At 40.1% G+C, this 54,030-nt stretch carries 69 protein-coding genes and 2 pseudogenes (1 of these 71 only partly in view); 23 read left to right on the top strand and 48 right to left on the bottom strand.

The features are described 5' to 3' along the window. The 6 genes from nuoN to H7N69_RS06025 form a co-directional block, all read left to right on the top strand. Positions 1-581, top strand: the 3' end of a protein-coding gene (gene nuoN / locus H7N69_RS06050; RefSeq protein WP_187885110.1) for an NADH-quinone oxidoreductase subunit NuoN. It extends 898 nt beyond the left edge of the window; only the last 581 of its 1,479 coding nucleotides appear in the window; its start codon lies off the left edge, out of view; the stop codon is at positions 579-581. After that, entirely contained in the window at positions 571-2,982 is a 2,412-nt protein-coding gene (locus H7N69_RS06045; protein WP_187885109.1) for a DUF7494 domain-containing protein, read from the top strand. Before nuoN ends, H7N69_RS06045 begins: the two co-directional genes overlap by 11 nt. Beyond that, entirely contained in the window at positions 2,983-4,359 is a 1,377-nt protein-coding gene (locus H7N69_RS06040; RefSeq protein ID WP_187885108.1) for a phosphomannomutase/phosphoglucomutase, read from the top strand. A gap of 154 nt (positions 4,360-4,513) precedes the next feature. Continuing rightward, a complete protein-coding gene (locus H7N69_RS06035) occupies positions 4,514-4,933 on the top strand; it encodes a Panacea domain-containing protein (RefSeq protein WP_156563715.1) in 420 nt (139 codons plus the stop codon). Further along, positions 4,930-5,145: a hypothetical protein gene (locus tag H7N69_RS06030; RefSeq protein WP_079374014.1), complete on the top strand. Its 216-nt coding sequence runs from the start codon at positions 4,930-4,932 to the stop codon at positions 5,143-5,145. Before H7N69_RS06035 ends, H7N69_RS06030 begins: the two co-directional genes overlap by 4 nt. 204 nt (positions 5,146-5,349) lie before the next feature. Beyond that, positions 5,350-5,601: a hypothetical protein gene (locus tag H7N69_RS06025; RefSeq protein ID WP_001873981.1), complete on the top strand. Its 252-nt coding sequence runs from the start codon at positions 5,350-5,352 to the stop codon at positions 5,599-5,601. Between the two features lie 23 nt (positions 5,602-5,624). Here the strand turns inward: H7N69_RS06025 and H7N69_RS06020 are convergent. The 9 genes and pseudogenes from H7N69_RS06020 to H7N69_RS05980 all read right to left on the bottom strand — a co-directional run. Further along, positions 5,625-5,879, bottom strand: a pseudogene (locus H7N69_RS06020) (hypothetical protein); the annotation flags it as partial. A gap of 254 nt (positions 5,880-6,133) precedes the next feature. Further along, the gene (trpA, locus tag H7N69_RS06015) at positions 6,134-6,922 is read right to left on the bottom strand and encodes a tryptophan synthase subunit alpha (RefSeq protein WP_187885106.1); all 789 of its coding nucleotides are present in this window, start codon (positions 6,920-6,922) and stop codon (positions 6,134-6,136) included. After that, the gene (gene trpB / locus H7N69_RS06010; protein WP_187885105.1) at positions 6,919-8,100 is read right to left on the bottom strand and encodes a tryptophan synthase subunit beta; all 1,182 of its coding nucleotides are present in this window, start codon (positions 8,098-8,100) and stop codon (positions 6,919-6,921) included. The genes trpA and trpB overlap by 4 nt, the downstream gene beginning before the upstream one ends. 1 nt (position 8,101) lies before the next feature. Next, positions 8,102-9,460: a bifunctional indole-3-glycerol-phosphate synthase TrpC/phosphoribosylanthranilate isomerase TrpF gene (trpCF, locus tag H7N69_RS06005; protein WP_187885104.1), complete on the bottom strand. Its 1,359-nt coding sequence runs from the start codon at positions 9,458-9,460 to the stop codon at positions 8,102-8,104. Continuing rightward, positions 9,453-10,460: an anthranilate phosphoribosyltransferase gene (gene trpD, locus H7N69_RS06000; RefSeq protein ID WP_187885103.1), complete on the bottom strand. Its 1,008-nt coding sequence runs from the start codon at positions 10,458-10,460 to the stop codon at positions 9,453-9,455. The genes trpCF and trpD overlap by 8 nt, the downstream gene beginning before the upstream one ends. After that, the gene (locus H7N69_RS05995; protein WP_000688281.1) at positions 10,457-11,041 is read right to left on the bottom strand and encodes an aminodeoxychorismate/anthranilate synthase component II; all 585 of its coding nucleotides are present in this window, start codon (positions 11,039-11,041) and stop codon (positions 10,457-10,459) included. Before H7N69_RS05995 ends, trpD begins: the two co-directional genes overlap by 4 nt. After that, positions 11,038-12,540, bottom strand: coding sequence for an anthranilate synthase component I (gene trpE / locus H7N69_RS05990; protein ID WP_187885102.1), 1,503 nt, complete (start codon positions 12,538-12,540; stop codon positions 11,038-11,040). Before trpE ends, H7N69_RS05995 begins: the two co-directional genes overlap by 4 nt. A gap of 232 nt (positions 12,541-12,772) precedes the next feature. After that, entirely contained in the window at positions 12,773-13,831 is a 1,059-nt protein-coding gene (locus tag H7N69_RS05985) for a glycosyltransferase family 9 protein (protein ID WP_187885101.1), read from the bottom strand. 67 nt (positions 13,832-13,898) lie between these two features. Then, positions 13,899-14,636: a 5'-nucleotidase, lipoprotein e(P4) family gene (locus H7N69_RS05980; RefSeq protein ID WP_021172263.1), complete on the bottom strand. Its 738-nt coding sequence runs from the start codon at positions 14,634-14,636 to the stop codon at positions 13,899-13,901. Positions 14,637-14,759: 123 nt separating this feature from the next. Here H7N69_RS05980 and H7N69_RS05975 point away from each other — a divergent pair, with 123 nt between their 5' ends. Beyond that, positions 14,760-15,308, top strand: coding sequence for a YceI family protein (locus H7N69_RS05975; RefSeq protein WP_001937818.1), 549 nt, complete (start codon positions 14,760-14,762; stop codon positions 15,306-15,308). Between the two features lie 64 nt (positions 15,309-15,372). On the opposite strand, the gene tenA is transcribed toward H7N69_RS05975, so the two are convergent. Beyond that, positions 15,373-16,026 (bottom strand): thiaminase II, encoded by a 654-nt coding sequence (tenA, locus tag H7N69_RS05970; protein ID WP_187885100.1) that lies wholly within the window; start codon positions 16,024-16,026, stop codon positions 15,373-15,375. Between the two features lie 725 nt (positions 16,027-16,751). On the opposite strand from tenA, the gene H7N69_RS05965 reads away from it, so the two are divergent. The 4 genes from H7N69_RS05965 (at position 16,752) to H7N69_RS05950 (ending at position 19,079) form a co-directional block, all read left to right on the top strand. After that, entirely contained in the window at positions 16,752-17,132 is a 381-nt protein-coding gene (locus tag H7N69_RS05965) for a pantothenate kinase (RefSeq protein WP_187885099.1), read from the top strand. Positions 17,133-17,155: 23 nt separating this feature from the next. Next, on the top strand, positions 17,156-17,626 hold the full coding sequence (locus H7N69_RS05960; RefSeq protein ID WP_187885098.1) for a hypothetical protein: 471 nt from the start codon (positions 17,156-17,158) through the stop codon (positions 17,624-17,626). Positions 17,627-17,814: 188 nt separating this feature from the next. Next, entirely contained in the window at positions 17,815-18,477 is a 663-nt protein-coding gene (pnuC, locus tag H7N69_RS05955) for a nicotinamide riboside transporter PnuC (RefSeq protein WP_187885097.1), read from the top strand. Next, positions 18,465-19,079, top strand: a complete 615-nt coding sequence (locus H7N69_RS05950; RefSeq protein WP_187885096.1) for a thiamine diphosphokinase — start codon at positions 18,465-18,467, stop codon at positions 19,077-19,079. The genes pnuC and H7N69_RS05950 overlap by 13 nt, the downstream gene beginning before the upstream one ends. A 788-nt stretch (positions 19,080-19,867) precedes the next feature. Here H7N69_RS05950 and rplQ read toward each other — a convergent pair. The 29 genes from rplQ to rpsJ all read right to left on the bottom strand — a co-directional run bounded on the left by rplQ (position 19,868) and on the right by rpsJ (position 33,706). Continuing rightward, positions 19,868-20,218 (bottom strand): 50S ribosomal protein L17, encoded by a 351-nt coding sequence (gene rplQ, locus H7N69_RS05945; RefSeq protein ID WP_001216120.1) that lies wholly within the window; start codon positions 20,216-20,218, stop codon positions 19,868-19,870. After that, on the bottom strand, positions 20,218-21,252 hold the full coding sequence (locus tag H7N69_RS05940; RefSeq protein WP_000864528.1) for a DNA-directed RNA polymerase subunit alpha: 1,035 nt from the start codon (positions 21,250-21,252) through the stop codon (positions 20,218-20,220). Before H7N69_RS05940 ends, rplQ begins: the two co-directional genes overlap by 1 nt. Positions 21,253-21,263: 11 nt before the next feature. Continuing rightward, on the bottom strand, positions 21,264-21,890 hold the full coding sequence (rpsD, locus tag H7N69_RS05935; RefSeq protein WP_000135258.1) for a 30S ribosomal protein S4: 627 nt from the start codon (positions 21,888-21,890) through the stop codon (positions 21,264-21,266). A 9-nt stretch (positions 21,891-21,899) separates the two neighbouring features. Then, positions 21,900-22,295, bottom strand: a complete 396-nt coding sequence (rpsK, locus tag H7N69_RS05930; RefSeq protein WP_001129289.1) for a 30S ribosomal protein S11 — start codon at positions 22,293-22,295, stop codon at positions 21,900-21,902. A gap of 23 nt (positions 22,296-22,318) precedes the next feature. Beyond that, complete coding sequence (gene rpsM, locus H7N69_RS05925) at positions 22,319-22,681, bottom strand: 30S ribosomal protein S13 (protein ID WP_187885095.1); 363 nt, start codon at positions 22,679-22,681, stop codon at positions 22,319-22,321. A 3-nt stretch (positions 22,682-22,684) separates the two neighbouring features. Further along, entirely contained in the window at positions 22,685-22,798 is a 114-nt protein-coding gene (gene rpmJ / locus H7N69_RS05920) for a 50S ribosomal protein L36 (RefSeq protein ID WP_000868339.1), read from the bottom strand. 77 nt (positions 22,799-22,875) lie between these two features. Continuing rightward, the gene (gene infA / locus H7N69_RS05915; RefSeq protein WP_000090248.1) at positions 22,876-23,094 is read right to left on the bottom strand and encodes a translation initiation factor IF-1; all 219 of its coding nucleotides are present in this window, start codon (positions 23,092-23,094) and stop codon (positions 22,876-22,878) included. Next, positions 23,094-23,855 carry a type I methionyl aminopeptidase gene (gene map, locus H7N69_RS05910; RefSeq protein WP_187885094.1) on the bottom strand — a complete coding sequence of 254 codons (762 nt, stop codon included), beginning with the start codon at positions 23,853-23,855 and terminating at the stop codon, positions 23,094-23,096. The genes infA and map overlap by 1 nt, the downstream gene beginning before the upstream one ends. Beyond that, complete coding sequence (gene secY, locus H7N69_RS05905; RefSeq protein ID WP_187885093.1) at positions 23,855-25,117, bottom strand: preprotein translocase subunit SecY; 1,263 nt, start codon at positions 25,115-25,117, stop codon at positions 23,855-23,857. Before secY ends, map begins: the two co-directional genes overlap by 1 nt. 37 nt (positions 25,118-25,154) lie before the next feature. After that, positions 25,155-25,556, bottom strand: coding sequence for a 50S ribosomal protein L15 (gene rplO / locus H7N69_RS05900; protein WP_150179798.1), 402 nt, complete (start codon positions 25,554-25,556; stop codon positions 25,155-25,157). A gap of 17 nt (positions 25,557-25,573) precedes the next feature. Continuing rightward, positions 25,574-26,017: a 30S ribosomal protein S5 gene (gene rpsE / locus H7N69_RS05895; RefSeq protein ID WP_001860543.1), complete on the bottom strand. Its 444-nt coding sequence runs from the start codon at positions 26,015-26,017 to the stop codon at positions 25,574-25,576. A gap of 14 nt (positions 26,018-26,031) precedes the next feature. Continuing rightward, complete coding sequence (gene rplR, locus H7N69_RS05890) at positions 26,032-26,388, bottom strand: 50S ribosomal protein L18 (RefSeq protein ID WP_000991853.1); 357 nt, start codon at positions 26,386-26,388, stop codon at positions 26,032-26,034. Between the two features lie 13 nt (positions 26,389-26,401). Further along, entirely contained in the window at positions 26,402-26,938 is a 537-nt protein-coding gene (gene rplF / locus H7N69_RS05885; RefSeq protein ID WP_108557417.1) for a 50S ribosomal protein L6, read from the bottom strand. 10 nt (positions 26,939-26,948) lie between these two features. Further along, a complete protein-coding gene (gene rpsH / locus H7N69_RS05880) occupies positions 26,949-27,344 on the bottom strand; it encodes a 30S ribosomal protein S8 (RefSeq protein ID WP_000245805.1) in 396 nt (131 codons plus the stop codon). A gap of 9 nt (positions 27,345-27,353) precedes the next feature. Beyond that, a complete protein-coding gene (locus H7N69_RS05875; protein ID WP_001085694.1) occupies positions 27,354-27,539 on the bottom strand; it encodes a type Z 30S ribosomal protein S14 in 186 nt (61 codons plus the stop codon). Positions 27,540-27,548: 9 nt separating this feature from the next. Then, positions 27,549-28,094, bottom strand: a complete 546-nt coding sequence (rplE, locus tag H7N69_RS05870) for a 50S ribosomal protein L5 (RefSeq protein WP_000467354.1) — start codon at positions 28,092-28,094, stop codon at positions 27,549-27,551. 12 nt (positions 28,095-28,106) lie between these two features. Next, positions 28,107-28,328: a 50S ribosomal protein L24 gene (rplX, locus tag H7N69_RS05865; RefSeq protein WP_000834238.1), complete on the bottom strand. Its 222-nt coding sequence runs from the start codon at positions 28,326-28,328 to the stop codon at positions 28,107-28,109. Further along, positions 28,328-28,696 (bottom strand): 50S ribosomal protein L14, encoded by a 369-nt coding sequence (gene rplN, locus H7N69_RS05860; RefSeq protein WP_077643097.1) that lies wholly within the window; start codon positions 28,694-28,696, stop codon positions 28,328-28,330. The genes rplX and rplN overlap by 1 nt, the downstream gene beginning before the upstream one ends. Positions 28,697-28,698: 2 nt before the next feature. Further along, the gene (rpsQ, locus tag H7N69_RS05855) at positions 28,699-28,959 is read right to left on the bottom strand and encodes a 30S ribosomal protein S17 (protein WP_001092746.1); all 261 of its coding nucleotides are present in this window, start codon (positions 28,957-28,959) and stop codon (positions 28,699-28,701) included. A gap of 14 nt (positions 28,960-28,973) precedes the next feature. After that, a complete protein-coding gene (gene rpmC, locus H7N69_RS05850) occupies positions 28,974-29,174 on the bottom strand; it encodes a 50S ribosomal protein L29 (protein WP_000877884.1) in 201 nt (66 codons plus the stop codon). Next, positions 29,161-29,586, bottom strand: a complete 426-nt coding sequence (gene rplP, locus H7N69_RS05845; protein ID WP_000928961.1) for a 50S ribosomal protein L16 — start codon at positions 29,584-29,586, stop codon at positions 29,161-29,163. Before rplP ends, rpmC begins: the two co-directional genes overlap by 14 nt. Before the next feature lie 2 nt (positions 29,587-29,588). Next, entirely contained in the window at positions 29,589-30,293 is a 705-nt protein-coding gene (gene rpsC, locus H7N69_RS05840) for a 30S ribosomal protein S3 (protein WP_000529967.1), read from the bottom strand. 3 nt (positions 30,294-30,296) lie between these two features. Next, positions 30,297-30,665 carry a 50S ribosomal protein L22 gene (gene rplV / locus H7N69_RS05835; protein WP_000030375.1) on the bottom strand — a complete coding sequence of 123 codons (369 nt, stop codon included), beginning with the start codon at positions 30,663-30,665 and terminating at the stop codon, positions 30,297-30,299. A gap of 9 nt (positions 30,666-30,674) precedes the next feature. Beyond that, positions 30,675-30,956, bottom strand: a complete 282-nt coding sequence (rpsS, locus tag H7N69_RS05830; RefSeq protein ID WP_000091385.1) for a 30S ribosomal protein S19 — start codon at positions 30,954-30,956, stop codon at positions 30,675-30,677. A gap of 10 nt (positions 30,957-30,966) precedes the next feature. Beyond that, positions 30,967-31,797, bottom strand: a complete 831-nt coding sequence (gene rplB, locus H7N69_RS05825; protein ID WP_000985809.1) for a 50S ribosomal protein L2 — start codon at positions 31,795-31,797, stop codon at positions 30,967-30,969. Positions 31,798-31,812: 15 nt separating this feature from the next. Next, on the bottom strand, positions 31,813-32,094 hold the full coding sequence (locus H7N69_RS05820; protein WP_000763613.1) for a 50S ribosomal protein L23: 282 nt from the start codon (positions 32,092-32,094) through the stop codon (positions 31,813-31,815). Between the two features lie 3 nt (positions 32,095-32,097). Next, positions 32,098-32,745: a 50S ribosomal protein L4 gene (rplD, locus tag H7N69_RS05815; RefSeq protein WP_000030144.1), complete on the bottom strand. Its 648-nt coding sequence runs from the start codon at positions 32,743-32,745 to the stop codon at positions 32,098-32,100. 34 nt (positions 32,746-32,779) lie between these two features. Next, positions 32,780-33,355, bottom strand: a complete 576-nt coding sequence (rplC, locus tag H7N69_RS05810; protein WP_000395323.1) for a 50S ribosomal protein L3 — start codon at positions 33,353-33,355, stop codon at positions 32,780-32,782. 36 nt (positions 33,356-33,391) lie between these two features. Beyond that, the gene (rpsJ, locus tag H7N69_RS05805) at positions 33,392-33,706 is read right to left on the bottom strand and encodes a 30S ribosomal protein S10 (RefSeq protein WP_000411561.1); all 315 of its coding nucleotides are present in this window, start codon (positions 33,704-33,706) and stop codon (positions 33,392-33,394) included. 210 nt (positions 33,707-33,916) lie between these two features. Between rpsJ and H7N69_RS05800 the strand changes: the two genes are divergently transcribed. Further along, entirely contained in the window at positions 33,917-35,005 is a 1,089-nt protein-coding gene (locus H7N69_RS05800) for an ATP-binding protein (protein ID WP_187885092.1), read from the top strand. A gap of 265 nt (positions 35,006-35,270) precedes the next feature. After that, positions 35,271-35,849 carry a hypothetical protein gene (locus H7N69_RS05795; protein WP_187885091.1) on the top strand — a complete coding sequence of 193 codons (579 nt, stop codon included), beginning with the start codon at positions 35,271-35,273 and terminating at the stop codon, positions 35,847-35,849. Here the strand turns inward: H7N69_RS05795 and H7N69_RS05790 are convergent. The 3 genes and pseudogenes from H7N69_RS05790 to fumC form a co-directional block, all read right to left on the bottom strand. Then, positions 35,823-36,437, bottom strand: a complete 615-nt coding sequence (locus H7N69_RS05790; protein ID WP_187885090.1) for a ribonuclease HII — start codon at positions 36,435-36,437, stop codon at positions 35,823-35,825. The two genes, H7N69_RS05795 and H7N69_RS05790, sit on opposite strands and share 27 nt — an antisense overlap. A gap of 29 nt (positions 36,438-36,466) precedes the next feature. Continuing rightward, a pseudogene (locus H7N69_RS05785) lies at positions 36,467-36,689 on the bottom strand (hypothetical protein). Between the two features lie 21 nt (positions 36,690-36,710). Beyond that, a complete protein-coding gene (gene fumC, locus H7N69_RS05780; protein WP_140606555.1) occupies positions 36,711-38,102 on the bottom strand; it encodes a class II fumarate hydratase in 1,392 nt (463 codons plus the stop codon). Between the two features lie 173 nt (positions 38,103-38,275). On the opposite strand from fumC, the gene crdA reads away from it, so the two are divergent. The 4 genes from crdA to H7N69_RS05760 are packed head-to-tail and all read left to right on the top strand — an operon-like array spanning position 38,276 to position 44,011. Further along, on the top strand, positions 38,276-38,653 hold the full coding sequence (gene crdA, locus H7N69_RS05775) for a copper resistance determinant CrdA (protein ID WP_000731627.1): 378 nt from the start codon (positions 38,276-38,278) through the stop codon (positions 38,651-38,653). Positions 38,654-38,657: 4 nt separating this feature from the next. Further along, positions 38,658-39,896, top strand: coding sequence for a copper resistance outer membrane protein CrdB (crdB, locus tag H7N69_RS05770; protein WP_187885089.1), 1,239 nt, complete (start codon positions 38,658-38,660; stop codon positions 39,894-39,896). Next, positions 39,893-40,903 (top strand): efflux RND transporter periplasmic adaptor subunit, encoded by a 1,011-nt coding sequence (locus tag H7N69_RS05765; RefSeq protein WP_187885088.1) that lies wholly within the window; start codon positions 39,893-39,895, stop codon positions 40,901-40,903. The genes crdB and H7N69_RS05765 overlap by 4 nt, the downstream gene beginning before the upstream one ends. Beyond that, the gene (locus H7N69_RS05760) at positions 40,904-44,011 is read left to right on the top strand and encodes an efflux RND transporter permease subunit (protein ID WP_187885087.1); all 3,108 of its coding nucleotides are present in this window, start codon (positions 40,904-40,906) and stop codon (positions 44,009-44,011) included. On the opposite strand, the gene H7N69_RS05755 is transcribed toward H7N69_RS05760, so the two are convergent. The 3 genes from H7N69_RS05755 to dnaJ are packed head-to-tail and all read right to left on the bottom strand — an operon-like array spanning position 43,992 to position 46,148. Next, on the bottom strand, positions 43,992-44,348 hold the full coding sequence (locus H7N69_RS05755; RefSeq protein ID WP_140616394.1) for a branched-chain amino acid transporter permease: 357 nt from the start codon (positions 44,346-44,348) through the stop codon (positions 43,992-43,994). The two genes, H7N69_RS05760 and H7N69_RS05755, sit on opposite strands and share 20 nt — an antisense overlap. Next, positions 44,342-45,028, bottom strand: a complete 687-nt coding sequence (gene azlC, locus H7N69_RS05750; protein WP_187885086.1) for an azaleucine resistance protein AzlC — start codon at positions 45,026-45,028, stop codon at positions 44,342-44,344. Before azlC ends, H7N69_RS05755 begins: the two co-directional genes overlap by 7 nt. A gap of 10 nt (positions 45,029-45,038) precedes the next feature. Beyond that, positions 45,039-46,148, bottom strand: a complete 1,110-nt coding sequence (gene dnaJ / locus H7N69_RS05745) for a molecular chaperone DnaJ (protein ID WP_187885085.1) — start codon at positions 46,146-46,148, stop codon at positions 45,039-45,041. Positions 46,149-46,272: 124 nt separating this feature from the next. On the opposite strand from dnaJ, the gene H7N69_RS05740 reads away from it, so the two are divergent. Beyond that, entirely contained in the window at positions 46,273-47,409 is a 1,137-nt protein-coding gene (locus tag H7N69_RS05740) for a hypothetical protein (RefSeq protein ID WP_187885084.1), read from the top strand. Between the two features lie 40 nt (positions 47,410-47,449). Here H7N69_RS05740 and mnmA read toward each other — a convergent pair whose 3' ends face one another. Then, positions 47,450-48,478 carry a tRNA 2-thiouridine(34) synthase MnmA gene (gene mnmA, locus H7N69_RS05735; protein WP_187885083.1) on the bottom strand — a complete coding sequence of 343 codons (1,029 nt, stop codon included), beginning with the start codon at positions 48,476-48,478 and terminating at the stop codon, positions 47,450-47,452. 140 nt (positions 48,479-48,618) lie between these two features. Here mnmA and H7N69_RS05730 point away from each other — a divergent pair, with 140 nt between their 5' ends. Beyond that, a complete protein-coding gene (locus tag H7N69_RS05730) occupies positions 48,619-49,380 on the top strand; it encodes a J domain-containing protein (protein WP_187885082.1) in 762 nt (253 codons plus the stop codon). Here the strand turns inward: H7N69_RS05730 and nadD are convergent. Both nadD and nikR read right to left on the bottom strand, forming a co-directional pair. Continuing rightward, positions 49,377-49,892, bottom strand: a complete 516-nt coding sequence (gene nadD / locus H7N69_RS05725) for a nicotinate (nicotinamide) nucleotide adenylyltransferase (RefSeq protein ID WP_187885081.1) — start codon at positions 49,890-49,892, stop codon at positions 49,377-49,379. The genes H7N69_RS05730 and nadD overlap by 4 nt on opposite strands. Next, the gene (gene nikR / locus H7N69_RS05720; RefSeq protein WP_000380791.1) at positions 49,885-50,331 is read right to left on the bottom strand and encodes a nickel-responsive transcriptional regulator NikR; all 447 of its coding nucleotides are present in this window, start codon (positions 50,329-50,331) and stop codon (positions 49,885-49,887) included. Before nikR ends, nadD begins: the two co-directional genes overlap by 8 nt. Positions 50,332-50,690: 359 nt before the next feature. Here nikR and exbB point away from each other — a divergent pair, with 359 nt between their 5' ends. The 4 genes from exbB to H7N69_RS05700 form a co-directional block, all read left to right on the top strand. Beyond that, a complete protein-coding gene (gene exbB / locus H7N69_RS05715; RefSeq protein WP_000508569.1) occupies positions 50,691-51,128 on the top strand; it encodes a TonB-system energizer ExbB in 438 nt (145 codons plus the stop codon). Continuing rightward, a complete protein-coding gene (exbD, locus tag H7N69_RS05710; RefSeq protein WP_100957000.1) occupies positions 51,125-51,514 on the top strand; it encodes a TonB system transport protein ExbD in 390 nt (129 codons plus the stop codon). The genes exbB and exbD overlap by 4 nt, the downstream gene beginning before the upstream one ends. Further along, positions 51,480-52,343 carry an energy transducer TonB family protein gene (locus H7N69_RS05705; RefSeq protein ID WP_187885080.1) on the top strand — a complete coding sequence of 288 codons (864 nt, stop codon included), beginning with the start codon at positions 51,480-51,482 and terminating at the stop codon, positions 52,341-52,343. Before exbD ends, H7N69_RS05705 begins: the two co-directional genes overlap by 35 nt. Positions 52,344-52,526: 183 nt before the next feature. Beyond that, positions 52,527-54,030: SabA family sialic acid-binding adhesin (locus H7N69_RS05700; RefSeq protein WP_187885079.1), on the top strand; the 1,504-nt coding region annotated here is incomplete at its 3' end.

Genomic DNA, 54,030 nt, shown 5'->3' with positions numbered 1-54,030 from the left:
AAGATGTCAAAAGAATGCTCGCTTATAGTTCCATTTCGCATTCTGGGTTCGCTTTAGCGTGTGTGTTTATCCACACTGAAGATAGCCAACAAGCGATGTTTGTTTATTGGTTCATGTTCGCCTTCACTTACATTGGGGCTTTTGGCCTTTTATGGCTCTTAAAAAGCCGGGAAAAAACATGGGATGAACGCTACGATCACCCTTATTCCAAATTCAACGGCCTTATCAAAACCCACCCTTTAGTGGCGATCTTGGGCGCTATTTTTGTTTTTGGGCTTGCAGGAATCCCGCCTTTTAGCGTGTTTTGGGGGAAATTTTTAGCCGTTGAAAGTGCGTTAGAGAGCAATCACATTCTTTTAGCGGTGGTGATGTTAGTTAATAGCGCGGTGGCTGCGTTTTATTATTTCCGTTGGCTCGTGGCGATGTTTTTCAATAAGCCCCTACAAACCCAAAGCTACGCTCAAAGCGATATTTACACCCAAAACGCTACCATGCCCATTTATGCGGTCATTATTGCCATGGCGTTAGCGTGCTTGTTCTCTGTTTTTATGATGCGAGGGCTTTTAGAGTTTGTGGCTTAAGTCAAAAATCTTTCTTTTAATGGGCGTGAGTTTGCTCTCCCATTCTCTCAACGCCTTAAGTCTCACGCTCACGCAAGGCAAGGAAGAAGGAGAAGATTTTTCTGTTTTAACCTTACGGCACAACAAAGCGTTTTCTTGTTTTTATGCCAATGAAAAACCGCCAAGCGGGATTGAAGCGTCTTTATCCATTATACGCGCTAAACGCCCCATAGAATGCGTGATAGACTCTATCCCTAAGGAGGGCTTTACCCCTTTAGAAAACGCTTTTTTCCATATCACCTATTCTATGCGCCAACAACAATTCATTTTACACATCAAACCCAAAGTGATGCGAAGACTCACCCTTTTTTCTTTTGATAGGGATTATAAAAAAGCGATCCCCCTTTTTGTGGAAAACGATCCTAAAGCCAAAATGTGGCAAATCATAGGCTATGATCAAAATATCCCTTTTTTGAGCGAAAAAGACAACGCTCAAAAAGGCTTGAATTTCCCCATTGTCATTAAAGACGCTCAAACCCCTATCATTCAAGAACTAGATGTGAATAACAAACCCCTACTCACCACAAAGGGCTATGACTTAAACGCTTATTTAGAGGCTAAAAAACAAATGGATTCGCAAGCCTATTTTGACGCTTTACGAACGATTAGTCGCGCGTTTAAAAACTACCCTCAAACGATGTTTAAAAAAGATTTGTATTTATTAGAAATTATCGCATTAGGCCAATTAGGCATTAAAAAATCCTTACTCATAGATATTGGCACCAAGTGGATTAAAAATTACCCGACTGATCCTAATATCCCTGAAGCGCTATACTATGTCGCCAAAGCTTTAGATGAAAACAACAATTACAAACAGGCCATGCGCTATTACAAACGCATTCTTTTAGAATACAAAAATTCCCGCTACGCTCCTTTAGCCCAAATGCGTTTAGCCATTGAAGCGGCTGAAGGCTCTGATTTGAGCAACGCTAACATGCTTTTTAAAGAAGCTTTTTCTAACGCCAAAGACAAAGAGAGCGCGAGTGAAATCGCTCTTAATTGGGCTGAAGTGGAAATAAACTATCAAAACTTTAATAACGCTAAATACCTCATTGATAAGGTGGTTCAATCCAACCCTGATTATATTTCTCAACACAGCGAATCAGCCCTAGACTTGCTCAAGTTATTGAAAAAAAACCAGATGAATGCAAGTGCGATTGAGATCGCTCACTTGCTCCTTAATCAAGACGATGACTTGAAAGCTAAAGAGCAAGCGCTCTATGATTTAGGGGCGTTGTATGCAAGGATCAAGGATTTTAAAAACGCCCACCTTTACAATCTGCAATATTTGCAAGACCATGCGGAATTGGAGCGGGCTTCTGTCGTTAGAGCGCGCGATGAAAAAGCCCTTTTTTCCATGGAAGGGAACACGCAAGAAAAAATCGCCCACTACGATAAAATCATTCAAAATTTCCCTAATTCTAATGAAGCCCAAAAAGCTTTAGAGTTGAAAGCCCAACTCTTGTTTGAAAATAAGCGCTATGCTGAAGTTTTAGGCATGCAAAAAGATTTGCCCAAAGATTCTCCCTTGATCCAAAAAACGCTCAATGTCCTTGCTAAAACCCCATTAGAGAACCATCGTTGTGAAGAAGCTTTAAAATACTTATCCCAAATCACCGCCTTTGAATTCAGCCCCAAAGAAGAAATCCAAGCCTTTGATTGCTTGTATTTCGCATCGCTCAAAGAAAAAGCGCAAATTATTGCCCTAAACGCTTTAAAAGCGGCTAAAACCCCTAGCGAGAAATTGGTATGGCTTTATCGTTTGGGGCGTAATTACTACCGCTTAGGGGATTTTAAAAATTCCACTCTGGCCTCTAAAGACGCCTTGATCCTCGCTCAAAGCTTGAATAAAAAAGAATTTTATGATATTGCTTTTGTTTTATTTTCAGATTACATGCAAAACAATGAAAAAGGATTGGCCCTCAATTTGTATGCGTTTTTAGAAAAGCATTTCAAAGACGATAAACGCATGGCGTTGGTTTATTTTAAATTGCTAGAGAATGAAAAAGACCCTAAAAGCGTCAAAATTTATGCCACAAGCTTACTCAAACTCCAAGACACTTATAAGGATTATTCTTACACGCCCTTTGGCGAATTCGCTCTCATTGACGCTTACAGAACCACCAAAGATTATTCAAAAGCGTTAGAAGCACTAGACAAGCTCTTAAACCGCAAGCTTTCTTTAGAAGATCACCAAAAAGCCTTATACTTGCAATCCAGCTTACTGGATTTAACCAATCAAAAAGCAAAATCCAAAGCCAGTTTAGAAAAATGCGTTCAATTAAAACAAAAAGATCAAACAAACGCATGGCAAAATTTATGCGAACAGGGTTTAAATTTATTCAAAAACAAGGAGTCATGAATGGACATTAGCATTTTTAGAGAATACGACATTAGGGGCATTTACCCCACCACTTTAGATGAAAATACGGCTTTTAGTATCGGCGTGGAGTTGGGGAAAATCATGCGAGAATGCGATAAAAGCGTGTTTGTAGGGCATGACGCAAGGGTGCATGGGCGCTTTTTGTTTGAAGCTTTGAGCGCGGGGCTGCAATCAAGCGGCTTGAAAGTGTATGATTTAGGGCTAATCCCCACACCGGTAGCGTATTTTGCGGCCTTTAATGAAATAGACAATATCCAATGCCCTAATTCCATCATGATCACTGGCTCTCACAACCCCAAAGAATACAACGGCTTTAAAATCACGCTCAATCAAAACCCGTTTTATGGCAAGGACATTCAAGCTTTAAAAGACACGCTTTTAAACGCCAAGCATGAAATAAAACCCCTAAAAGAAACACCAAAGAAAACCAATGCCCTAGAAGCGTATCACCGCTATTTGATCAAGGATTTTGAGCATTTAAAAAACCTTAAATACAAAATCGCCCTGGATTTTGGTAATGGCGTGGGAGCGTTAGGCTTAGAGCCTATTTTAAAGGCTTTAAACATTGATTTTAGCAGCCTTTATAGCGATCCTGATGGGAATTTTCCTAACCACCACCCAGATCCTAGCGAAGCGAAAAACTTAAAAGATTTAGAAAAACACATGCAAGAAAACGCTATTTCTATAGGCTTTGCTTTTGATGGCGATGCGGACAGGATTGCGATGTTAAGCTCTCATCATGTTTATGCGGGCGATGAATTAGCGATTTTATTCGCTAAACGCTTGCATGCTCAAGGCATCACCCCCTTTGTGATCGGCGAAGTCAAATGCTCTCAAGTGATGTATAACACGATTAACGCTTTTGGTAAGACGCTCATGTATAAAACCGGGCATAGCAATTTAAAAATCAAACTCAAAGAAACCCATGCGCATTTTGCGGCTGAAATGAGCGGGCATATCTTTTTTAAAGAGCGCTATTTTGGCTATGATGACGCTCTTTATGCATGCTTAAGGGCTTTAGAATTATTGCTTGAACAAACCCCAAGCGATTTGGAAAACACCATTAAAAACCTCCCCTATTCCTACACCACGCCTGAAGAAAAAATCGCCGTGAGCGAAGAAGAAAAATTTGAAATCATTCATAACCTGCAAGAAGCGCTTAAAAACCCACCAAGCCATTTCCCTAAAATCAAAGAAATCATCAGCATTGATGGCGTGAGAGTGGTTTTTGAACATGGTTTTGGGCTTATTCGCGCAAGCAACACCACTCCGTATTTAGTCAGCCGCTTTGAAGGCAAAGATGAAACAACGGCGTTAGAATATAAAAGAGCGTTGCTCAATTTGTTAGAGAAGTAATAGAATTCTCTTTTTGCATAGCCATTGCACAAAACAACAAAAATTCATGATGTTAGAGTCATTAACTAAAATTAGTTATATTTGTGGAATCAGTAGTTACATGATAACCACATAAAGGGAGCAGAGTCATGAAATATTAGACGCAGCAAAAATTTTGATCAATTTAAGTTTAGATAATCAAAAACCTATAACTAACCTAAAATTGCAAAAAATGCTATATATTGCTCAGGCAGAAAGCGATTCTAAACTCATTAAAGAAGATTTTCAAGCTTGGGATTATGGGCCTGTTATTCCTGATGTTTATCGTAATTTTTGTATCAATGGATCAACCCCAATCACTAAAAGAGAGGAAATACCGAATAATATAGATAGAGAAAAAGAAAAAGAACTTGCTAAAATCTACAATCAGTATAAGGATGCAGATGCTTGGAATATGGTTAGAGCAACCCATCAAAAAGAAAGTGCATGGTCTAAGCATCATGTGAAAGGTATGAGAAAAGTTATAAAAAGGGATGATATTAAAGCAGATAAAGAATTATTACAAGAAGCATTACTTCCTAAGAATAAACCATGAAAGATAGCTTAGAAAAATTTCTCCGTGCTATTGGGGGGCTAATAGAAGATGATGCTAACATAAAAGAAACATTAGGGCAGATCGCAGAACACTACAAAAATTCTACAGAATTAGAGCTAGATTTTGAAGATATAGTGGTTAAAATAGACACAGAAATGAGTACACTAGGTTATGCGAAAAAAGTCCCTTTTGTTGTGGCTTTAATTGAATAATCCAGTATCTTGATAAAGAAGCAATAGATGTTGGAAAGAAAATGGAGCTTCAAATCGACAGAATAAAAAGCCAAGATGAGGCCATAAAAAACCTTAAAGAAGAAATTATATAGCATAACAAACCAAACCAGCACCATAAAGGGGCAAACTGACAACACAAAAAAAGATTTTGTTGCTATTCTTGGGATCTTTGCTACTATCTTTATGGCATTTGATAGCGGGCTTAAAATTAATTTGGCTATTTTTGATAAGAAAGGGCTAGATGGTTTAATTGCCTTATGCTTATTCATGTTCGCATCGTTTTTCACTCTCATTTTGTTACACTCTCTCTATCGTTTTGTAAAAGATATTGCAAACAGCAATCAAAATTTCAATAAAACTAACTCAAAAGAATATGCGGTCTCCATTGTTTTGCTTATCGTAATTTTTATTACAGTGGCAGTGGTTGGGGTATAAAGACCTATAAGAATTAAACCCGCTCATAAGAATTTTTGATACACCAACACCACCGATTTAGGTGTAGAGCTAAGGCTAAAAAAATGATCTGTAGCTTCATTGAGCGAGCCAGAAAAGAGCGTTTTTAAACGCAAGTTTTTTAAAGGGTATTTGAGGTTTTTAGAAGTGAATTGGGCTTTAAGATCCAAGCTAAAAAGCGAGATTTGTTCCCCTTTAAAACTAGGTAAAGCAAAAGGGGTTTCCAACACCCTAAAAAGACCGTAATCGCTTACGGATTGGTATGTGTGAAACCGCCCCTTGTTAAAGCAAAGGGCTTCCTAACTAGAACACTCTAATAAAAATCAGTCTTTTTTATTATCAAAATACCTGCGATTTTAGCCGCTATCAACCACACTACAAGGCTACTTTTATATTGTTGTTAGGCTTATGGCAGTATTTTCTACGCTAACGCCATAATAACGCACATGCAATAAAGCTTGATGATTGTTAATCTATAATCTTTAATTTTTTGATGTAACAAAGCCTAAAAGCCTTAAAAAATCATTCCTCCTATAAAACCTTTAATTTTTTCTAGCATGGCGTTTTCATTGTTTAAATTTTCTTCTATGATTTTGACTAACGCTGAGCCGCAAATCACGCCATCAGCACCCATGCCTTTAGCGTTTTTGATGTGTTCTTTTTTGGAAATGCCAAAGCCTAGTAATGCGGGGGTGGGGCTAAAAGTTTTTAGGGTTTTGATGATCGCGCTTGCATCGTTCTCTAGAGCATGGCTTATCCCTGTAACCCCACTCCTGGCTAAAGTGTAGATATAGCCTTGCGAATGCGTAGCGACTTGTTCTAAATCTTTACTGCTCGCATTAGGGCTAGCGATAAAGATTTGTTTGATTTGGTGTTTTTGAGCGGATTTGATGACTAATTCTTTTTCTATTAGGGGCATATCCGCTATTAAAACGCTATCCACGCCGCATTCTTTGATTTGAGCGTAAAAGCCATCAACGCCATAAGAAAAAATGAGATTCGCATACGCTAAAAGCCCTATGGGAATATTGTGGTTGTAACCTCTAATCTTTTTTAAAAGCTGGAAATTTTTAGCCATGCTAGCGTATTTTAACGCTCTTAAATGGCTCGCTTGTATGGTAACGCCATCCGCTACAGGGTCTGAGAAAGCAAACCCCAATTCTAAAGCGTTCACCCCGCTAGCAATTAGGGTTTTAATGATTTCAAAACTCCATTCATAGTTAGGATCGCCCAAGGTTACAAACGGGATAAACGCCATTTTTTTGTGTTTTTTTAAGGTTTCAAACATGTTTTGATACCTCATTTTAAATCTCCTTTTAAAGCGTTATAAACGGTGCTTAAATCCTTATCTCCCCGACCGCTTAAATTCACTACAATAATGCTTTCTTCTTCGCATTTTTGAGCGAGTTTTAAAGCATACGCTAAAGCGTGTGAGCTTTCTAGCGCCGGGATAATGCCTTCTTTTTGGCACAACAAACTAAAGGCTTCTAGCGCTTCAGTATCGCTTGCGCTTTCATAAGTCGCACGCCCAATCTCTTTTAAATAGCTGTGTTCTGGCCCCACTCCTGGATAATCAAGCCCGGCGCTAATGCTATGGCTTTCTGCAATCTGACCTTCATCATCTTGTAAAAGATAGGTTTTATTCCCATGCAAAATCCCCACACGCCCCTTATTCAAAGTCGCCCCATGCTTATTGGTTTCTAGCCCTAAACCGGCTGGCTCTACGCCTATGAGTTTAACCTCTTTGTCGTTTAAAAACGCACTGAATATCCCTATGGCGTTAGACCCCCCTCCAACGCATGCGATCACATAATCAGGCAAGCGGTTTTCTTTTTCTAAAATTTGGCTTTTAACCTCATCGCCTATCATTTTTTGAAAGGTTTTAACCATCGTAGGGTAAGGGTGCGGCCCGGCGGCTGTGCCTAGCAAATAATGCGTGTCCTTGTAACTGCTCGCCCAATCTCTTAAGGCTTCATTCACAGCGTCTTTAAGCGTCGCGCTCCCTGAATTAACCTCTCTCACTTCAGCGCCTAATAAGTGCATTCTAAAAACATTCATTTCCTGGCGCTTGATGTCTTTAGATCCCATAAAAATCACGCATTTTAAGTTCAATAATGCGCAAGCGATAGCCGTCGCCACGCCATGCTGACCGGCGCCTGTTTCAGCGATGATTCTTGTTTTACCCATTTTTTTCGCTAAAAGGGCTTGCCCTAAGGCTTGATTAGTCTTATGCGCCCCGCCATGGATTAAATCCTCTCGTTTTAAATAAAGCTTGACTTTAGGGTTAGAAACGATATTTTGACACAAGGTTAAAGGGCTAGGACGGCCCACAAAATCCTTTAAAAGACGAAAATATTCTTTTTGGAATTTTTCATCTTTCAAACACGCATCAAACGCCTGTTCTAACTCTCTTAATGCAGGCACTAACAATTCTGAAACAAAACTCCCTCCAAACTCCCCAAAATACGCTTTTTGATTCATTTTAATACTCTCTTAAAATTCGGGCTAATCGCTTGATTTTATCCTTATTTTTAATCCCAGGGCTTATTTCTAAACCGGAATTGAAATCCAAACCCAACGCTTTAATTTTCAAGGCTTTTTGAATATTATCCAAATTAAGCCCCCCAGCTAGCATGAAAGGCGTTTTGGCGTTTTCTAAAATACCCCAATCAAAACTCACGCCATTGCCTCCCATTTTATCCCCCTTAGTGTCGTATAAGATTAGAGAGGCTTCTTGAATTTTAGGTGCTAAATCTTTAGCGCTCATCACGCTTATTACTTGCCAGATCGCACAAGTTTTAGGGAGCGATTTTTTTAATTGAGCGATTTCTTTTTGCGAATAGCCATAAAGCTGCACCGCTTTTAAATCAAGCTTTTTAGCGATTTTTTGAATTTTTTTAATTTTATCTTTCACAAACACGCCCACAAAATCCAGTTTTTTAACCGCTTTTGTGATCCTTAAGGCTTCTTTAGGCTTGATGTATCGGGGCGAAGATTTTTCAAAAATCAAACCCCCATAAATGAAATGGTTTTTATAAACGGCTTTGGCGTCTTTAATCCTTGTAAGCCCGCACACTTTATTTTCGCCTAGGATCAATTTAATACACGCTTTTTTCAAATCCTTTTCTTTCATTAAAGAGCTGCCCACTAAAAAGCCATTCACATAAGGGGCTAGGGCTTTGATTTGCGCATGCGAATGAATGCCGGACTCACTCACCACGAGCGCGTCTTTAGGCAAGAGAGAGCGCAATTTGAGCGTGTTGTTAATGTCGGTTGTCAGGGTGTGCAAATCCCTGTTATTGATGCCTATAATGTCGTATTGGAGTTTGAGCAAGCGCTTGATTTCTTGCTTATTGGAAACTTCAGTCAGCGCGCTCATGTTTAAGGATTTAGCGAGGTTGAAAAGCTCTAAATAATTTTTATCATCTAACGCGCTTAACATTAAAAGCACCGCATTAGCCCCCATCATTCTAGCGAGTTTGATTTGAAAAGCATCAATGATAAAATCTTTACACAAAACAGGCTTGGTGGAATGCTGCGAAACGATCTTAATGTTTTTATAAGAGCCTAAAAAATATTTAGAATCAGCTAAAACTGAAACGCAAGAGGCGAATTTTTCATAAGTCTTGGCTATTTTTAACAGATCAAAATCTTTTCTGATCAAACCTTTAGAGGGCGATGCTTTTTTGCATTCTAAAATAAAGCTTGTCTTTTTTTCTAGTAACGCTTTTTTAAAATCCCTGTCGCTTGGGGTTATGTTTGCGGGCAAGGTGTGATTTTTTTTGAGTGCAGAAACTTCTAAGAGCTTGTCTTTAAGGATGTTTTCTAACACGCTAGGCATGGCTTAGCCTTATGATTTTTTGCAAATGCGTATAAGGCGCTTTGGTTTTTAAATGCTCTAAAGTCATGCCCACGCCCTCTTTTAAATCTTTAGCCTTATGGCTTAAATACAACAAACTCGCCACATTCGCCACAACCACCATCGTGTGCGAATTTTTGCCTTTATTTTCTAAAATATCTAAACACGCTTGAACGCTTTCTTTGGCGTTTTTAATCTGCAATTCTTTCAAATCATAGGGGGGTAAATCAAAATCTTTAGTGCTCAAGTCATACTCTAAAATTTCGTTATTTTTCAATTCACACGCATGCGTAATGTCGTGCAACACGATTTCATCTGTGCCTCCTCCATTAACCACCATCGCCCTTTTAACGCCTAAAGCCTTCAATGCTAGCGCCATAGTCTTACACAAGGATTTGTCATACACGCCTAAAAGCTGGATTTTTGGCCTTAAGGGGTTGATTAAAGGCCCTAAGCAATTGAAAATCGTTTTAGTGAAAAGCTCTTTTCTTAAAGAGGCGGATTTTTTAAAACTTTGGTGGTATAAAGGCGCGAATAAAAACCCAAAATGCGTTTGTTTGAAACAATTTTCTAATTGCATGGGGTTCATTTCAATATTCACGCCCAAATTTTCCAACAAATCCGCACTCCCGCTATGACTGGACACGCTCCTTGATCCGTGTTTGGCCATAGATAACCCCATAGAGCTGGCAATGAGCGCAGCAATCGTGCTAATATTGATCGTTTTTAACCCATCGCCCCCTGTGCCGCAATTGTCTATTAAATCCACGCCACTATTAAAAGGCTTAGGGGCATGCTCTAAAAGCGTGGTTGCAGCGACGCTAATCTCCTTAAAGCTCTCGCCCTTGATTTTTAAAGCGCACAAAATGGCCCCAAGTTGCACGTGGCTTACTTTTTCGTGGACAATAAGAGTGAATAACTTCTTGACTTCTTCATCGTTCAAGTCTTTTTGATGATAAAGAGCGTTTAAAATCTCTTTCATAATAACCCTTCTAAAAACCCCACGCTTTGCTCTAACAACGCCCTCCCTTGTAAAGTCATGATGCTTTCAGGGTGGAATTGATAGGCTAAAATTTTATCTTCCTCATTGATAATGGCCATAGGGATATTGTCATGCTCGGCGATCACTTCTAAATTTTTAGGCAACCCGCTTGCCATTAAAGAATGGTAACGCCCCACCACCATGCTCTCCCCTAAGCCTTTAAAAACGGCATGCTTTTTGAGCGCGATAGTCGTCGCTTTGCCATGCACGATTTCTTTACTCCTTATGATTTTAGCCCCATAGCTTTGCGCTAAAGCTTGTAAGCCTAAACAAACCCCTAAAATGGGGAATTTCTTTTTAGCCATTTCAATGATTTTTAAAAGATTGCCTGAATTGCTAGGATTACCTGGCCCGGGTGAAATGAACAATAAGGGGGTTTTTGATTCTTTTTTCATTAAATCCATAAGGTAATCAGGCTCAATATCGTTTTGATAAACAGCCACTTCATAACCCAAACACTCTAATTCATACACCAAATTATAAGAGAAAGAATCAAAATTATCTATAAAAAAGATTTTCATAAGCTTGTTTTCCTGATCGCATCAATAAGGGCTTGCGCTTTGGCTCTTGTTTCATTCGCTTCGTTTTGCGGCACGCTGTCTAACACGATACCGGCTCCTGCTTGGATCAGCGCCCTATTGTTTTTAACAAAACATGAACGGATAGTGATGCAAGAATCCATAGAACCCTCGCTATTTAAATACCCCACGCTCCCCCCATAAGAGCCTCTCCTTTGCTTTTCTAGTTGGTAAATGAGCCTGATCGCAGAGATTTTAGGTGCTCCGCTGAGCGTGCCGGCGTTCATAAAACTCCTGTAAGCATGCAAACTATCGCACCCTTTTTTCAATTCCCCCACAACCCTTGAGACTAAATGCATGACATTGGAATACTTATCCACTTTTAAAAGCTTGTCGCAATAGCGTTTTTTTGAAACCCTAGCCATGTCGTTTCTGGCTAAATCCACTAGCATGATGTGTTCAGCCCTTTCTTTATAGTCGTGTTGCAAATCAAATTCCATTTTACTATCCAAATCGTCATCAATATTCCCTTGCTTGTCCTTACCCCTTAAACGAGTGCCAGCAATGGGATAAATCTCAGCCGTATTCGTTAAGGCGTTGTATTTTAAAGCGCTCTCAGGGCTTGCCCCAAAAAGGATAAAATCGCTGTCTTTGATATAGAACATATAGGGGCTAGGGTTAGTTAGTTTTAAATGATAATACGCGCTCAAACCCTCCAAGCACTCCATATAAAAACTGCGCGACAACACCGCTTGAAAAATCTCGCCCTTTTTGATTTCTTCTTGTAAGAATAACACCTTTTTTTCAAACTCGCTATCGCCGCAACTAGCGCTAACTCCTGTGCTTTGCTTAGCTTTTTTAGGGATAAAGTCGCTTTTGATGTTTTTAGCCAATTCTTTTAAATCCTGTAACTCTTGGGCTATCTCTGTTTTAAAGCGTTCATCAAAACACGCCCCCAAGATTTCAGCGCTTTTTTCTTTATGATCTATGATAATCAAATTTTGCGCGACATAAAAAATAAAGTCATTTGCGGTGTTGTCGTTTGCTTTTAAGTGGGGCAAATCTTCAAAAAAATTGAGCATTTCAAAAGAAAAAACGCCCGCGCTAAAGAGCGTAAAAGGGTGTTTGGGTTTTGTTTTAACGCTTTTAAAAAGCCCCCTTAAAGCGTCAAAAGGGCTAGGCTCAAAGAGTTTTAAAAACTCATCTTGGATTTTTTTATCTTTGGTATAAATTAAGGTTAGGGTATTGTCCTGTATAGGCGTTTTGAAAAACGCGCTCAATGTTTGTAAAAACGCCCCGCCATTAGGCGTTAGGCTAGTGATGGTTACGATATTGTGGTTGCAAACCAGCTTCAAACAAGCCTTAGCCATTAAAAGGGATTTGGTGTGCACTTTGCTCTCAATCTCAGCGCTTTCAAAAAGCAAAGTGTGCCGTTGCTCTAACTTTTCATAAAGAGCTAGGGGGTAAGGAATGTAAGGGGCTTTTTCTATCAGGCTAATCATCAATTTCTTCACGCTAAAAATAAACTCGTATTCTACAAGAAATAGATAAATGAACGCAAAATCTTATTATAAGCCTAGTTGGTGCGAGAGCTAATCTAGCTTAAATTCAAGTTGAATCCCTCAAGGTTCAATTTATGAGGAAATTAGAAATTTTAATGAGAATGCGAAAAACCGCTTCAATCCGATTAAATTTTTGAGCGTTTTAAGATCGCTTGCGTAATGTTTGTTGCGGTTATCTTTCTTGCGCGTGATGAGAAAGATTTTTTGTGATAAATCCCACAATCTTTTCGCTTTCTTTTTGAATGTCAATCAAACCCATGTCGTTTGAGCCATTAGGCGGGGTGATGCCTAAAAATTGTTCGTTGAAAGGCCGCCATCTGGCAATAGAGGCGGTGAGTTCGTTAGGGTAAAACCCGATAGATTGGTTGTCAAATAAAGCGTTCACATGCAAAGGGCCTGAAGCGTTCCCAATATAGACGCTTAAATTCGCGCACAATTTGGCTAAATCCACTAAACTATGGCTCGTATCATAGAGGTGAGCGAAAGGGACTTCTTTAAGGAGTTCTTCTGTGGCTTTTCTCTCGCCTGGCCCGCAAATAAGAATGATCTCACAACTTAATTTTTCATGCAAGATTGCAATCAACTCAATGAAATGCGAAGCGGGCAATACGGGCGAACTGCCTCCGCTATGCATATGCACGCCAATCCACAATAGATCAACATTAGCGTTGAGTTTTGAAGCGATGATGGATCGCTCTTTGGATTTGTCTTTAAGCTTCCATGCGATTTTTTTAATTTGAGCGTTAGGGAGATCGTAGTCTTTACAAAACGCATGGATTAAGTCCAAATTGTATTCGTATTCGGTTTTTAAACACAGCGATCGGTTTTGGCGCACGCTCTTTTGATAAAACCAAGAATAGATTTTAGTCTTTGGGGCTAGGATATAAGGGATGGATTTTCTCAAACTGAAAGCGAGTCTGGAGTTTTTAAAATTAGAAAATAAAAAGATAAGAGCGTCAATGGATTTACTTTTGAGAGTAGCGCTCAAATGGTTGCCTTCTATGATGACTTCATCGATGAAAGGGAATTCTAAAGCGATTGGGGTGGTATAGCTAGGCACAACCACGCCCAAATACACTTCCTTGCCTTTTTCTAAAAAAGCATGCTTGAGAGCGATTAAAGCGGGTATGGCTAAAATAAAATCGCCTAACTTGTCGTTACGGATCACAAAAACTTTTTGAGAGTTTTCTTTATCTTTGCATTTTAAATCTTCAAACCCTACAAAATCCATGACTCCGCCTAAGAGATCAAATTTTTTGTCATGTTAGCAAAAATCGTTCTTATGCGATGGATAAATTTTATTTTTTATTTTGCCATGCTTTTATAGGCTCATCTTCCCATGTGCCATAGAGAGAATTAGGTAAAATGATCCACTCTGTGCCGAATTTTTGAGCGTTTTGCAAGACTTTAGCTCGTTGTTCTTGGCTGTTTTTAGCGTCTTTAGCAAAAATGGCGTCAAAATCATGCAAAGTGTCACCCACTTGTAAAACAATCTCATAATCCTTAGCGACTAACTCCCGCCTAACGGCTTTAGGCTTGCCTTTTTCTTTCAATAAAACGGATTCTTCACTCACTTGGGGGAGCTTAAAGCTTTTGAGCGTTTTTAAAGTGAATGCCTTATTTTTTTGGGTGCGGTTAGAAATGTAAAAAATCTTAACGCCCTTAGAATTAGCGTATTCTAAAAAGTCTAGCGCTCCAGGAATGAGCGAAAGAGAGCCTTCTTTTTCAAATTTATCCCAAGTTTCTGGGGTGTATTTAATGCAGTTTTTGACTAAATAGCCCGCATAATCAAAAGTGTTCAAAACGGTTTCATCTAAATCCAAGATGACGGCTGGCTTTTTGTCTTTAACGAGCTTGAGATTATTGTCTAGGGCCATTTTTGCCATTTTGTAACTTTGCAATTGCAAGGCTCTGATCTCAGCGCTTTGCTGATGATACTTAACGCTTCTTGTTATCGGCGAAACGCACTCTTTAGCGTCTAACACACTCATCAAACTCAATCCTAATAAAACCGATGCAAGGGTCTTTTCTATCATAACAACACCTACCTAATGGGGATTTTTTGTATTATACCTTAAAACAGACGATTAGGAGTATTTTACCATTAACCAATTTGTTGTATAGTTGGCGTTTTTAATTCGAAATGAAGCGAGGAAACAATGAAAAAAGCGTTAATGTTCACTCTTTTGGGCGTTAGTCTGGCGTTTGCAAAACCTTACACGATTGATAAAGCAAACTCTAGTGTGTGGTTTGAGGTTAAACACTTCAAATTCAATGAAACAAGAGGCGTGTTTGATAGTTTTGATGGCAAAATTGATGCCGATCCTAATACCAAGGCTCTCAATGTTTTTGAGGGTAAAATTGATATTAAAAGCATTAACACTAGGAACAAAAAAAGAGATGACCACTTAAGGACAGCAGAGTTTTTTGATGCCATGAAATACCCCAAAGGGAGCTTTAAAATGACCAAATATGAAGATGGTAAAATCCATGGGGATTTGACCCTTCATGGCGTAACCAAACCTGTCGTATTGGAAGCCAAGATCCAAGCCCCTTTACAAAACCCCATGAACAAAAAAGAATTCATGGTGTTACAAGCTGAAGGCAAAATCAACCGCAAGGATTTTGGTATCGGCAAAACATTTAACGATGCTGTCGTTGGAGATGAGGTAAAAGTTGAGCTCAAACTAGAAGCTTACGCCCAATAATCGTTTTGCAAGAGATAGATATTTTCGTCTCTTGCGTTTTTCTAACGGCACAAAAACCTTTATTTTAACTTCGATACGCCATATCCCAAAACTGGTACTCGTATTCGCTTGTAGCGATAAAAATCTCCTTTAATTTTTCAATTTCTTGTTTTGAAGAAGCGAGGGTGAGAGAATCAAGCAAATTAATGTTCCAAGTTACACACGCTTGAAATTCTTTGGAACTATAGCCCTTAATCCAATGCCCATAAAAGGCATGTTCTAAAGCGTTTGGGATTTGGCTTAAATTTTGCGCGATCACTAAATAGCTCCAACCACAAGATAGAACAGCCGCCGCAACTTCTTTGATAGAGCCCTTAAACCCTTCAGCGAGCATGTAGCTTGTATAGGATTTATTCGCTAGAGTGGGGCGCGCGTTTTGCAATTCTTTTTGAGTGATTTGAAGTTCTCTAATGTAATGGTTATGGATACTCATCTCGTTATTTAAAATGTCTTGTATAGCGTTAGAAAACTCCCTCATCACCGCTTCATCACAAGCCTTAACTACGCCTAGAGCAAACACCTTAGCGTATTCTAAAAGGAACAAATAATCTTGAATGATATAAAAACGGAATTTATCTCTTTCTAAAGTCCCATGCCCAATGCCTTGAACAAACGGATGGGAAATACAATCCCCCCAAATAGATCGTGCGTTTTCATACAGATATTGTGAAACTTGCATTTTTACACTCCTAAATCCAATTCAATACGCATTCTAACACGAAAGCTATCAACATGGTATAAAAATTTGTTGTTAAAAAGATTTGTGAGTGGGCTCTTGCTTTCAAAAATTGAACGCTGTATTAAAATATCTGTGATTTTGAATAGCGGTTAATGATATTATAAGGCTTGTATTGCCTTTATGTTGTTTAAGATTGGCTACCATTTGCAATCATAAAAGGTTAATTCTATCTCGCTCTGTAGGTTTTGATTTTTAGAAGTTTTTATTATGGGAACTTGTAGTATGGCACTTACAAGATAGGAGTCAATCTTAGATGCATGGTTTCAAACCTATTACAGAGCGAGATGGAATTAACCCTACCATTTATGATTGGTTTAACCTCTGTATCAAGTCATATCGACCAAAACTCAAAATAGTTTAGCATAAAAATAAAAAAGCGTCTAATATATTCAAAATAGGCGTTCAATTTTTAAGCGGTTGGTGTAAAAACGCAATTAAAGGCTTTAATGCTTGAAACTTAACGCTCTAAAACGCTTAAAAAATACTAAAACTATAAAACCAATGATTTACCTTAATCCTGTAATTTGTGAATAAATAAAACACTTATTGAGTTTTTTGTGATCTTTTGCTGATCTGTAACAATGCTTTTAATAGGGTTGTGGTATAAATATTCTTATCAAGGTGTGCCAAACATGCTTTGAATCTCAATTTTTGAATCTCAATTTATGAAAGGATTTGTTATGAGTGGATTAAGAACTTGTGTAGTGGTTTTATGCGGTGCAATGGCTAATGTGGCTATAGCTGGTCCTAAAATAGAGGCAAGGGGTGAATTAGGCAAACTTATAGGGGGTGGTGTTGGGGGTTTTGTTGGTGATAAAATTGGAGGAGCAATTGGGGCTCCTGGAGGTCCAGTGGGTGGAGCCGTTGGTGGTCCTGCTGGTAGCACTTGGGGTGGTCGCATTGGTGGAACTTTTGGTGGTGGATTAGGGAGAGAATTTGGTCGTGAAATAGGCGATAGGGTAGAAGATTTTATCCGTGGCGTTGATAGAGAGCCACAAGCTCCAAGAGAACCCACCTATGATCGTCATTTCGTGTATGATAGGTAGCTTTGGGCAAGAAAGGAGAGAGCATGAACATCAAAAAGCGTTTGAGCGACTGGGAATATCAATGGGCAGTGGCTATAGTCTATGCGGGATGCATATCCGCATTGCGTTATAGCCAAGGTGCTAGCGATCCACTTTTTAACCCTAAAGACAGCTATTACGCGTGGCTAACAATCTTAATAGCGGCTCTATTGTCTAACCTTTTATTTGACCCTCGAGGTAGGGATTGTTATAAATCCTTACAAGTAGGATACCCCAAGTTTTTGAAAGCCATTTTTAAGGCTAGGTTTTTTGGCGCGTTTTATAACGCTGTGTTAGGATCAAGACTAAGGGATTTTTATGTGATGCTTTTAACGATGCCCTTTATTGCCGCTATCCATGAGATCTCGGCGTATTGTGGGCATCCTAGCAATCTCCTTATAGAGGGTTTGGTTATGCTTGGCTTTCTTGTGTGTTTTGGGATTTGTTCTAGGCTTTGCGCTAAATTAGGGTGGTGATTTAACCCAAATGGCATTAAAATATGGAGGGGGGAGTAAAAAATTAAAAAAACTTTAAAGCGCGTTCTCACTGATTTGTGTTACAATAAGGAGCATTTAAGGGGTGCTTTTTAAAAACGCTCAAGTTTTTAAAAGGCTGAGATCAAACCCATAGAACTTGTCAAGGTAATTCTTGCGTAAGGAAATACATGTTAATAACCACCCAACTATCCAAACGATTTTACGCCACGCTCATTCTTTCTTGCGTGTTTTTGATCACCACTAATATTCTTGTCAAAGGCTCGTTTATCAATCTTTTAGCAGGGCTTAGTGGGGTTTTGTATGCGTTTTTTGCCGGAGAAAGGCAAACGATTTGCTTTGTGTTTGGTCTTGTTTATAATTTGAGTTACGCTTATGTCGCTTATCAGTGGAAATTAAACGCTGATGTGATTTTATGCCTTTTTTTGTATATGCCAGTAACGATTTATGGGCTGTTCGCATGGAAAAAGACAGAGCAGCATGAGGGCGCTATCAAGGCTCAAAAACTTTCCAAAAATTGGCGTTTTGCGCTCGTTTTAGGCATAGGGGTTTTAACTTATGTGAGCGCTTTGTTTTTTAAAGAGATTAAAACGAATTTTTTATGGGCAGAGAGTTTTAATTTCGTCATCTTTATTATTGCTTTTATTTTACAGGTTTTGCGCTATATAGAAAATTATGCACTAGTAACTTTGGGGAATATCGTGTCCATTATCGTGTGGTTTTGTATTTTTCAAATTTCAACAGAGAGCTTGGTGCAGCTCTTCACAACGATCCTATACCTTTTTATTGGTTTGTATTATTTTAACCGCTGGAATAAGTCATGCAAGCAGTGATTTTAGCGAATGGGGAGTTTCCTAAATCTCAAAAATGCTTAGACCTTTTAAAAAACGCTCCCTTTTTAATCGCATGCGATGGGGCTGTTACCTCATTACATGCACTTCAATTCAAACCCAGCGTTGTTATAGGCGATCTAGATAGCATTGATTCGCATTTGAAAGCTTTGTATAACCCTATACGCGTGAGCGAACAAAACAGCAACGATTTATCCAAAGCCTTTTTTTATGCTTTGAATAAAGGCTTTGATGACTTTATTTTTTTAGGGTTGAATGGCAAGCGAGAAGACCACGCTTTAGCGAACACTTTTTTATTGTTGGAGTATTTTAAATTTTGCCAAAAAATCCAATCCGTAAGCGATTACGGTCTTTTTAGGGTGTTGGAAACCCCTTTTGCTTTACCTAGTTTTAAAGGGGAACAAATCTCGCTTTTTAGCTTGGATCTTAAAGCCCAATTCACTTCTAAAAACCTCAAATACCCCTTAAAAAACTTGCGTTTAAAAACGCTCTTTTCTGGCTCGCTCAATGAAGCTACAGATCATTTTTTTAGCCTTAGCTCTACACCTAAATCGGTGGTGTTGGTGTATCAAAAATTCTTATGAGCGGGTTTTGTTAGGCAAGTTTTTGTCTGTATATTGCGACAGGTTAAGAAGCGTTTGAGTTAGCAAGTAGAGAAAGATTGATTCAGTCTCGCTTTGTGTGGAGTGCGGTTCAGTCAAAGTTTTTATACACTCTTGTGTGGCTTTCACAAGGTAGGAGATTGTAGTTTGTGTATATTTTATAAAACCATCACAAAGCGAGATTAAATCAATCTTATCACCCATATCGGCTAAAATCCAAAGTAATTTAGCATTAAAGGAATAGCCAATGTCTAGCGCGTCTCAAAATACGCTTGAATCCATCTGGATCAATCTTTAAAAAAGGGCTTAAAAAACTTGCACATTGAATCAGTAATGGAATTTCTTAAAATCATCCAACCAATTAGAATCCTTAACAAAGATGTAAAAACGCCACTCAATTAAAGGGTGAAATAGAAGCTAGTGTACAAGTTTTGAGTTTATTTTGATTTTTTAAAAATGGGGTTTTAGTTATTTTATTTTTATAGTTTTAAGTTTTATTTAATAGTAAAACTCATAAAGAAAGATATTTTAAAACAATTTCCCTTGGCAACCCCCCCTTAAACCCCTAAGAGCACATTACAAGAGGTTATCGCTTGATTAACGCCAAGCTCTTTTACATTTTGATTACAGAAAACGCTTTTTAGCATTTTAATTTTATCACCAATACTCAATAGGAGCAAAGCCAAAGCTTTTAACCGCTTCTTTTAAAAATAGGATAAAACTAAGGCGATAACCACCAACCAAAATCTTGGCTAGCAGTCCATCAAATTTCACACAAATTCAATGGTGGCTAGAGTGGAAGCGTCCCCTCTTCTAAAAGTGGTGCGTTGGATCCTGGTGTATCCGCCATTCCTTTGCGTGTATTTGGGCGCGATTTCAGTTACAAGCTTGTGGGTGGCTTCTTTGTTTTGCAAATACGCAAAAACATGGCGGTGCGCGTTAAAATCGCCCACACGAGCCGCTGTCGTTAATTTCTCAATGTAACTGCGCAACTCCTTAGCTTTATAAATCCCTGTTTCAATTTTGTTATGCTCAATCAAAGCGATCGCTAAATTTTTTAATAACGCCTTTCTGTGCGAGCTGGTTCTCCCAAGCTTGCGGTATCCGTGTTTGTGTCTCATCAGTCGTTACCTCCTTTATCTTCTAATTTTTCTAATCTTTTCTTTAAACTCTCTCTTTGTTCAGGGCTTAATTCTGTGCCTACCGGATAGCCCAAATCATTCAATTTTTCAGCGATTTCATCATAGGATTTTTTACCCATGTTCTTCACGCCCTTAAGCTCTTCTTCGCTCATCAACACGAGTTCGCCCACATACTTGATGCCGATTTTATCCAAGCAATTAAAACACCTAGCGCTCAAATTCATGCTTTCAATCTTAGCGCTCAAGTCTTTAGCGTCATCTCTTTGAGCGTAATCGCCTGAATACTCCGTGTTAGCAATGGGCCTTTCACCAAAAACGCCCAGTTGCTTGCTCATCACTTTCACTGCTGATAAAAACGCTTTATAAGGGTCAATCTGCCCGTCTGTTTCAATATCAAAAATGATTTTTTCATAGTTGGGATCGCCCTCAACCAAAACATTTTCAATCTCATAAACGACCTTTTTAATCGGCGTGAAAGAGCCGTCTAGCGGCATGTAGCCCTCAGGCATCAATTCCCTTGTATTTTCGCTTGGGACATACCCCATTCCTTTATAGATAATGAGCGAAAAATTCAATTGAGCGTCTTCGTTGATTGTGGCTAGGGGCATTTCCGGATTGACGATTTCTATATGCTCAGAATTCAAATCCCTAGCCCTAAGCTCCATAGGCCCTTTAAAAGAATAATCCACTACAACCGATTGGTTTTCCAAAGAGCTATCCTGCCCCACTAACGCCTTGGCTATAAAGCGGATATTCTTTAAATTCATGATAAAAAGCGACACATCTTCAGTAACCCCCCTTAGTGAGTCAAACTCATGATGGACGCCTTCAATCTTTAAACCCACAGGAGCATACCCCACAGAGCTTAAAAGTAAGAGTCTTCTAATAGGATGAGCGAGCGTAACAGCGTAACCAAACTCAAATGGAGCCAGAGAAATCTTAACCCGATTGCCCTCTTTCTCTAGCACCTTAATTTCTGATGGGATCAAAGGTGCTGTTTTGATAACTTTCATGCTCTAACCCCTTACTTAGAATACAATTCTACAATGAGTCTTTCTTCAATAGGGACAACCACTTCTTCTCTTTCAGGGTAGCGGGTGAAGATACCGTATTTTTTATCTTTTTCCACATCAATCCATGGCACAATCCCTGTTTGAGCTGTCAATTCCATCGCGCGCACCACTTGAGGGTTGCTCTTGGTTTTTTCTTTGATCTCAATCTTTTGCCCTGAACGCACGAAATAAGAGGGAATATCCAAACGCTTGCCATCCACAAGCACATGCCCATGCGTTACCAATTGCCTAGCAGAGCTTCTAGTGGTCGCAAACCCCATGCGATAGACGACATTATCCAATCTTCTTTCAATCAAGCGGATAAGGTTTTCACCCGTATTGCCGTCCAAGCGATTGGCTTCCACAAAAATACTCCTGAATTGCTTTTCAGAAATGCCATACATCATTTTAGCTTTTTGCTTTTCTTTCAATTGCAACCCGTAATCAGAAGTCTTAGTGCGTCTTTGCCCATGCTGGCCTGGCCCATAAGCCCTTTTATCTAACGCACTCTTCCCGCTCAATCGCCTTTCACCTTTTAAGGCTAAAGAAACCCCAAAACGCCTTTCTAGTCTTTCTACTGCGCCTCTATATCTTGCCATAAAGCCTCCTTACACTCTTCTTCTTTTAGGGGGTCTGCAACCATTATGAGGGAGTGGGGTGATATCTTTAATCCAAAGTACTTTAACGCCCTCTGTCGCGCCCACGCTCTTAATAGCGGTCTCACGCCCACTACCTGGCCCTTGAACCTTAATGCCCACTTCTTTAACGCCATGCTCTTTAGCCTTGCTTAGAGCACTTTCTACAGCTTGTTGGGCCGCATAAGGGGTGGATTTTTTAGAGCCTTTAAACCCTAAACCGCCCGCAGTGCTCCAGCAAATCACATTGCCCATTTCATCAGTGATAGTGATGTTGGTATTATTAAAGGTCGCTGAAATATAAACAACCCCTCTAGCAATATTCTTTTTGACTACTTTCTTTTTAGCCGTTACATTTCTCTTAGCCATTAAATCATCATCTCCTTACTTCGCTACTTGCTACCCACGGTTTTTTTCTTACCCTTACGAGTCCTAGCGTTATTTTTAGTGGTTTGACCTCTTACAGGAAGACCCTTACGATGCCTGATCCCACGATAATTCCCTAAGTCCATTAAAGATTTAATATCCATTTGAACTTTTTTACGCAAATCGCCCTCTACTAGGTAGCTTTGCTGGATTTTTTTAGTGATGCTAGACACTTCATCTTCGCTCAATTCATGCACGCGCTTGTCAAAAGAAATGCCCACGGCTTCTAAAATCTCTCTAGAACTCTTAAGCCCAATCCCATAAATATAGGTAAGGGCATACTCTACTCTCTTCTTTTTTGGTAAATCCACACCAGCAATCCTTGCCATGCTTTATCCTTGTCTTTGTTTGTGTTTAGGGGTAGCGCAGATCACTCTAATAACACCCCTTCTTTTAATGATTTTGCACTTATCGCACATCTTTTTCACTGATGGCCTGACTTTCATGATTTTTCTCCTTTGAAAAAATTAGGCACTACTAAAAACTTTTATACTAACATATTTTCATTGAAATAACCCTTAAATTATTTATATCTAAAAGTTATCCGACCCTTGTCTAAGCTATAGGGCGTAAGCTCTAGCTTGACCCTATCGCCTAAAGCAATCCTAATATAGTGCATGCGCATCTTTCCAGAAATACGGCACAACACCACATGCTTATTGTCTAACTCCACCTTAAAAGTGGCGTTAGGCAACGCCTCAATCACTTTCCCATCCACTTCTATAACATCATCTCTTGCCATTAACGCTCCGTAAGAATCACTGCTTTATTGCCAACTATGGCGATAGTATGCTCATGGTGGCTTGTGTTAAGCCCATCCACTGAAACCACGCTCCATTTATCCGCTAGTATTTTAGGCTCACCCTGTTTTTGACACACCATAGGCTCTAAACAAAATACCATGCCCTCTTTGATTTTAGGGCCGCTATTAGGTTTGACGCCTTTTTCTAGGTAGTTGGGGATTTCTGGCTCTTCATGGGGCTTTTTACCAATGCCATGCCCACAAAACCCCTTCAAAGGCACAAAGCCCCTTTCTGTAATCGCACCCTCTAAAATCTGACTCAACTCTTTAAAATGCATGCCCACTCTAATTGAATTAATGGCATGCATCAAGCTCTCTTGAGAGCAAGCGAGTAGTTTTTCATCTTGCGGGCTTATCGTGCCTATGGGAAGCGTGAGGGCCGAATCGCCATAATAGCCATCCACCTCCACCCCCAAATCCAAGCCTATAATATCCCCTTCTTGTAAAACATAATCCGTAGGAATGCCATGAATAACCACCTCATTTAAGGACATGCACACCGAGTTGGGGAAACCATAAAGCCCCTTAAAAGCAGGCCTAGCATGAGAGGATTTGATAAAATCTTCAGCCATTTTATCCAGCTCTAAAAGTGAAACCCCAGGCCTTACTTCTCGCTCTAAAAGGGCTAACGCTTGAGCGGTTAATTCCCCGGCTTTTCTTAGAGCTTTGATTTCTTTTGGGCTTTTAATGAAGATCGCCATTAAAAGCCTACCGCGCTTAAAGTTTTATACTTGCTCATATAAATTTGTGCTTCAATCTTTTTCATGGTGTCAATAGCGACTTGAACCACAATCAGCACCGCCGTACCTCCAAAGTAAAAAGGCACGCCCATAGCCTTAACCAAAATCCAAGGCACGGTAGAAATGAGCGCCAAGTACAACGAACCCCACAAAGTGAGTTTGCTCGCTACAGCATTCAAAAACGATGAAGTCCCCTCTCCAGGCCTAAGCCCTGGAATATACCCGCCATTACGCCTTAAATTATCCGCAATATCCTTAGAATTGAACACGATAGAAGAATAAAAATAAGCAAAAAAGATGATGAGTAAGAACATCAAAATGTTATACGCATACCCTTGCGGGCTTAAAAAATCCGCAATCGCTTGCAAAGTCTTGTTGCTTGTGGCTTGCTGTAAAATCGTAGAAGGGAACACGAGCAAAGCTGAAGCGAAAATGGGGGGGATCACCCCACTTAAATTCAACTTAATAGGAATGTAATTCATGATGCGCTTGTTTTGGTTTTGCATCACCACTTTACGCGCATAAGAAATAGGGATCCTGCGCTCGGCTAATTCCACATAGATGATCGCAAAAATCGTCGCTAAAACAATCAACACAATACCAATGAGCATTAAAATATTGATCACGCCCGTATTAACTAGATTGAATGTGCCTGAAATGGCTGACGGAATCCCTGAAACAATCCCGGCAAAAATAATGAGGCTGATCCCATTCCCCACGCCTCTTTGCGTGATTTGCTCCCCTATCCACATGAGCAACATCGTCCCTGTAAGCATAGAAAACGCTGAAACGATCATAAAGACTTGCATATCAATCATGATCGCCCCATTCGCTCCTCCACTAATGCTCCTTAAACCCACTGAAACGCTCACCGCTTGGATTAGGGTGATTAAAATGGTCAAATAGCGCACGATTTGCATGTATTTTTGCATGCCGTCTCGCTCTTTTTTCATTTTAGCCAGGTTGGGGAAAGTCGCGCTCAAAAGCTCCATGATAATGGAAGAAGTGATATAGGGCATGATACCCAAAGAGATGATGCTCAAGCGAGAAACCGCATTCCCACTAAACATGTTAAACAACCCCAAAGCGTTGTTGGAATTGCTGTCAAAAAAAGCCTTGATCGCTGCTAAATCTACGCCAGGAATGGGGATATAAGCTAAGACTCTGTAGAGAAATAAAAAACTCAAAGTGATAAGTATCTTACTAGCAATAGCTTTATTCATAATAACTTATTCCTCTTAAATCAAGCTGATAAGGGCATTACTTCTGCCCGCTTGTTTTGATTCTCTCATCTTTAATTTTAGAAGCTAGGTTTTTAGCGTCTTTACCGATCAATTTCACGCCTTCAATATAAAGGGGGAAATGGTGTAAAGCGCGCAAGCTTGAAAAAGTAATCTCTTCTAAATTCTTAATCGCTTCATTATTTTCTACATTGATAGAATAGATATGAGAATCTTTAGTCCTAAAACCTATTTTAGGCAAACGGCGTTGTAAGGGTTGTTGCCCCCCTTCAAAGCCTCTTTTAGCCTTATAACCTGTCCTTGCGGTTTGGCCTTTACCGCCTCTTGTGGCTGTCTTTCCCATGCCGCTTCCTTGACCACGGCCCACTCGTTTGATTTTTTTAACGCTACCTTTAGCCGGTTTTAAATTTTCTAATCCCATTACAATATCCTTTTTAACTACGCCTTGATTTTCGCTAAAGCGTCAAAAGTCGCGCGCACCACATTATAGGGGTTGTTGGAGCCTAAAGATTTGGTCAGAATATCCTTAATGCCTGCTAATTCCACGATAGGGCGTGTTGAACCCCCAGCAATCACCCCCGTTCCCTCACTTGCCGGTTTGAGTAAAATACGGCTTGCGTTGTATTTATGCTCAATATCATGAGCGATAGTCGTGCCTTTAATCGTTACATGGATTAGGTTTTTAAACGCATCATCTACCGCTTTTTTAATCGCATCAGGGACTTCCTTAGCCTTGCCCAAACCAAAGCCTACAAGCCCATTTTTATTGCCCACAACCACTAAAGCGTTAAAACGAAACCGCCTACCGCCCTTAACCACTTTGGTTACACGACCAATATTCACAACGACTTCTTGAAACTCTTCTCTGTTAATCTCTTCCATACCTTTCCTTTCTGTCATAGAGCGATCCCGTTCTCTCTCAAGCTTTCAGCAAACGCTGCCACCACGCCATGATAGAGGTAACCATTCCTGTCATAAACCGCTCGCTCAATCCCTGCTTTTTTCAATTCTTCAGCAAAGAGAGCGCCTAATTTTTTAGCGTCTTCTTGCGTATTCTTAAAGCCCATTTTCCTGCCATCAATATGCGTTATGGTGCTTTGTTTAACATCATCAATCGCTTGCGCATAGAAATAGCGATTCGAACGAAAAACGCTCACCCTAGGCCTTAACGCATCGCCCAAGAGCTTGCTTTTAATCCTTAATTTTCGGCGATCTCTTAAGGCTTTCTTTTTATACAATGCTTTCGCGTTCATCACTCCACCTTATTTATTTTTTAGCTGTCTTACCAGCTTTTCTAATAATGACTTCATTGCTGTATTTCACGCCCTTGCCCTTGTATGGCTCTGGGGGTCTGAAGCTCCTGATTTCAGCGGCGACTTGCCCTACTTTTTGCTTATCGCTCCCTTTGATAGTGATCGTGTTTTTTTCCACCACCATTTCAATCCCTGCTGGAATGGGGTATTTCACCGGGTGGCTAAAACCCAAGCTCAAATCCAAAGTTTTATGACCCAAGGCCACCTTATAGCCCACGCCATTGACTTCTAAAGTCTTACTGAAACCGGTGCTTAATCCTATTACAATGTTATTCGCTAAAGCCCCATAAGTCCCCCAATAAGCCCTAGACTGCGCGTCTTCGCCCACAGGCTGGAAGCTCAATTGGTTGTTTTCAAGCGTGATTTTCACTCGGTTATGAGTTTCTAACTCATGCTTTTCTTTGCTGTTTTTAAAAAGAAGCTTACTCCCTTCCACGCTCGCTTGCACAGAGCTTGGGATTTCAATGATTCTTTTCCCGATTCTTGACATTTTTAATCCTTTACCAAATGCTGCAAAGCACTTCGCCACCGACATTTTGTCTGTAAGCTTCTTCGTTAGTGATCACCCCTTTAGAAGTGCTTACCACAATCACGCCATAGCCATTTTTAAAGCGCTTCAACTCGTTTTTTTGCTTATACACACGACGACCGGGCTTGCTTAGGCGCTTCACTTCGCTGATTTTTGAATGCCCTTTTTCATCATAAGCCAACTGCACATAAACCGATTGTTTCTTGTCTTTATCTTTGACATTGAAATCTTTAATGAAACCCTTTTCTTTAAAAATCTCTAAGATAGAAACCACGATTTTTGCGTAATAAAGCTGCGTGAATTCTAAACGGCGCATAGAAGCGTTTCTCAAACGAGTTAATGAATCTGCAATTATATCATTTACCATATCTTATCCTTACCAACTGGCTTTTCTCAAGCCTGGGATGAGTCCCTCACTGCCCATTTTTCTAAGGCACACCCTACAAAGCCCAAAATCCCTATAAACCGAATGAGGTCTCCCACAAATGCGACATCTGGTATAAGCCCTTACTTGGAATTTTGGTTTCCTTTGAGCCTTTGCTATCATTGATTTTTTAGCCATATTAACCCCTTATCTCACTTTTGCAAAAGGCAATCCAAGCAATTCTAACAACTTGAACGCTTCTTTATCGTTGTCCGTAGAAGTTACCATAGTGATGTTCATGCCATGACTGACCATAATATCATCATAAACCACTTCCGGGAAAATCAACTGCTCATTGATCCCAAAGGTGTAATTCCCACGCCCATCAAAGCCATTCCGTGAGATCCCTCTAAAGTCTTTCACTCTGGGCAATGAAATCACAATCAGCTTTTCTAAGAAATTATACATGCGTTTATTCCTTAAGGTAACTTTCGCCCCTACCGCCATGCCTTCTCTGATCTTAAAGCCTGCAACGGATTTTTTCGCTTTAGTGATCACGGCTTTTTGCCCTGCAATCAAAGAAATCGTTTGCGCGATATTTTGCATGATTTTCATGTCTTTTGCATGAGCCCCAGCGCCCACGCTGATAACGATTTTTTCTAGCTTGGGCAAAAGCATGGGGTTTTTGATGTCTAATTCTTGAGCGAGTTTTGCCCTCACTTCATCTTGATAAAATTGTTTCAAACCAAACATGTATCCAACTCCTTAGGCTTTCTTCACATTGGAAATGTGCATGGGCTTTTCTTTATGGATAAAGCCCCCTTTAGGGTTATCATCAGTAGGTTTAATCGCTTTTTTCACCACCTTACACCCTTCAACAACCACTTGAGAAGTCTTAGGCAACACCGCTAAAACCTTAGCGACCTTGCCCTTATCGTCTCCTGCAATGACTTTCACCATGTCATTTTTTTTGATTTCGCTTTTCATTATACAACCTCCGGTGCTAGAGAAATAATTTTCATGAAATTAGCGTAACGCACTTCTCGGCTCACTGGCCCAAAAATCCTTGTGCCAACAGGATCTTTTTTAGCGTCCAAAATCACCACTGCATTGTCATCAAAACGCACCAAAGAACCATTTTTCCTTTGGATTTCTTTTTTCGTTCTCACCACAACGGCTTTGACCACTTGACCGCGTTTCACCTTACCATTAGGGATAGCTTTTTTCACGGAAGCCACGATCACGCTACCCACGCTCGCATAGCGTTTATGACTGCCTCCTAACACCTTAATGCACATGATTTCTTTAGCACCGCTATTGTCAGCGACATTCAATCTTGTAAAACTCTGTATCATGCTTATACTCCCACCACTAAAATTTCTTTAAGCGTGAAGGACTTGGTTTTAGAAAGCGGTCTGCACTCAATCGCGCTCACAAAATCCCCTACTTTCACCTGATTGTTTTCATCATGAATGGTGTATTTTTTGAACTTTTTAACAATCTTGCGGTATTTTTCATGCACCACTTTTCTTTCCACAAGAATCACAGCACTTTTTTCAGCAAACTTGCTGATAACCTTGCCTTGCACCAGCCTTTTATGCGGCTCTTTTGTATTCATTGCTTACCCTTTTTTTACTCAACGCTAGAAGAATAATGCGCATTAATGGCCGTGTTAATGCGAGCGATATTTCTTCTGGCTTTCTTAATCTCGTTAGGATTACTCAATTGCATAGCCTTTAACTTAACGCGCAACTCAAAAAGCTCCGCTTTTTTAGCATGCAACAACTCTTCTAATTCCTTGATACTCTTATCTTTCAATTCAGTATATTTCATTTTCGCTCTCACAAGTTACAATTTTGGTTTTAAAAGGAAGTTTGCTCTGAGCTAACGCTAAAGCTTCTCTCGCTAGTCCTTCTTCAATGCCTAGCATTTCATAAACGATTCTGCCCGGCTTGATATTCATCACCCATTTTTCCACAGAGCCTTTACCTTTACCCATCCTCGTTTCTAAAGGTTTAGCGGTCAAAGGCTTATCAGGAAATACTCTAATCCACACCTTACCCGCTCTTTTAATGTGCCTTGTCATAGCTACCCTTGCGGATTCAATCTGGCGTGAATCAATCCTCCCATGCTCTATGGCTTTAATCGCAATATCCCCAAACGCAATGGAATTACCACGATGGGCTTTCCCACGATTGCGCCCTTTCATTTGCTTTCTGTATTTTGTTCTTTTTGGCATTAACATGATTATTGCCTCCCTCTTCTGCTTCTTCTAGGCTCTCTTTCTTCTTTAGCCTCTTCTTTTTTCTCAAATTGGATGCCTTTTTGCAAAACTTCCCCTTTGAAAATCCACACTTTCACGCCAATAATACCATATACCGTCATCGCTTCAGCAAAGCCATAATCAATCTTAGCCCTTAAAGTGTGTAAAGGCACGCGCCCTTCCATATACCATTCGGTGCGAGCGATTTCAGCCCCTGCTAAACGGCCAGAAACGCACACCTTAATCCCTTTAGCGCCGGATTTTAACGCCGCTTGCATGACTTTTTTCATCGCACGGCGGAAAGCGACCCTTTTTTCTAGTTGGGTGGCTACATTTTCTGCGGCTAATTGAGCGTCAGCTTGGGGGCGTTTGACTTCTTTAATATTAATGGAGACTTCTTTTTTAATGAGCGTTTTTAAACCTTCTTTGACTTTTTCAATATCCACGCCTTTTTTACCAATGATAAGCCCTGGGCGAGCCGCTACAACCGTAACGCGCAGTTTTTTAGCCGCTCTTTCAATCACAATCTCGCTCACGCCAGCATAATAAAGCTCTTTTTTAAGGAATTTCCTAATCTTATTGTCTTCATCAATATTGCTTGGAGCGGTGCGAGCGCTAGGGAACCATCTGGAAGTCCAATTCCTATTAATACCTAATCTTAAACCTACCGGATTAACTTTTTGTCCCATGCCCTACTTACCTTCTGCTTGATTTTTTTTATGGCTTTTAGAAGATTTCATTTCTTTCCCTTCTGCTACTTCTACGAATACATGAGATGTTGGCTTTCTAATGGCTGTGGCTCTGCCTTTAGCCCTTGGAATGGAACGCCTAAGCACAGGGCCAGCATCCACTCTGCAAGAAACAATCAGAGCACTCTTGGCGTCTAATGAGCCGTTAGCGACCGCAGAAGCCACCACTTTTGAAAGCACTCTAGCCGCTTTATTGGGCGTAAATTCCAAACTAGCGATCGCTAATTCAGCGTTCATGCCTTGGATCTGTCTTGCAATCAATCTGGCTTTAGTAGGAGATAACCGCACAAATCTTAATAACGCTTTACTCATTCTACCCCCTTACTTGCCAATCTTTTTTTGGACACTGCCTTTGTGCCCTTTAAAAGTTCTTGTAGGAGCGAATTCCCCTAACTTATAACCCACATGGTTTTCTGTGATATACACAGGGACAAAAACCCTGCCATTATGCACATTATAAGTAAAACCAATCATTTCAGGCAAAATGGTGCTTCTTCTAGACCATGTTTTAATCGGGCGGTTATCCTTACCCTCTTTTGCCTTGAGCGTTTTTTTCATCAAGTGGTCGTCTATAAAAGGACCCTTTTTAATTGACCTAGACATTCTTTAACCTTTATTTATGTTTCTTTCTGGAAATGATGAGCTTGTCGCTAGCTTTTTTCTTTCTAGTTTTATAGCCCTTAGCTGGAGTACCCCAAGGCGATACAGGATGACCGCTTGTCCCTGTTTTACCCTCGCCCCCACCATGCGGGTGATCCACGGGGTTCATCGCGCTCCCACGAGTTTGTGGGCGGATCCCTCTGTGGCGGTTACGCCCTGCCTTACCGATAGAGACATTGATAAAATCCTCATTCCCTACCACGCCAATGCTTGCCATGCATTCGCTTAAAATGTAGCGCATTTCAGAGCTTGGCATCCTAAGAATGGTGTATTTATTTTCTCTACCCATGATTTGAGCGCTCATTCCTGCACTTCTGGCTAATTGCCCGCCAGCCCCTGGATGCATTTCAATATTATGTACCACTGTTCCTATGGGGATATTTTTTAACTTCATCGCAAAGCCCACTTTAATATCCAAACCGCCTTCAGCAGCGATAACGCTATCGCCCACTTTCAAACCGCTTGGCTGTAAAATATAGCGTTTGTCCCCATCAGGATAGACTACAAGAGCGATGCGCGCGTTTCTGTAAGGATCATACTCAATCGCAGCCACTTTCCCTTCAATGTTGTATTTGTTGCGCTTGAAATCAATAATGCGATAGAGTTTTTTAGCCCCTCTCTCTTTGTGGCGGCTAGTGATTCGCCCGTTATTGTTCCTCCCTGCTGTCGCTTTAAGCTTAGTGAGTAAGCCTTTGACACTGCTTTTTGCGGTAATGTCTTTAGAGTCCAACACCGACATGAAGCGTCTGCTTGGGGTGTAGGGCTTATAAGTTTTAATCGCCATAACGCTTTCTCCTTTCTACGCGCCAAGGGCGGCAATGCTAGCGCCCTCTGGAACTTTCACATAAAATTTCTTAAACGACTTTCTTTGTCCAAGCTTCCCTCTAAAGCGTTTCACCTTACCTTCTTGTTTCAAAGAATTGATTTTCAAAGGCTCAAAGCCAAAGTAAGTTTTAAACACTTCTTTGAGCTGGTTTTTGGTTACATTTTGAGCCGTCTGAACCACTAAAACACCTTTTTCTTGCAATCCTAATGACTTTTCAGTGTAAAGAATTGACTTTATATCCATGATGTCTGCCATTTTTTACTCCTCTGTCTTATCTTGCACCGCATGCTGAAACGCCGCTTCTTCCATCACCACAGAGCTAAACGCCGCTAAAAGATAAGCGTTTAACTCGCTCACATCAATAACAAGGCATTTTTTAAGGTTACTAAAAGCTAACTCGGTGTATTCGTCCATGTTCATGCACACAAACAAAGTGTCTCGTTGCTCTAAAGCCTGGAACATTTGATTGGCTTCTTTAGTCAAATGCTTTCTTTTATTGTCTTCAACCACGCCTTTTATAGCGATTTTTTCCACCACAAACAGCTTATTCGCTTGCGCTTTTTCTTCCAAAGCGTATTCTAAAGCCAAGCGTTTTTGTTTTTTATTGATTTTAAGGTTGTAGTTGCGCTTATTCGTAGCCCCATGAGAGACACCCCCACCCACAAACACAGGCGAAGTGATGCTCCCTGCTCTGGCTCTCCCGCCCCCTTTTTGCGCCCAAGGCTTCCTACCGCCCCCGCTCACTTCAGCGCGGTTTTTACTTTTAGCGGTATTAGCGCGCGCAGAAGATAAATAATGTTTCACATAAAGATAGAGGTTATGGCTGTTGATACCCTCATATCTTTTAGGTAACTCCACGCTACCCTTTTCTTTCAAATGGCTGTCTAAAACGATGGCCTTACTCATATCAAACCCTTTATATTATATTCAATGTATGGTTTTATACCGCTCTAATGCGTCCATAAGCCCCAGAAAAGCCGGCCACTGAACCCTTTAGCACTAACACCATACTTTCTTTATCAAAAGAGAGCACCTCGTTTTGGCAAGTAACTAGCTCATTGCCATAATGCCCTGCCATTTTCCTACCCTTTTGCACTCTTCCTGGCCATTCTCGGTTACCAATAGAACCAGGGCGGCGGTGGAAACGGCTCCCATGCGCTGCAGGCCCGCCTTGGAAATTCCAACGCTTCATCACCCCCGCAAAGCCTCTTCCTTTCGTTTTAAAGCTCGCTTTAACCCTTTTAAGCGTTTCTAAAGCGCTCAAATCCAAATCGCCCAACTCTTGTTGTTGGGAAGCTTTTAAGGTAGCGAAATGGTTAAACTCTTTGCTGAGTTGGTATTTCTTTTGCTGGCCTTCAATCGCCTTATTGTGTTTTTTATGCATCGCATAGGCCACTAAAGCTTTCCCGTTTTCTAGCTGGCACACTTTCGCTTGCAAGACTTTAAGCAAGGTTACAGGCGTGCTGTTAGCATCAATCGTGCGGCTCATGCCTATCTTTTGAACTAAAAATTCCATATCTAACCCTTATTTTATGATCTCAATGCGTTAGGACTACTTCGTTTCCATAGAAGTTACTTCTACATCCACTTCAGGCGCTAAGTCCAACTTCATCAAGCTATCCACGGTTTCTGGGGTGGCCGAGATAATATCAATCAACCGGCTATAAACCCTAATCTCAAACTGCTCTCTTGAATCCTTATTGACATGCGGGGAGCGCAAAACGGTGTAACGCTTATTCTTAGTCGGTAAAGGGATAGGCCCTCTAATTTCAGAACCTGAACGCTTTACAGCTTCCACGATAGCCACAACAGAGCGATCCAACACTCTATGGTCATAAGCTTTGAGCTTCAACCTGATTTTTTCCATAAACTCTCCTAAAAGAACTCGTTTCATTCGTTACTCAAAACAGAATAAAACAATAAAATAAAAACTGAAATACTACTCAAAATGCGCCATTTAGTCAATAACTTTTGCTATTTTTAGGGCTTTTTAGGGATTTTTACTTCCTTTTTATAAGGAAATATAAAAAAAATGCGCTACGATTATCTTAATCCAATCCCCTTTATAAGGAAGTTCATGCCCCTTTCTTGCTTGCACCCTTTTGGGCCTTTTGAAACCCCTAAAGAGCCGGCTTTAAACAACCCGCTTTCAAACCCGCCTTCAGGCGATAAAATCTGTCTTTTAGGGCCGATGAAATCCGGTAAAACCACTTTCGCCCTCAAACTAGCGAAGGATTTTAAAAACCCTGTGTATCTCAATTACAATGACATGCGTTTGAATAAAAATATCTTAAGCTCGTGGCTTTTAAAATGGCATTTGGAAAAGAAAATGAACTTGCTCATTTTAGACAATATAGAGCGGTTGGATTTCAGCCTGCCCAAGCTTCCCAAAATTATTCTTATCCCTAATTATTTAAGCCCCATAACAGCGCCCAATTTTAGCTTGCGCTATGCGTTAGGGTTGGATTTTAAAGAATACACTAGCTTTTTCAAGCCCAACACCCCTAAAAACACCCTGTTTAACCGCTTTTTAAGAGACGGCAACGCTTTAGATTCGCTTTTTATAGAAAACGAGCAAGAAAAAATCCTAAAAAAACAAGAAAATATCAAACTAGCCTTTCAAGCTTACGCCCCCTTAATGGCTAAAATCTGCGCGCATCAGTCTAAATTTGTGAGCGCTTTTTATCTTTATACGCAATTCAAAAAAGAGCTGAAAACTTCTAAAGACACCCTTTATAAATTTTTACATGCGCTAGAAAAACAACGCATCCTTTTTTTAGTCCCTAGCTTTGAAAATCATAAAACCAGATTGTATTTGTGCGATTTTGCCTTGCCTTATAGCCTGACTCCTAGCCCCTCGCTTTTAAGTGTTTTTGAAAACATGGTTTTTTTAGAGCTTTACAAGCAATTCCCAAATTATGAGCTTTACTCCCATGACAACGGGATTTTTATCTTGCGCGAACATTCTATAAACAAGCTCGCCCTCATCGCCCACGCTTTCCCCACGCCCCATTTTTTAGAAAAGCAGCTTTTATGGTGCCATGAGCATGGGTTTTTAAATATCGTGGTGGTTTCTATCAACGCCCCCATTTCAGCCAATAATCCCCCCTACAAACACCTTAATTTCATTGATTTTTCTTTGGATATTCAATCTATTTTGGTATAATAGTTATTATGTATTTATGTATTTATGTATTTATGTATTTATGTATTTATGTATTTATGTATTTATGTATTTATGTATTTATGTATTTATGTATTTATGTATTTATGTATTTAATATTATTACTAACATTTTTAAGTGATTATTGCATATTTTTTATTTTTTCTTAAGCTAACACACTATAAGCTATCGCAGTATTTCGCCTTTTTGAGAAATACCCACCTACCCTAAAAGCGTAGGATATTTTTTTTATAGAAAGGAAGCTATAATGAACGCATTGAAAAAATTAAGTTTCTGTGCCTTGTTATCCCTAGGCCTCTTCGCTCAAACAGCGCATGCTCATAGTTTAAAAGACACGATCAACCATCCCGATTGGCTTGAAATCAATCTTTTTAAAGAAAAGAACCCGCCCAATCAATATGTCGGATCGGCTTCAATTTCTGGTAAAAGGAACGATTTTTACGCCAATTACATCCCCTATGACGACAAATTGCCCCCTGAAAAAAACGCTGAAGAAATCGCTCTTTTAAGGGCTAGAATGAACGCTTACAGCTCGTTAGAAAGCATTTTAATCACTAAAATGCACCATCGCATTGTTAAAGCGCTTCAAGTTAAAAATAATGTTATCAGCCATTTATTCGGGCTTATTGATTTTTTAACGTCTAAATCCATTTTGGCTAAAAGGTTCGTGGATACCACCAACCATCGTGTGTATGTCATGGTGCAATTCCCTTTCATTCAGCCTGAAGACTTAATCGCTTACTTTAAAGCCAAACGCATCGACCTTTCTTTAACGAGCGCTACCCATCTCAGCACCCTTTTAAATAAGGCGTTGTTCCACCTCTAAGAGTTTGGGATTTAAGATGCGGTTTTTAAGCGTGAAGCTATGCCGATGAAAAGGCGTAGCCCCTAGCTTAATGATCGCTTCTATATGTTGTTTAGTCCCATACCCGCAATTCTTATCCCAGCCGTATTCCTTAAACAAAGCATGCAATTGTCGCATTTCTCTGTCCTTAAAGGCTTTCGCTAAAACAGACGCCATAGCGATTTGAGCAACTTTTTCATCGCCTTTGATGATGGTTTGTATATGGGGGTAGCGTTTGTTCAAGCCAAACGCCGTGTTGCCGTCTATTTTTATTTCATCAGCTAAAGGGCAACCATTTTCTACAATTTCTTGAATAGCGAGCTTCAAACACGCCCCTAAGCCTAAGCTATCAATTGCTTCTGCGCTTTTTTTAACCACGAAAAACTTGACCTCACCATGCGTTTTGATCTTATCTTCTAAGAGAAAGCGCTTTTTGGGGCTGAGCTTCTTGCTATCCTTAAGACCCATTTTTAGAAATTCTAAGGCTGTTTTTTCATCGCACACCACCCCCGCCACAAAAAGCGAACCGGCCAAACACCCCCTCCCCGCTTCATCAATGCCTAGAGTCATTTATACGCAACCCAACCGGTATAAAATCCCTACTCATGCGCTCCATGCGTTATCCTGTTTTCTCTTAGCCTCTTAATAAACTCTGTTAATTCTTTTTCAAAGTTTTTCACGCTTTTTCTGTCGCTTGGCGATGAGAGGATAGTCAAAGAATACGCCCCATCAGTTAGCAAGATTCAAATCTTTATTGCCATGCAACGCCTCTTTTAAAATCTTACGAATCTCTTTGCTATGAGTGGCTTCTTCAGGTTTCATCTCGCACGCCCGCCCAAGGTTTCAAGCCTTAGGCCCGATCATCTTTTCAGGCACCACGAATTTGTCAAAATCTTCAGCGCTCAAGAGTTTCAATTCCACCGCGCTTTCTTTTAGAGAAATGCCTTTTTTGTGGGCGTTTTTAGCGATTTTAGCGGCGTTTTCATAGCCTACATGCGGGTTTAGGGCGGTTACTAGCATCAAAGAATGGTGCAAGTAATAATCAATTTTTTCTCTATTAGGCTCAATACCGCTTGCGCAATGGGTATTAAAACTTTCCATGCTGTCGCTCAACAGCCTTAAACTTTGCAAGAAATTATAAATAATCACCGGTTTAAACACATTCAATTCAAAATTACCCTGACTGGCCGCAATGCCAATAGCGGTATCATTCCCCATCACTTGCACGGCCACCATTGTCATCGCTTCGCATTGCGTGGGATTGACTTTACCGGGCATAATAGAACTGCCCGGCTCGTTTTCAGGGATATTAAGCTCGCCCAAACCACAGCGCGGCCCGCTCGCAAGCCATCTAATATCGTTAGCGATTTTCATTAAATTCGCCGCTAAAGCCTTAAAAGCCCCATGCGCATAAGCGATAGCGTCATGGCTAGTGAGCGCGTGGAATTTATTGGGCGCAGAGATGAATTTCACGCCGCTAAACTGGCTCAATTCTTCAGCCACTTTTTCGCTCAATTCTTTATGAGCGTTTAGCCCGGTGCCTACGGCCGTCCCGCCTATGGCTAATTCCCTTAAATGCTCCAAACTCTCTAAAATTTGTTGTTTAGAATGCTCTAGCATGCTCGCATACCCGCTAAATTCTTGCCCCAAAGTTAAAGGCGTAGCGTCTTGTAAATGCGTGCGCCCGATCTTGACAATCTCTTTAAATTGTTGGCTTTTGTCTTTAAAGGTTTTTAACAGATTCTCTAAACTGGGCAATAATTTATGCGTGATTTCTAGCACGCTCACAACGTGCATTGCGGTAGGGAAAGTGTCGTTGGAGCTTTGAGACATGTTCACATCATCGTTAGGGTGGATGAGTTTTTTCTCCCTGAAATTACCCCCTAAAATTTCGGTAGCCTTATTGGCGATGACTTCATTGAGATTCATGTTTGTTTGAGTCCCGCTCCCTGTTTGCCATATCGCCAACGGGAATTCGCCGCACAACTCGCCTTTTAAAATGCAATCGCACGCTTTGATAATGGCTTGCGATTTTTCCAAGCTTAATTTCCCTAACTTGTGATTGACTACCGCCAGACTCCTTTTGAGTTTGGCAAACGCGCCAATGAGTTCTTTAGGCATTTTTTCAGTGCCGATCTTAAAGTTTTCAAGACTGCGTTGCGTTTGAGCCCCCCAGTATTGGCTGTCATCTACTTTGATTTCGCCCATCGTGTCATGTTCGATTCTAAATTGCATGCTAATCCTTTGAAATTTGATTTTAAAACCTTGAAAAAATAGCATAAACTCTTATACCTTCTACTTAAAACCTTAATTTTTTAAACACCATTTCCACAATTTTTACACAAAAGAGGGTTATCATTCGTTCGCAACAAGGACTTCCTTGTTATCTTAATGTAAAGGTTAAAACGATGAAAAAGTTAGCCGCTTTATTTTTAGTAAGCGTGTTGGGGGTTATGAGTTTGAACGCATGGGAGCAAACCCTAAAAGCTAATGATTTGGAAGTGAAAATCAAATCCGTGGGCAACCCCATTAAAGGCGATAACACTTTTGTGCTTAGCCCCACTTTAAAAGGTAAGGCTTTAGAAAAAGCTATCGTTAGGGTGCAGTTTATGATGCCTGAAATGCCTGGCATGCCAGCGATGAAAGAAATGGCGCAAGTGAGTGAAAAAAACGGCCTTTATGAAGCTAAAACCAATCTTTCCATGAACGGGACATGGCAGGTTAGGGTGGATATTAAATCCAAAGAAGGCCAAGTTTATCGCGCTAAAACAAGCCTGGATTTATAAGCGCATGCTATCTTTTATAAGCGCATTCTATAAGGGGGGCGTGTCAATACGCCTTCTAACAGCTTTTTTACTGCTTTTTAGTTTGGGTTTGGCTAAAGATTTAGAAATCCAATCTTTTGTGGCTAAATACCTTTCTAAAAATCAAAAAATACAAGCCCTACAAGAGCAAATTGACGCTTTAAATTCTCAAGAAAAAGTCGTTAGCAAATGGGATAACCCTATTTTGTATTTAGGCTATAACAACGCTAACGTGAGCGACTTTTTCAGGCTAGATAGCACCTTAATGCAAAACATGAGCTTGGGTTTGTCTCAAAAAGTGGATTTAAATGGTAAAAAACTCACGCAGTCTAAAATGATCAATTTAGAAAAACAAAAAAAGATATTAGAGCTTAAAAAAACCAAGCAACAATTGGTGATTAATTTAATGATAAATGGCATTGAAAATTATAAAAACCAACAAGAAATAGAGCTTTTAAACACAGCGATTAAAAATTTAGAAAACACCCTTTATCAAGCCAACCATTCTAGTTCGCCTAATTTAATAGCAATCGCTAAATTAGAAATTTTAAAATCGCAATTAGAAATCAAAAAAAACAATTTAGAAGAAGCCTTGTCTAGCAGCCATTATTCCATGGGTGAATTGGTTTTTAAAGAAGATGAGATTTTAAGCATTGCCCCTAAAAATTTTGAATTTAATAAAGAGCAAGAGCTATATAACATTAGCGCCACTAATTACGATATTGCGATCGCCAGGCTTGATGAAGAAAAAGCGCAAAAAGACATCACTTTGGCTAAAAAAAGCTTTTTAGAAGATGTGAATGTTACCGGGGTGTATTATTTTCGTTCCAAACAATACTATAACTACGACATGTTTAGCGTCGCTTTGTCTATCCCCTTACCCCTTTATGGCAAGCAGGCTAAATTAGTGGAGCAAAAGAAAAAAGAAAGCTTGGTGTTTAAAAGCGAAGTGGAAAACGCCAAAAACAAAACGCACCACCTGGCCCTAAAACTCCTTAAAAAATTAGAAACCTTGCAAAAAAACCTAGAAGCGATCAATAAAATTGTAAAACAGAATGAAAAAATCGCGCAAATTTATGCGCTTGATTTGAAAACTAATGGCGATTACAACGCTTATTACAACGCCTTGAATGACAAAATCACCATGCAAATCACCCAGCTTGAAACCTTAAGCGCTCTAAATAGCGCTTATTTGTCCTTACAAAACCTCAAAGGATTAGAATGAAACGGCTTTTATTGTTAGCCTTATTTTTTAGCCTCTTATTCGCTAACGCTCAAGAAACCAAAGAGACTAAAAAAACTAAAGAAGCTAAAAACCAAACCCGTTTTAACATTTCCACCACTAAGGTTATAGAAAAAGAATTCGCCCAAAGCCGGCGCTATTACGCGCTCCTACAGCCTAATGAAGCGCTGATTTTTTCTCAAACCCTGCGTTTTGATGGCTATGTGGAAAAGCTTTATGCGAATAAAACCTATACCCCCATTAAAAAGGGCGATAAACTATTGAGCGTGTATTCCCCTGAATTAGCGGGCGTTCAAAGCGAATTGCTATCGTCATTGAAATTCAACCAGCAAGTGGGAGCGATTAAAGAAAAATTAAAACTATTAGGGTTAGAAAATTCCAGTATTGAAAAAATCATCAGCAGCCATAAGGTTCAAAATGAAATCACTATTTACTCTCGTTTCAACGGCGTTATCTTTAAAAAAAGCCCGGATCTCAATGAGGGGAGCTTTTTTAAAAAAGGGCAAGAGCTGTTTCAGATCATAGATTTAAGCCGATTGTGGGCGCTTGTTAAAGTCAATCAAGAGGATTTAGAGTTTTTAAAAAACACGCATAAAGCGATCTTGTTCGTAGAAGGGATTAAGGGCAAGCAAGAAATCACGCTTGAAAACATCAACCCCATCATAAATGCGCAAGATAAAATGCTAGAAGCGCGCTTCAATGTGCCTAATCTTAAATTGCTTTATTACCCTAACATGTTCGCTCAAGTAGAAATCTTTCAAAAACCACAAAAAATGAAGATTTTGCCTAAAGAAGCGGTTTTGATTAAGGGGGGGAAAGCTATCGTGTTTAAAAAAGATGATTTTGGCTTAAGCCCGTTAGAAATTAAAGCCGTCCGCTTGAGCGATGGGAGTTATGAAATTTTAGAGGGTTTAGAAGCGGGCGAAGAAGTCGCTAATAACGCTCTATTCGTGCTAGACGCTGACGCTCAAAACAATGGGGATTATTGAATGATAGAAAAGATCATTGATTTAAGCGTTAAAAACAAACTCCTTACCACTTTAGTCACTCTACTCATTTTTTTAGCCTCTTTGTGGGCGATAAAAAGCGTCCGTTTAGACGCTTTGCCAGATTTAAGCCCGGCTCAAGTGGTCGTGCAGATCACTTACCCCAATCAAAGCCCTAAAATCGTGCAAGAACAGGTTACTTACCCGCTAGTTTCTACTTTCATGAGCATCGCTAACATTGACACGGTTAGGGGGATTTCTAGCTATGAAAGCGGCTTGATTTACATCATTTTTAAAGACGGCGTCAATTTGTATTGGGCTAGGGATAGGGTTTTAGAGCAATTAAACCGAGTGGGCAATTTGCCTAAGGACGCTAAAGTGGAAATAGGGAGCGATTCCACTTCTATTGGCTGGGCGTATCAATACGCCTTATCTAGCGATAGCAAGAATTTAAGCGATTTGAAAGTCTTGCAAGATTTCTATTACCGCTATGCGCTTTTGGGGGTTGATGGGGTGAGTGAGGTCGCAAGCGTGGGGGGCTTTGTGAAGGATTATGAAGTAACGCTTCAAAACGATTCTTTGATCCGTTATAACTTGAGTTTAGAGCAAGTCGCTAACGCGATTAAAAATTCCAACAACGATACCGGTGGGGGCGTTATTTTAGAAAACGGGTTTGAAAAAATTATAAGATCGCATGGCTATATCCAATCTTTGAAGGATTTAGAAGAAATTGTGGTTAAAAAAGAAGGGGCTATCCCTTTAAAGATTAAAGATATAGCGAGCGTTAGGCTAGTGCCAAAACCACGCCGAGGGGCTGCCAACCTTAATGGCGATAAGGAAGTGGTGGGGGGGATTGTTATGGTGCGCTATCACGCTGACACTTATAAGGTGCTTAAAGCCATTAAAGAAAAAATCGCCACCCTACAAGCGAGTAACCCTGATGTGAAAATCACCAGCGTGTATGACAGGAGCGAATTGATTGAAAAAGGCATTGACAATTTGATCCACACGCTCATAGAAGAAAGCGTTATTGTGCTAGTCATTATTGCGATTTTTTTACTGCATTTCAGGAGCGCTTTAGTGGTGATTGTCACTCTGCCTTTAAGCGTGTGTATCAGTTTTTTGCTCATGCGTTATTTCAATATTGAAGCGAGTATCATGAGTTTAGGGGGTATTGCGATCGCTATAGGGGCGATGGTGGATGCGGTGATTGTGATGGTGGAGAACGCTCACAAGCATTTGCAGCGCATTGATACGAAAGACAACACTCAAAGGGTTAATGCCATCATGCAAGGGGTTAAGCATGTGGGGGGCGCGATATTTTTTGCTTTAATGATTATCGTGGTTTCTTTCTTGCCAATTTTTGCGCTCACCGGCCAAGAAGAAAAGCTTTTTGCCCCTTTAGCTTACACCAAAACCTTTGCCATGCTAGTAGGAGCGTTGCTCTCTATCACCATGGTCCCTATTTTAATGGTATGGCTCATTAAAGGGCGGATATTAGAAGAGTCTAAAAACCCGATTAACGCTTTTTTCATGAAAATTTATGGCGTGAGCTTGAATGTTGTGCTTAAGTTCAGATACGCTTTTTTAATAGCAAGCGTCCTAGGTTTAGGGGGCTTAGTTGTAGCGTATAAAAAACTCAACTGGGAATTTATCCCCCAAATCAATGAAGGGGTAATCATGTATATGCCAGTAACGCTTAATGGCGTGGGCATTGACACCGCTTTAGAATATTTGAAAAAAAGTAATAGCGCTATCAAGCGATTGGATTTTGTCAAACAGGTTTTTGGTAAAGTGGGGCGTGCTAACACCAGCACCGATTCTGCCGGTTTAGGAATGATAGAAACCTACATTGAATTAAAGCCGCAAAACGAGTGGAAAGAAAAGCTCAGCTATAAAGAAGTTAGGGACAAATTGGAAAAAACCCTGCAATTAAAAGGCCTGACCAATTCATGGACTTACCCCATTCGTGGGAGGACGGACATGCTCTTAACCGGCATTAGAACGCCCCTAGGCATCAAGCTCTATGGTAATGACACGGACAAATTGCAAGAATTAGCGATCCTTATGGAACAACAGCTCAAAACCCTAAAAGAGAGTTTATCCGTCTTTGCCGAGCGATCCAATAACGGCTACTACATCACGCTGGATTTAAACGATGAAAATCTGGCTCGTTATGGCATCAATAAAAACGCCGTGTTAGATGCGATTAAATTCGCTCTGGGCGGAGCCACGCTCACTACCATGATTAAAGGCGTAGAAAGCTACCCTATTTCTTTACGCTTAGAAGACACCGAAAGAGATACCATTGAAAAATTAAAAAACCTCTACATCAAAACCGCTTACAATTACATGCCCTTAAGGGAGTTAGCCCATGTGTATTACGACAACTCGCCGGCGGTGTTAAAGAGCGAAAAAGGCTTGAACGTGAATTTTATTTATATTGTGCCGCAAAATGGTATCAGCTCTGACACTTACAGACAACTGGCTCAAAAAACGCTAGAAAAAATCCAATTGCCCAGTGGGTATTATTATGAATTTAGCGGCGAAAGCCAGTATTTAGAAGAAGCGTTTAAAACCTTACAATACATCGTGCCGGTGAGCGTGTTTATCATTTTTATTTTAATTGTCTTTGCTTTAAAGAATCTCACTAATTCCTTATTATGCTTTTTCACTCTGCCTTTTGCGTTTTTGGGGGGGTTGATTTTTATGAATCTCATGGGATTTAACATGAGCGTGGCGGCGTTAGTGGGCTTTTTAGCCCTTTTAGGGGTAGCGAGCGAAACGGCTATTGTGATGATTATTTATTTAGAGGATGCGTTTCAAAAATTCATCAAAACCCCTTTAAAAGAGCAAACGACTACCGCCTTAAAAGAAGCTATCATGCATGGGGCGGTGCTTAGGGTAAGGCCCAAGCTGATGACCTTTTTTAGCATTTTAGCTTCGCTCATTCCTATCATGTATAGCCATGGCACAGGTTCTGAAATCATGAAATCCATTGCCGCGCCCATGCTAGGGGGCATGATAAGCAGCGTTGTTTTAACGCTTTTTATTATCCCTACGGCGTATTTTGTGATTAAGAACGCTAGGATCAGGAAACATGAATATTAAAAAAAGCCTTTTCTAATACATGGCTTTGGACTAAAACCATATAAAGAATGGTGGGGAGCGTGATGCTTAAAACAAACACTTTAAAAATGCGGTGCAAAAGGATAACGGATAAAAAAGCGGTGATTTCATTGACCCCATAAGGGGGTTTTAAAATGTGAATGTCTTTAAAACAATAGATCACGAGCATGCCTATCACTGAGCATGATAAAGCCCTACCCAAATAACGCACAAAGTCGTTAGGCGGGTTTTTAGCATTAAACACCATAAAAGGCCAAATGCGTGTGAAATAAGTCGTTATTATAATGACCAAAAGAATGAGTATAGAATGCATTAACATTCTAACTGCTTTCTAAACAAAATGAGAGCGAGCACCATTAAAACCAAAGCGATGAGCAAAAAGTATTCAGTCCCAAAGAGTGCTAAACAAACAACCGCAATAAAAATCCCAAGCCATGCGTTTTTATGATTCGTGGTGCGTTTGTATTGCTCCATAAACAGCACGATAAAAATCGCTGTCATCACAAATTCCATGCCTTGAGTGTCAAAAGAAAAATGCGAACCCACTAACGAACCCACTAACGAGCCAAAAATCCAATAAGAGTGGTTGAGTAAGGAAATGCTAAAAATAAAGTCTTTTTCACTCACCCCCTCTTTAGGAGCGTATAAATTCAATAGAGCAAAGGTTTCATCCGTGAGCGCATGCGCTAAATAGGGCAAACGCCATTTAGTGTTTTTAAATCTGTCTAGTATAGAAAGCGCATAACAAGTCTGTCTCGCATTCACCAACAAGCTCACAATAACGACATTCATCAAGCTCGCTTGCGCGCTTAAAAGCGTGATCGCTACAAACTGCACCGCCCCAGCATAGATGAATAACGACATGAACAAAGCGACTTTATAATCATACCCTTGCTGGGCTAAAAGCATTCCAAAAGTCATTCCCATAAGCAAATACCCTAAAAAGATAGAAATGGTATGAGGGAAAGCGTCTTTGAAAGCTTTTAGAAAATCATGCATCAACAACCTTTTATTTAAACCAGTCTTTAATTTTAGAAATACAGGTTTCTAAAACGCTTTTATGCGGTTCGCCCTCATAGCCAAAACTCGCATGCAATTTTTCCAATAACCCTTGCTGCTCTTTATTCAAGCTTTTAGGATAAATCACTTGCAACACCACGATCAAACTCCCCCTATAAGAGCTTTCGGGGTGCTTCACGCCCTCGTTTCTAAACGCAAAAGTTTGCCTGTCTTTGGCGTTTCTAGGGATTTTTAATTCCAATTCGCCTCCTCTTAAAGATGGTACTTTAATCGTATGCCCTAAAGCGATAGTGGTGAAAAACACCGGCGCTTCAATGAACAAATCACAGCCTTCGCGCTTGAAATGCTCATCTTCTTTGACTCGCGCTTCTAAATACAAATCCCCTCTTTTCCCCTTCTCGTATTCATTGCCTTTATTTTTAAGCACCATGCGGTTTTGATCATCAATGCCCTCAGGGATTATCGCATCAATTTCTTCATCTTTAAGAATGTAGGTTTTACCTTTACACGCTTGGCATGGGGTTTTAATGATCTTGCCCTTGCCTTGACACGCCCCACAAGTTTGCGCAAAACTCATAAAACCTTGACGCATAAACACCTGCCCCTGCCCATTACACTGCTTGCAAGTCTCTAGGGCTTTGTCTTTAGCGCCCGTGCCATCGCAACTTTCACAGACGCTCTGGTATTGGGCTTTAATGGTTTTTTTACAGCCAAAAACCGCTTCTTTAAAACTCAATTCAATGGTTTGCAAATAATCCGGTGCGATAGAGCTTTTTTGCCTTTTACCTCCCCTAGCGCCAAACCCAAAAGCGTCTTCAAAAAACGAGCCTAAATCTTCAAAAAAATCAGAAAAATCGCTCTGGCTCGCACCGGCTTGGTTTAAGCCTTTTTTACCATACCTATCGTATAAGGCCCGCTTCTTTTCATCGCCTAGCACCCCATAGGCCTCATTGATAAGTTTGAACTTTTCTTCGGCTTCTTTATCGCCGGCGTTTCTGTCTGGGTGGTATTTTAAAGCCAGCTTTCTGTAAGACTTTTTAATGGTCTCTTGGTTGCTGTGTTTTTCCACTTCTAAAATTTCATAATAACTCAATTCCACGATCGCTCCAAAAATGGCATCAAAACGCTTATTTTATCTTAAAAGCGGTGGGTTTGCGTGTTTTAGCGCATGCCAAAACTTAGATAAAATAACACGATGAAACTATAGTAATAAAGATAACCCCATGAGATTTTTTTGCTTTTTCTTATTTTTTCTAACCTTTTCAAACGCACAGATAATGATGACTTTTGATTCTCAAACTAACGCCAAGCTCTCGCGCTCTAACGAACAGCTTTCAGACATGCTTTATAAACTCAATGAAAGTTTAAGAATCTATCAAAGCGTGCTTTCCAACAACCAAGATCAGCTTAAAGAAATCAAAAAGGCTAACAGCACCCTAAATAGCCAGAGGCGTTTTTTTAACGCCAGCCAAATCCGCCTTATGGACACTGATGCGCTATTGAAACAAAGCGCTTTGGAATTAGAAAAATTACAAGCTTTAGAAAAACGCTTAAAAGAGGGCATGGAGCAAGAACGCTTAATAGAAGAATCCCAAACGCTTTTCTTGCAAGAACATTGCCCTTATTTGAGCGGTGTTAAGAATTTAGAAGAGGCTTCAAACGCTTTAGAAGTCCAAGAGCAAAACAACGCCCTTTTCTTACTCAAAGAGCCTAAACTCGCCCATTTGCTCTCACGATTGGATTTGATGAGCGCTTTAAACGCCTTATGTGATCAAGTTTTAGAAAACCAAGCCCATAACCAACAATCCCATAACAAAACCCTAGAATACAACGCTCTTATAAACCATGACTTTCAAGCCTATAAAGCCATGCGTTTGAAAAAATTTAAAAACAAGCTTCAAAGCCAAATCCAAGCTAAAGAAGACGCTCTAAAAACCTTTTTACCCTTAGAAAAACGCCTAGAAACTTTAAAAACGCATTTTTTATGCGATAAAGAAAACCTCAAATCATGCGCTAAAGAATTGCACCAACGCTACCAAAACGCTCTCATAGAGCGGGACAAAGAATTAAAAAACGCTAAAAACAACAAAGAAAAGCATGCTTTAATCTTAGCCAATTACGAGCATACTTTAAAAACCTTGAATATAGAATTTCTAAGCGAATTAAATAAGCAAATGGCGTTTTTGAATGAAACCATGGCGTTAAACGCCCAAGTTTTAGCCCTTTTAGCCAAACAGCATGCCAAAACGCCAAAGCCCTTCAATTTGAGCGGTGATTTGAGCGATAAAAAGGCTTCCATTAAAAATATCCGCCTAGATCCGCATGGATTCCCTAGCTTTAAAAATTTTAAGCAAGAGTGAGTTAAAAAAGCGATCAACTAGGCTATGAGTGCAAAAAGCCTTAAATAATCACGCCTCCGCCAAGCAAGATGTCATCTTTATAAACGACCAAGGCTTGCCCTTTAGCCACGCCATAAAAAGGCTCTTTAAACTCCACTTCAATCACCTCATCTTTTAAACTCACAAACGCTTTAGCAGGCACGCTCCTGTAACGAGCCTTGATAGAATATTCGCCCTTTTTAAAATCTTTCATTAAAGACTTGTTTTGAGCCTTAAGGGAATGCGTGGCGAGATCTTCTTTTTTGCCCACGACTAGCTCGTTCTTTTTAGCGTCAATCCCCACCACAAAATGCGGCTCTAACGCGCCTTTAATACTAAAGCCTTTGCGTTTGCCAATCGTGTATTGCATATAGCCCTTATGCGTGCCAATGATTTCGCCTTGTAAGTTTTTCACCACGCCCTCTTTTTCCACTTCAACATGCTTTTTTAAAGTGTCAATGTAGCTTTTTTCCACAAAGCAGATTTCTTGAGATTCCTTATAAGTCTCTAAAGTGCCTAAAAAAGGCATCGCACTCAAGGCTAAAGGCTTAATATCCTTTTTTAGCAAATCCCCTAAAGGGAACACCAATTTAGCGATAACTTCATGCTCTAAAGCGTATAAAAAATAGCTTTGATCTTTAGTCTTATCCAAAGCCTCTTGAATATAGCTTACCTTGTCAATTTCTTTGATTCTCGCATAATGCCCGGTAGCGATCTTTTCACACCCTAATTTTAAAGCGTGATCTAAAGCTAGCCCAAACTTCATTAAAGGGTTGCACAACGCGCATGGGTTTGGGGTTTGCCCTTCTTCATAAGCGCTGATAAATTCATCATAAACCGCGCTTTTAAAATCCTTTTGAAAATCCAACACCTCTAAAGGAATGCCTAAAAACTCGCACGCTTTTTGAGCGTTTTTGATGTATAAATCATGCTTTTTTTCACTCGCATGGAGTTTTAAATAAATCCCCACCAATTCATGCCCTTGCTCTTTTAAGCTATAAGCGCTATAAGAGCTATCCACCCCCCCACTGAGTAATACCGCTATTTTCATTTTTATATCTTTCATCATTAGTATGTGGCTTGTAGTCTAGCGCAAAAACCATTCATAACTACTCTTTTTAACCATTGGCATGCTAAAATACGCCTAATATTTTTTAAAACCACCTAAAAACGCATGGAGAAATAAGGGTAATGGCCAAAATTGAATTGTTAGCCAGATTCACGCAAATCGCGCTCCCTAACAGCCACCCTTTGTTGAAAAAAGTTTTAAACTACGCTAAAAAACATTTCAGCCAGTGCCACATGCTCTCTTCATCGTTGCTCATCTTAAACGACACGGAATGCTTCAAAAAAAACTACTTGCTTAATTGGGTCTATCATGCCCTTGAATGCACGCATGAAAAAGATATTAGCCAATATTCATTAGAAGAGATTTTACAAAAAAGCCGCTTGCCCATACGCATCAAAATCATAGCTCAAAACACGCTTTTAGAAAAAATAGAAGTGAAAGTTTTAACCTTTGGGGCAGAATATGCGCTTTTTATCACCAAGCACCCTATCGCCAAGCGGTTTTTACGCCAAAAATTTAGCGGCTATGTGTTTTTAGAAACCCAAGATGAATTGCATATAAGAGGCGATTCAGAGCGTTTTTGGGAACTCATTGTAACGCTCAATGAAAATAGAATCGTCCATAACGCATGCTTAGATTTCATCTATCCTAATGGCTTTGGCAAGGACAGCTACACCACTATGGCTGAGCGCAAATTAAAAGAATGCTATAAAACGCTAGGGTTTATCAAGCATGAGAATTTCAGCGAAGTCAAAAAGCGCTATTTAGAATTGGCTAAAACCTACCACCCTGATTTATGCGATCTTAAAGAAAAAAAGGTTCTTTACGCCAAACGCTTCGCTATCATTCAAGAGGCGTATCGCCACATTAAAAAACACGCTTAAACCCCCAAACTAGCCCTAATCGCGCTAGAAGAAATCGGTGCGTCAATGCCTTTTAAAGGGAAATAACGCCCCTTAAATTGGATTTCTTCATAGCCAATCCTTTCAAAAACCACTAATTCCACCCTTTTTAAAAGCTCTTTAGCGTTAGTCCAAGAAGAAAGATGCCTTAAACAATCCGCTCCTATGACTAAATAAAGCGTTTTAGGGCGGTAGAGTTTTTGGAAATGAAGAACGCTTTCTATCGTAGGCACGGCCCTTTCTTGCTTGATTTCAAAATCGCTCAACAGCACCCTAGGCATTCCCTTTAAAGCTCTTTCCAATTCCTTAAAACGGGTTTTTGCGTCCAAAAAACACGGCTTTTTGAAAGGGTTTTGATAAGCGGGTAAGACAATGAGCTGAGCGAATGGCAATAATTCTAAAGTTTGATCAATAATGGCTAAATGAGCCTTGTGCAAGGGATCAAAACTCCCCCCATAGAGCGCTAATTCTTTGTATTTTAAGACGCTATTCATTGTATTCAAAGCTAGACGCCTTAGTCAATTTAGCGAATTTAACCCCCCTAAGCCCCCCGATTTCTAGTTGCAAGCGTTGGATTTCAAACGAATTGCCTTGTAAAATAATCGTCTCTAAACAATTATGCCCGTCCATATGAATGTGCGTGGTGCATAAAACATGCGTCCCGCTGGCATGCTGAATGTCTATCATGCGCTGGTTTAATTCCCTTTGGTGGTGATCATAAATCACCACAAGCACGGCGATTTTGCTCTCATCATTAGGGTTGTCTTCTGCCCAATTGTCTTCTACTAATTTTTCTCTGATCATGTCGCGCACTAATTCTGAACGAGAAGAATAGCCGTTTTTAATGATGCGGTTGTCTAATTCGTCTAATAAATTTTGTTGCAAAGAAACCGAAAAGCGGATGATTGAATCGTCTTTATTGGGTGTGTCCATTGAGAAAAATCCTTTTTTAGCATAAGTCTGTTAAAAACCGCTCATGCTAGTATGATTGAATTGATTTAAAATTAACAATTATAATACAAATGTAATACAAACTGGATTTAAATGGTTGGCCATAAGACACTATTTATAGCGTTTGAATTTGATTGTAATTATTAGCTTAATCATTATTGACTTGTTATTATTAAAACAATATAATCAACAAACCAACATTCTTTTATCATTTTGGAGCATTTATGCGAGCATTTATGCGAACGAATGCTTCTTAAAGAGCGCATGCTCTTTAGGGTATGGCTGTGTTGCATGTTGCTTTAATCTTAAGGGAATTGTTTTATCATAGACAAGGAGTTTTTATGGGCGGTTTTTCAGTGGGAATGTTGAAAGATTATGTGGACATATTTGTTTTTGCGGTGCTTGGCGTGGCCAGTTTTTTAGCCTTGTGGTTTGTGATTGAAAGGGTTATTTTTTATTCTAAAGTCGATTTGAAAGCTTATGATGATATAGACGCCCTGAATTTGGATTTAACCAAGAATCTAACCATTCTCTATGTGATTTTTTCTAACGCGCCTTATGTGGGCTTATTGGGGACGGTTTTAGGGATCATGGTGATTTTCTATGACATGGGCGTGAGTGGCGGGATGGACGCTAAAACGATCATGGTAGGTTTGTCTTTGGCTTTAAAAGCGACCGCTCTAGGGCTTGCTGTGGCGATTCCCACTTTGATCGCTTATAATAGTTTGTTGAGAAAATCCGATGTTTTGAGCGAAAAATTTAGGATCATGAAAAAATGAAAAGCATCAGAAGAGGCGATGGGCTGAATGTTGTCCCTTTTATTGATATTATGCTCGTTTTGCTAGCGATTGTGCTAAGCGTTTCTACTTTTATCGCACAAGGTAAGATTAAAGTCAGTCTCCCTAACGCTAAAAATGCGGAAAAATCCCAGCCAAACGATCAAAAAGTGGTGGTCATCTCCGTAGATGAGCATGACAATATTTTCGTAGATGACAAACCGACGAATTTAGAAGCTTTGAGCACTGTAGTCAAGCAAACAGACCCTAAAACCCTTATAGACTTAAAAAGCGACAAAAGCTCTCGTTTTGAAACTTTTATCAGCATTATGGATATTTTAAAAGAGCATAATCATGAAAATTTCTCCATCTCCACGCAAGCTCAGTAAAGTTTCAACGAGTGTTAGCTTTTTAATCTCTTTTGCCCTATACGCTATAGGGTTTGGCTATTTTTTACTGCGCGAAGACGCCCCAGAGCCTTTAGCGCAAGCTGGGACCACTAAGGTTACCATGAGTTTAGCCAGCATTAACACCAATTCTAAAGTGAAGACGAATGCCGAATCCGCTAAACCCAAAGAAGAGCCTAAAGAAAAACCCAAGAAAGAAGAACCCAAAAAAGAGACAAAGCCTAAGCCTAAGCCTAAACCCAAACCCAAGCCAAAACCTAAGCCTGAACCCAAACCCAAGCCAAAACCTAAGCCTGAACCCAAACCTGAACCAAAACCCGAGCCTAAGCCTGAGCCTAAAGTTGAAGAACCTAAGAAAGAAGAGCCTAAAGAAGAACCCAAAAAAGAAGAAGCTAAAGAGGAAGCTAAAGAAAAAAGCGCTCCTAAACAAGTAACGACTAAAGATATAGTCAAAGAAAAAGACAAGCAAGAAGAGTCTAACAAAACCTCTGAGGGTGCAACTTCTGAAGCTCAAGCGTATAACCCAGGGGTGAGCAACGAATTTTTAATGAAGATCCAAACCGCTATTTCTTCTAAAAACCGCTACCCTAAAATGGCGCAAATTAGGGGCATTGAGGGCGAAGTGCTAGTGAGCTTTACAATCAATGCTGATGGGAGCGTTACAGACATTAAAGTCGTCAAAAGCAACACGACAGATATTTTAAACCATGCGGCTTTAGAAGCCATTAAGAGCGCGGCGCATTTATTCCCTAAACCAGACGAAACCGTGCATCTAAAAATCCCTATCGCTTATAGCTTGAAAGAAGACTAGCTAGCCTTTCTTTTAAGGGCGATTCAAGCCTTAAAAGCCGGGTCAAAATCCCCATTTTTCCCAATTTTTACAAAAAAAAAAAACAAAATCTCTAAAATTTAGCGCTAAAATTAGTTAAAATTCCATTCATCGCTTATAATATAAGCTTCTTTTAAGAAGAAAAATCTAAGAAAAGGAGAAAACATGAAAAAATCTCTCTTACTCTCTCTTTCTCTCATGCTCTCATTATCAAGGGCTGAAGATGACGGATTTTACATGAGCGTGGGCTATCAGATCGGTGAAGCGGTTCAAAAAGTGAAAAACACGGGAGCATTGCAAAACCTTGCGGACAAATACGATAATTTGAGCAACCTTTTAAACCAATACAATTACTTAAATTCGTTAGTCAATCTAGCCAGCACGCCGAGTGCAATCACGGGTGCGATTGACAATTTAAGCTCAAGTGCCATTAATCTCACTAGCGCCACCACCACTTCCCCAGCCTATCAAGCTGTGGCTTTAGCGCTCAATGCGGCTGTGGGCATGTGGCAAGTCATAGCCTTTGGTATTAGTTGCGGCCCTGGCCCCAATCTTGGCCCAGAACATTTAGAAAATGGGGGCGTTCGATCGTTTGACAACACGCCAAACTACAGCTACAACACCGGTAGCGGAACGACCACCACCACTTGTAATGGAGCCAGTAATGTAGGGCCAAATGGTATCCTATCTAGCAGCGAATACCAGGTTCTCAATACCGCTTATCAAACTATCCAAACCGCTTTAAACCAAAGTCAAGGAGGCGGAATGCCTGCCTTGAATGGCTCTAAAAATATGGTAGTCAATATCAATCAAACTTTCACAAGAAACCCTACAACAGAATACACTTACCCCGATGGGAATGGCAATTATTATTCAGGCGGATCATCAATCCCAATCCAGCTAAAGATTAGCAGTGTCAATGACGCTGAAAACCTTTTGCAACAAGCCGCTACTATCATCAATGTCCTTACCACCCAAAACCCGCATGTGAATGGTGGCGGTGGGGCATGGGGTTTTGGCGGCAAGACCGGGACTGTGATGGATATTTTTGGCGATAGTTTTAACGCTATTAACGAAATGATTAAAAACGCTCAAACAGCCCTAGCAAAAACCAAACAGCTTAACGCTAATGAAAACACCCAAATCACGCAACCAGACAATTTCAACCCCTACACTTCTAAAAATAAGCAATTCGCTCAAGAAATGCTCAATAGAGCTAACGCTCAAGCAGAGATTTTGAATTTAGCCCAACAAGTTGCTAATAATTTCCACAGCATTCAAGGGCCTATCCAACAAGATCTAGAAGAATGCACCGCAGGATCGGCTGGTGTGATTAACGACAACACTTATGGTTCAGGCTGCGCGTTTGTGAAAGAAACTCTCAATTCCTTAGAGCAACACACCGCTTATTATGGCAACCAGGTCAATCAGGATAGGGCTTTGTCTCAAACCATTTTGAATTTTAAAGAAGCCCTTAATACCCTGAATAAAGACTCTACAGCGATTAATAATGGTATCTCTCACTTGCCTAACGCCAAGTCCCTTCAAAACATGACGCATTCCACTCAAAACCCTAATTCCCCAGAAGGTCTGCTCACTTATTCTTTGGATACCAACAAATACAACCAGCTCCAAACCATCACGCAAGAATTAGGCAAAAACCCCTTTA

The sequence above is a fragment of the Helicobacter pylori genome, from assembly GCF_014497725.1.
Lineage (GTDB): Bacteria > Campylobacterota > Campylobacteria > Campylobacterales > Helicobacteraceae > Helicobacter > Helicobacter pylori_DE.
Note: the sequence above shows the minus strand (reverse complement) of the source record. Positions and strands in the feature narration are given on the sequence as shown.

Bases quoted from the DNA above. Each gene is read 5' to 3' on its own strand.
- rplP (WP_000928961.1), bottom strand. From the start codon at position 29,586: ATGTTAATGCCAAAAAGAACAAAATACAGAAAGCAAATGAAAGGGCGC.
- rplV (WP_000030375.1), bottom strand. From the start codon at position 30,665: ATGAGTAAAGCGTTATTAAGATTTGTGCGGTTATCTCCTACTAAAGCC.
- rpsD (WP_000135258.1), bottom strand. From the start codon at position 21,890: ATGGCAAGATATAGAGGCGCAGTAGAAAGACTAGAAAGGCGTTTTGGG.
- rplN (WP_077643097.1), bottom strand. From the start codon at position 28,696: ATGATACAGAGTTTTACAAGATTGAATGTCGCTGACAATAGCGGTGCT.
- rpsH (WP_000245805.1), bottom strand. From the start codon at position 27,344: ATGGTAAATGATATAATTGCAGATTCATTAACTCGTTTGAGAAACGCT.
- tenA (WP_187885100.1), bottom strand. From the start codon at position 16,026: ATGCAAGTTTCACAATATCTGTATGAAAACGCACGATCTATTTGGGGG.
- rplB (WP_000985809.1), bottom strand. From the start codon at position 31,797: ATGGCGATTAAAACTTATAAGCCCTACACCCCAAGCAGACGCTTCATG.
- pnuC (WP_187885097.1), top strand. From the start codon at position 17,815: ATGTTAATAACCACCCAACTATCCAAACGATTTTACGCCACGCTCATT.
- rpsJ (WP_000411561.1), bottom strand. From the start codon at position 33,706: ATGGAAAAAATCAGGTTGAAGCTCAAAGCTTATGACCATAGAGTGTTG.
- rplD (WP_000030144.1), bottom strand. From the start codon at position 32,745: ATGAGTAAGGCCATCGTTTTAGACAGCCATTTGAAAGAAAAGGGTAGC.
- H7N69_RS05760 (WP_187885087.1), top strand. From the start codon at position 40,904: ATGATAGAAAAGATCATTGATTTAAGCGTTAAAAACAAACTCCTTACC.
- H7N69_RS05740 (WP_187885084.1), top strand. From the start codon at position 46,273: ATGAGATTTTTTTGCTTTTTCTTATTTTTTCTAACCTTTTCAAACGCA.
- H7N69_RS06025 (WP_001873981.1), top strand. From the start codon at position 5,350: ATGGCATTTGATAGCGGGCTTAAAATTAATTTGGCTATTTTTGATAAG.
- rpmJ (WP_000868339.1), bottom strand. From the start codon at position 22,798: ATGAAAGTCAGGCCATCAGTGAAAAAGATGTGCGATAAGTGCAAAATC.
- trpE (WP_187885102.1), bottom strand. From the start codon at position 12,540: ATGATTAGCCTGATAGAAAAAGCCCCTTACATTCCTTACCCCCTAGCT.
- infA (WP_000090248.1), bottom strand. From the start codon at position 23,094: ATGGCAAGAGATGATGTTATAGAAGTGGATGGGAAAGTGATTGAGGCG.
- H7N69_RS05960 (WP_187885098.1), top strand. From the start codon at position 17,156: ATGAACATCAAAAAGCGTTTGAGCGACTGGGAATATCAATGGGCAGTG.
- rplO (WP_150179798.1), bottom strand. From the start codon at position 25,556: ATGGGATTAGAAAATTTAAAACCGGCTAAAGGTAGCGTTAAAAAAATC.
- H7N69_RS05875 (WP_001085694.1), bottom strand. From the start codon at position 27,539: ATGGCTAAAAAATCAATGATAGCAAAGGCTCAAAGGAAACCAAAATTC.
- H7N69_RS05790 (WP_187885090.1), bottom strand. From the start codon at position 36,437: ATGACTCTAGGCATTGATGAAGCGGGGAGGGGGTGTTTGGCCGGTTCG.
- nadD (WP_187885081.1), bottom strand. From the start codon at position 49,892: ATGAATAGCGTCTTAAAATACAAAGAATTAGCGCTCTATGGGGGGAGT.
- H7N69_RS05965 (WP_187885099.1), top strand. From the start codon at position 16,752: ATGAAAGGATTTGTTATGAGTGGATTAAGAACTTGTGTAGTGGTTTTA.
- H7N69_RS05795 (WP_187885091.1), top strand. From the start codon at position 35,271: ATGAACGCATTGAAAAAATTAAGTTTCTGTGCCTTGTTATCCCTAGGC.
- rplF (WP_108557417.1), bottom strand. From the start codon at position 26,938: ATGTCAAGAATCGGGAAAAGAATCATTGAAATCCCAAGCTCTGTGCAA.
- H7N69_RS05800 (WP_187885092.1), top strand. From the start codon at position 33,917: ATGCCCCTTTCTTGCTTGCACCCTTTTGGGCCTTTTGAAACCCCTAAA.
- crdB (WP_187885089.1), top strand. From the start codon at position 38,658: ATGCTATCTTTTATAAGCGCATTCTATAAGGGGGGCGTGTCAATACGC.
- H7N69_RS05995 (WP_000688281.1), bottom strand. From the start codon at position 11,041: ATGAAAATCTTTTTTATAGATAATTTTGATTCTTTCTCTTATAATTTG.
- H7N69_RS05705 (WP_187885080.1), top strand. From the start codon at position 51,480: ATGAAAATTTCTCCATCTCCACGCAAGCTCAGTAAAGTTTCAACGAGT.
- rpsC (WP_000529967.1), bottom strand. From the start codon at position 30,293: ATGGGACAAAAAGTTAATCCGGTAGGTTTAAGATTAGGTATTAATAGG.
- rplE (WP_000467354.1), bottom strand. From the start codon at position 28,094: ATGTTTGGTTTGAAACAATTTTATCAAGATGAAGTGAGGGCAAAACTC.
- H7N69_RS05730 (WP_187885082.1), top strand. From the start codon at position 48,619: ATGGCCAAAATTGAATTGTTAGCCAGATTCACGCAAATCGCGCTCCCT.
- fumC (WP_140606555.1), bottom strand. From the start codon at position 38,102: ATGCAATTTAGAATCGAACATGACACGATGGGCGAAATCAAAGTAGAT.
- crdA (WP_000731627.1), top strand. From the start codon at position 38,276: ATGAAAAAGTTAGCCGCTTTATTTTTAGTAAGCGTGTTGGGGGTTATG.
- H7N69_RS06040 (WP_187885108.1), top strand. From the start codon at position 2,983: ATGGACATTAGCATTTTTAGAGAATACGACATTAGGGGCATTTACCCC.
- rplC (WP_000395323.1), bottom strand. From the start codon at position 33,355: ATGGAATTTTTAGTTCAAAAGATAGGCATGAGCCGCACGATTGATGCT.
- rpmC (WP_000877884.1), bottom strand. From the start codon at position 29,174: ATGAAATATACTGAATTGAAAGATAAGAGTATCAAGGAATTAGAAGAG.
- H7N69_RS05950 (WP_187885096.1), top strand. From the start codon at position 18,465: ATGCAAGCAGTGATTTTAGCGAATGGGGAGTTTCCTAAATCTCAAAAA.
- rpsS (WP_000091385.1), bottom strand. From the start codon at position 30,956: ATGTCTAGGTCAATTAAAAAGGGTCCTTTTATAGACGACCACTTGATG.
- map (WP_187885094.1), bottom strand. From the start codon at position 23,855: ATGGCGATCTTCATTAAAAGCCCAAAAGAAATCAAAGCTCTAAGAAAA.
- rplQ (WP_001216120.1), bottom strand. From the start codon at position 20,218: ATGAGACACAAACACGGATACCGCAAGCTTGGGAGAACCAGCTCGCAC.
- trpCF (WP_187885104.1), bottom strand. From the start codon at position 9,460: ATGCCTAGCGTGTTAGAAAACATCCTTAAAGACAAGCTCTTAGAAGTT.
- rpsM (WP_187885095.1), bottom strand. From the start codon at position 22,681: ATGGCAAGGATTGCTGGTGTGGATTTACCAAAAAAGAAGAGAGTAGAG.
- rpsQ (WP_001092746.1), bottom strand. From the start codon at position 28,959: ATGAATACAAAAGAGCCGCATAAAAGGCTGGTGCAAGGCAAGGTTATC.
- H7N69_RS05755 (WP_140616394.1), bottom strand. From the start codon at position 44,348: ATGTTAATGCATTCTATACTCATTCTTTTGGTCATTATAATAACGACT.
- H7N69_RS05980 (WP_021172263.1), bottom strand. From the start codon at position 14,636: ATGATAGAAAAGACCCTTGCATCGGTTTTATTAGGATTGAGTTTGATG.
- H7N69_RS05975 (WP_001937818.1), top strand. From the start codon at position 14,760: ATGAAAAAAGCGTTAATGTTCACTCTTTTGGGCGTTAGTCTGGCGTTT.
- rpsE (WP_001860543.1), bottom strand. From the start codon at position 26,017: ATGGAAGAGATTAACAGAGAAGAGTTTCAAGAAGTCGTTGTGAATATT.
- H7N69_RS05765 (WP_187885088.1), top strand. From the start codon at position 39,893: ATGAAACGGCTTTTATTGTTAGCCTTATTTTTTAGCCTCTTATTCGCT.
- azlC (WP_187885086.1), bottom strand. From the start codon at position 45,028: ATGCATGATTTTCTAAAAGCTTTCAAAGACGCTTTCCCTCATACCATT.
- trpB (WP_187885105.1), bottom strand. From the start codon at position 8,100: ATGAATCAAAAAGCGTATTTTGGGGAGTTTGGAGGGAGTTTTGTTTCA.
- rpsK (WP_001129289.1), bottom strand. From the start codon at position 22,295: ATGGCTAAGAGAAATGTAACGGCTAAAAAGAAAGTAGTCAAAAAGAAT.
- exbD (WP_100957000.1), top strand. From the start codon at position 51,125: ATGAAAAGCATCAGAAGAGGCGATGGGCTGAATGTTGTCCCTTTTATT.
- H7N69_RS05820 (WP_000763613.1), bottom strand. From the start codon at position 32,094: ATGGCAGACATCATGGATATAAAGTCAATTCTTTACACTGAAAAGTCA.
- trpD (WP_187885103.1), bottom strand. From the start codon at position 10,460: ATGAAAGAGATTTTAAACGCTCTTTATCATCAAAAAGACTTGAACGAT.
- H7N69_RS05940 (WP_000864528.1), bottom strand. From the start codon at position 21,252: ATGAAAGTTATCAAAACAGCACCTTTGATCCCATCAGAAATTAAGGTG.
- mnmA (WP_187885083.1), bottom strand. From the start codon at position 48,478: ATGAAAATAGCGGTATTACTCAGTGGGGGGGTGGATAGCTCTTATAGC.
- rplX (WP_000834238.1), bottom strand. From the start codon at position 28,328: ATGAAAAGCGAAATCAAAAAAAATGACATGGTGAAAGTCATTGCAGGA.
- nikR (WP_000380791.1), bottom strand. From the start codon at position 50,331: ATGGACACACCCAATAAAGACGATTCAATCATCCGCTTTTCGGTTTCT.
- H7N69_RS06030 (WP_079374014.1), top strand. From the start codon at position 4,930: ATGAAAGATAGCTTAGAAAAATTTCTCCGTGCTATTGGGGGGCTAATA.
- rplR (WP_000991853.1), bottom strand. From the start codon at position 26,388: ATGAACGCGAAAGCATTGTATAAAAAGAAAGCCTTAAGAGATCGCCGA.
- trpA (WP_187885106.1), bottom strand. From the start codon at position 6,922: ATGAGGTATCAAAACATGTTTGAAACCTTAAAAAAACACAAAAAAATG.
- exbB (WP_000508569.1), top strand. From the start codon at position 50,691: ATGGGCGGTTTTTCAGTGGGAATGTTGAAAGATTATGTGGACATATTT.
- secY (WP_187885093.1), bottom strand. From the start codon at position 25,117: ATGAATAAAGCTATTGCTAGTAAGATACTTATCACTTTGAGTTTTTTA.
- H7N69_RS05985 (WP_187885101.1), bottom strand. From the start codon at position 13,831: ATGGATTTTGTAGGGTTTGAAGATTTAAAATGCAAAGATAAAGAAAAC.